Annotated in this window: 46 protein-coding genes (2 of these 46 cut by a window edge); 27 read left to right on the top strand and 19 right to left on the bottom strand. The window is 67.9% G+C overall.

Annotated elements, in window-relative coordinates; all coding sequences use genetic code 11:
• The 3 genes in view from RCO27_RS04295 to RCO27_RS04285 are tightly spaced (at most 11 nt apart) and all read left to right on the top strand, a layout consistent with a single transcriptional unit that may run on beyond the window.
• Positions 1-295, top strand: partial view of a glycosyltransferase family 25 protein gene (locus RCO27_RS04295; RefSeq protein WP_309001398.1) — the final stretch only. It extends 458 nt beyond the left edge of the window; only the last 295 of its 753 coding nucleotides appear in the window; the start codon falls outside the window, past its left edge; the stop codon is at positions 293-295.
• Between the two features lie 11 nt (positions 296-306).
• Positions 307-1797, top strand: a complete 1491-nt coding sequence (locus tag RCO27_RS04290) for a lipopolysaccharide biosynthesis protein (RefSeq protein ID WP_309001397.1) — start codon at positions 307-309, stop codon at positions 1795-1797.
• Positions 1790-2797, top strand: a complete 1008-nt coding sequence (locus RCO27_RS04285; protein ID WP_309001396.1) for a polysaccharide pyruvyl transferase family protein — start codon at positions 1790-1792, stop codon at positions 2795-2797. Before RCO27_RS04290 ends, RCO27_RS04285 begins: the two co-directional genes overlap by 8 nt.
• On the opposite strand, the gene RCO27_RS04280 is transcribed toward RCO27_RS04285, so the two are convergent.
• Positions 2794-3879 (bottom strand): glycosyltransferase family 4 protein, encoded by a 1086-nt coding sequence (locus RCO27_RS04280; RefSeq protein ID WP_309001395.1) that lies wholly within the window; start codon positions 3877-3879, stop codon positions 2794-2796. The two genes, RCO27_RS04285 and RCO27_RS04280, sit on opposite strands and share 4 nt — an antisense overlap.
• Before the next feature lie 11 nt (positions 3880-3890).
• Positions 3891-5297, bottom strand: coding sequence for a sugar transferase (locus RCO27_RS04275; protein WP_309001394.1), 1407 nt, complete (start codon positions 5295-5297; stop codon positions 3891-3893).
• Between the two features lie 356 nt (positions 5298-5653).
• On the opposite strand from RCO27_RS04275, the gene RCO27_RS04270 reads away from it, so the two are divergent.
• The gene (locus RCO27_RS04270; RefSeq protein WP_309001393.1) at positions 5654-6310 is read left to right on the top strand and encodes a hexapeptide transferase; all 657 of its coding nucleotides are present in this window, start codon (positions 5654-5656) and stop codon (positions 6308-6310) included.
• Here RCO27_RS04270 and RCO27_RS04265 read toward each other — a convergent pair.
• Positions 6307-6861 carry a polysaccharide biosynthesis/export family protein gene (locus tag RCO27_RS04265; RefSeq protein WP_309001392.1) on the bottom strand — a complete coding sequence of 185 codons (555 nt, stop codon included), beginning with the start codon at positions 6859-6861 and terminating at the stop codon, positions 6307-6309. The two genes, RCO27_RS04270 and RCO27_RS04265, sit on opposite strands and share 4 nt — an antisense overlap.
• A 365-nt stretch (positions 6862-7226) precedes the next feature.
• Here RCO27_RS04265 and RCO27_RS04260 point away from each other — a divergent pair, with 365 nt between their 5' ends.
• A complete protein-coding gene (locus RCO27_RS04260; protein ID WP_309001391.1) occupies positions 7227-8717 on the top strand; it encodes a heme peroxidase family protein in 1491 nt (496 codons plus the stop codon).
• Positions 8718-9073: 356 nt separating this feature from the next.
• On the opposite strand, the gene RCO27_RS04255 is transcribed toward RCO27_RS04260, so the two are convergent.
• From RCO27_RS04255 to RCO27_RS04225, 7 genes are all read right to left on the bottom strand, one after another.
• Positions 9074-10105 carry an alpha/beta hydrolase gene (locus RCO27_RS04255; RefSeq protein WP_309001390.1) on the bottom strand — a complete coding sequence of 344 codons (1032 nt, stop codon included), beginning with the start codon at positions 10103-10105 and terminating at the stop codon, positions 9074-9076.
• Between the two features lies 1 nt (position 10106).
• The gene (locus RCO27_RS04250) at positions 10107-12365 is read right to left on the bottom strand and encodes a TonB-dependent receptor (RefSeq protein ID WP_309001389.1); all 2259 of its coding nucleotides are present in this window, start codon (positions 12363-12365) and stop codon (positions 10107-10109) included.
• 107 nt (positions 12366-12472) lie between these two features.
• Positions 12473-13510: a helix-turn-helix domain-containing protein gene (locus RCO27_RS04245; RefSeq protein WP_309001388.1), complete on the bottom strand. Its 1038-nt coding sequence runs from the start codon at positions 13508-13510 to the stop codon at positions 12473-12475.
• Between the two features lie 335 nt (positions 13511-13845).
• Positions 13846-15981, bottom strand: a complete 2136-nt coding sequence (locus RCO27_RS04240; protein WP_309001387.1) for a malate synthase G — start codon at positions 15979-15981, stop codon at positions 13846-13848.
• 120 nt (positions 15982-16101) lie between these two features.
• Entirely contained in the window at positions 16102-17328 is a 1227-nt protein-coding gene (locus RCO27_RS04235; protein ID WP_309001386.1) for an FAD-dependent oxidoreductase, read from the bottom strand.
• Complete coding sequence (locus RCO27_RS04230) at positions 17328-18440, bottom strand: S-(hydroxymethyl)glutathione dehydrogenase/class III alcohol dehydrogenase (RefSeq protein ID WP_309001385.1); 1113 nt, start codon at positions 18438-18440, stop codon at positions 17328-17330. Before RCO27_RS04230 ends, RCO27_RS04235 begins: the two co-directional genes overlap by 1 nt.
• 49 nt (positions 18441-18489) lie before the next feature.
• Positions 18490-19122 (bottom strand): TetR family transcriptional regulator, encoded by a 633-nt coding sequence (locus RCO27_RS04225; RefSeq protein ID WP_309001384.1) that lies wholly within the window; start codon positions 19120-19122, stop codon positions 18490-18492.
• A gap of 165 nt (positions 19123-19287) precedes the next feature.
• Here RCO27_RS04225 and RCO27_RS04220 point away from each other — a divergent pair, with 165 nt between their 5' ends.
• The 6 genes from RCO27_RS04220 to RCO27_RS04195 all read left to right on the top strand — a co-directional run bounded on the left by RCO27_RS04220 (position 19288) and on the right by RCO27_RS04195 (position 34770).
• Positions 19288-20478 carry an efflux RND transporter periplasmic adaptor subunit gene (locus tag RCO27_RS04220; RefSeq protein WP_309001383.1) on the top strand — a complete coding sequence of 397 codons (1191 nt, stop codon included), beginning with the start codon at positions 19288-19290 and terminating at the stop codon, positions 20476-20478.
• 25 nt (positions 20479-20503) lie between these two features.
• Complete coding sequence (locus RCO27_RS04215; RefSeq protein WP_309001382.1) at positions 20504-23761, top strand: multidrug efflux RND transporter permease subunit; 3258 nt, start codon at positions 20504-20506, stop codon at positions 23759-23761.
• A complete protein-coding gene (locus RCO27_RS04210) occupies positions 23758-25200 on the top strand; it encodes an efflux transporter outer membrane subunit (RefSeq protein WP_309001381.1) in 1443 nt (480 codons plus the stop codon). Before RCO27_RS04215 ends, RCO27_RS04210 begins: the two co-directional genes overlap by 4 nt.
• A 169-nt stretch (positions 25201-25369) precedes the next feature.
• The gene (gene gltB, locus RCO27_RS04205) at positions 25370-29869 is read left to right on the top strand and encodes a glutamate synthase large subunit (protein WP_309001380.1); all 4500 of its coding nucleotides are present in this window, start codon (positions 25370-25372) and stop codon (positions 29867-29869) included.
• A 124-nt stretch (positions 29870-29993) separates the two neighbouring features.
• The gene (locus RCO27_RS04200) at positions 29994-31382 is read left to right on the top strand and encodes a glutamate synthase subunit beta (protein ID WP_309001379.1); all 1389 of its coding nucleotides are present in this window, start codon (positions 29994-29996) and stop codon (positions 31380-31382) included.
• A gap of 352 nt (positions 31383-31734) precedes the next feature.
• Positions 31735-34770, top strand: a complete 3036-nt coding sequence (locus tag RCO27_RS04195; RefSeq protein ID WP_374990353.1) for a TonB-dependent receptor plug domain-containing protein — start codon at positions 31735-31737, stop codon at positions 34768-34770.
• A 69-nt stretch (positions 34771-34839) separates the two neighbouring features.
• On the opposite strand, the gene RCO27_RS04190 is transcribed toward RCO27_RS04195, so the two are convergent.
• Positions 34840-35988: an alpha/beta fold hydrolase gene (locus tag RCO27_RS04190; RefSeq protein ID WP_309001377.1), complete on the bottom strand. Its 1149-nt coding sequence runs from the start codon at positions 35986-35988 to the stop codon at positions 34840-34842.
• 169 nt (positions 35989-36157) lie between these two features.
• On the opposite strand from RCO27_RS04190, the gene RCO27_RS04185 reads away from it, so the two are divergent.
• Positions 36158-36754, top strand: coding sequence for a hypothetical protein (locus tag RCO27_RS04185; protein ID WP_309001376.1), 597 nt, complete (start codon positions 36158-36160; stop codon positions 36752-36754).
• Positions 36755-36778: 24 nt separating this feature from the next.
• Here the strand turns inward: RCO27_RS04185 and RCO27_RS04180 are convergent, their stop codons facing one another.
• Positions 36779-37264 carry a GNAT family N-acetyltransferase gene (locus RCO27_RS04180; RefSeq protein WP_309001375.1) on the bottom strand — a complete coding sequence of 162 codons (486 nt, stop codon included), beginning with the start codon at positions 37262-37264 and terminating at the stop codon, positions 36779-36781.
• A 307-nt stretch (positions 37265-37571) separates the two neighbouring features.
• Here RCO27_RS04180 and RCO27_RS04175 point away from each other — a divergent pair, with 307 nt between their 5' ends.
• Positions 37572-38744, top strand: coding sequence for an LL-diaminopimelate aminotransferase (locus RCO27_RS04175; RefSeq protein ID WP_309001374.1), 1173 nt, complete (start codon positions 37572-37574; stop codon positions 38742-38744).
• 9 nt (positions 38745-38753) lie between these two features.
• On the opposite strand, the gene RCO27_RS04170 is transcribed toward RCO27_RS04175, so the two are convergent.
• Positions 38754-39251 (bottom strand): hypothetical protein, encoded by a 498-nt coding sequence (locus tag RCO27_RS04170; protein ID WP_309001373.1) that lies wholly within the window; start codon positions 39249-39251, stop codon positions 38754-38756.
• A 66-nt stretch (positions 39252-39317) separates the two neighbouring features.
• On the bottom strand, positions 39318-41114 hold the full coding sequence (cysC, locus tag RCO27_RS04165; protein ID WP_309001372.1) for an adenylyl-sulfate kinase: 1797 nt from the start codon (positions 41112-41114) through the stop codon (positions 39318-39320).
• 131 nt (positions 41115-41245) lie between these two features.
• Between cysC and RCO27_RS04160 the strand changes: the two genes are divergently transcribed.
• From RCO27_RS04160 to queA, 9 genes are all read left to right on the top strand, one after another.
• Complete coding sequence (locus RCO27_RS04160; RefSeq protein WP_309001371.1) at positions 41246-41926, top strand: DUF1013 domain-containing protein; 681 nt, start codon at positions 41246-41248, stop codon at positions 41924-41926.
• On the top strand, positions 41904-42992 hold the full coding sequence (locus tag RCO27_RS04155; RefSeq protein WP_309001370.1) for an MBL fold metallo-hydrolase: 1089 nt from the start codon (positions 41904-41906) through the stop codon (positions 42990-42992). Before RCO27_RS04160 ends, RCO27_RS04155 begins: the two co-directional genes overlap by 23 nt.
• A 37-nt stretch (positions 42993-43029) precedes the next feature.
• Entirely contained in the window at positions 43030-43293 is a 264-nt protein-coding gene (locus tag RCO27_RS04150; RefSeq protein WP_309001369.1) for a type II toxin-antitoxin system prevent-host-death family antitoxin, read from the top strand.
• Between the two features lie 3 nt (positions 43294-43296).
• Positions 43297-43692, top strand: coding sequence for a type II toxin-antitoxin system VapC family toxin (locus tag RCO27_RS04145; protein WP_309001368.1), 396 nt, complete (start codon positions 43297-43299; stop codon positions 43690-43692).
• Between the two features lie 32 nt (positions 43693-43724).
• Positions 43725-43973: an exodeoxyribonuclease VII small subunit gene (locus RCO27_RS04140; protein WP_309001367.1), complete on the top strand. Its 249-nt coding sequence runs from the start codon at positions 43725-43727 to the stop codon at positions 43971-43973.
• Positions 43970-44881, top strand: coding sequence for a farnesyl diphosphate synthase (locus tag RCO27_RS04135; RefSeq protein ID WP_309001366.1), 912 nt, complete (start codon positions 43970-43972; stop codon positions 44879-44881). Before RCO27_RS04140 ends, RCO27_RS04135 begins: the two co-directional genes overlap by 4 nt.
• Before the next feature lie 22 nt (positions 44882-44903).
• Positions 44904-45407, top strand: a complete 504-nt coding sequence (gene coaD, locus RCO27_RS04130; protein WP_309001365.1) for a pantetheine-phosphate adenylyltransferase — start codon at positions 44904-44906, stop codon at positions 45405-45407.
• Positions 45408-45483: 76 nt separating this feature from the next.
• Positions 45484-46317, top strand: coding sequence for a peptidylprolyl isomerase (locus RCO27_RS04125; protein ID WP_309001364.1), 834 nt, complete (start codon positions 45484-45486; stop codon positions 46315-46317).
• 1 nt (position 46318) lies between these two features.
• Entirely contained in the window at positions 46319-47350 is a 1032-nt protein-coding gene (gene queA / locus RCO27_RS04120; protein ID WP_309001363.1) for a tRNA preQ1(34) S-adenosylmethionine ribosyltransferase-isomerase QueA, read from the top strand.
• Positions 47351-47372: 22 nt separating this feature from the next.
• Here queA and RCO27_RS04115 read toward each other — a convergent pair whose 3' ends face one another.
• Together RCO27_RS04115 and RCO27_RS04110 are read right to left on the bottom strand one after the other, a co-directional pair.
• Positions 47373-48512, bottom strand: a complete 1140-nt coding sequence (locus tag RCO27_RS04115; RefSeq protein WP_309001362.1) for a DJ-1/PfpI family protein — start codon at positions 48510-48512, stop codon at positions 47373-47375.
• 61 nt (positions 48513-48573) lie between these two features.
• Positions 48574-48795 (bottom strand): DUF427 domain-containing protein, encoded by a 222-nt coding sequence (locus tag RCO27_RS04110; protein WP_309001361.1) that lies wholly within the window; start codon positions 48793-48795, stop codon positions 48574-48576.
• On the opposite strand from RCO27_RS04110, the gene RCO27_RS04105 reads away from it, so the two are divergent.
• Positions 48763-49542, top strand: coding sequence for an NRDE family protein (locus RCO27_RS04105; RefSeq protein WP_309001360.1), 780 nt, complete (start codon positions 48763-48765; stop codon positions 49540-49542). The genes RCO27_RS04110 and RCO27_RS04105 overlap by 33 nt on opposite strands.
• A 16-nt stretch (positions 49543-49558) precedes the next feature.
• Positions 49559-49903, top strand: coding sequence for a nuclear transport factor 2 family protein (locus RCO27_RS04100; protein ID WP_309001359.1), 345 nt, complete (start codon positions 49559-49561; stop codon positions 49901-49903).
• Here RCO27_RS04100 and RCO27_RS04095 read toward each other — a convergent pair.
• Together RCO27_RS04095 and RCO27_RS04090 are read right to left on the bottom strand one after the other, a co-directional pair.
• On the bottom strand, positions 49882-50364 hold the full coding sequence (locus tag RCO27_RS04095) for an NUDIX domain-containing protein (protein WP_309001358.1): 483 nt from the start codon (positions 50362-50364) through the stop codon (positions 49882-49884). The two genes, RCO27_RS04100 and RCO27_RS04095, sit on opposite strands and share 22 nt — an antisense overlap.
• 206 nt (positions 50365-50570) lie before the next feature.
• Positions 50571-51479: a TraB/GumN family protein gene (locus tag RCO27_RS04090; RefSeq protein ID WP_309001357.1), complete on the bottom strand. Its 909-nt coding sequence runs from the start codon at positions 51477-51479 to the stop codon at positions 50571-50573.
• 108 nt (positions 51480-51587) lie between these two features.
• Here RCO27_RS04090 and RCO27_RS04085 point away from each other — a divergent pair, with 108 nt between their 5' ends.
• From RCO27_RS04085 to ppdK, 3 genes are all read left to right on the top strand, one after another.
• On the top strand, positions 51588-52457 hold the full coding sequence (locus tag RCO27_RS04085) for a glycine--tRNA ligase subunit alpha (RefSeq protein WP_309001356.1): 870 nt from the start codon (positions 51588-51590) through the stop codon (positions 52455-52457).
• A 120-nt stretch (positions 52458-52577) separates the two neighbouring features.
• Positions 52578-54893, top strand: coding sequence for a glycine--tRNA ligase subunit beta (gene glyS, locus RCO27_RS04080; protein ID WP_309001355.1), 2316 nt, complete (start codon positions 52578-52580; stop codon positions 54891-54893).
• 57 nt (positions 54894-54950) lie between these two features.
• Entirely contained in the window at positions 54951-57626 is a 2676-nt protein-coding gene (gene ppdK / locus RCO27_RS04075; protein WP_309001354.1) for a pyruvate, phosphate dikinase, read from the top strand.
• Here ppdK and RCO27_RS04070 read toward each other — a convergent pair.
• A protein-coding gene (locus RCO27_RS04070; protein WP_309001353.1) for a hypothetical protein crosses the window boundary here: on the bottom strand, positions 57623-57671 show its end. Its footprint extends 290 nt past the window's final position; the window shows 49 of its 339 coding nt (coding positions 291-339); its start codon lies beyond the right edge, outside the window; it ends in the stop codon at positions 57623-57625. The two genes, ppdK and RCO27_RS04070, sit on opposite strands and share 4 nt — an antisense overlap.

The following is a 57671-nucleotide window of genomic DNA, read 5'->3' as shown; positions in this document are numbered from 1 at the left end:
CACCCAAGGCTATCTCATCACCCGCCGTGCCGCGGCGACCTTCGTCGAGCATCTCCGCACCATACGGCGCCCGGTCGACGACGAGATGGACCGCAGCTGGTCGCACGGCGTGCGCAACCTTGCTGTTTTTCCTTTCCCGATCATGGAACGGGCGCAGGAGAGCGGGATCGGCCTCAAGCGGTTCGAGGCGTTCGACATTCCGCCGCGCCTGAAGCTCAGGCGCGCGATCGCCCGGCGCCGGGAGCGGTTCGCGCTCCACTTCCACGGCCGCGCCCGTGCGCTCTGGGCACGCTGAGGATCGCACGTGTGAGCGATATCCCCCCGGCCGTGCCGGAATTCGATCCAGACCTCCGCGGCAAGACCCGCCGCTCAATCGGCTGGACGATCACCCGCACCTTGTCCGACCAGCTCTTCTCCTTCGCCGTCTTCGTCGTCCTCGCCCAGCTCCTGACCCGCGAGGAGATCGGCATCTTTGCGATGGCCTATGTCTTCGCCGAGGTCGGCCGGATCGTCGCGACCAGCGGCCTCACCCAGCTCGTCGCCCGTGCCGAGCGGATCACGCCGAGATTCATCGATACGGTGTTCTGGACCAATGTTGCGGTTGCGCTCGTCTATGCGCTGCTGCTCGTCGCCGCCGCACCGTTTCTCGCCGACCTCTTGAACCAGCCCTCGGCCGAGCGACCGCTCCAAGTGCTGCCCTTCGCCGCGGTGATCAACGCGCTCGGCGCCTCGCACATGGCGCTGCGCCTGCGCGAGTTCGGGCACCGCACGATCGCGCTCAGATCGCTGCTCGCCGGCCTGATCGGCGGCGGCGCGGCGATCGCGGCAGGCTTTGCGGGGTTCGGCATCTGGAGCCTGGTCGTCCAGCGCCTCGTCGCCGAGACGATCGGCGCGATCCTCTCCTGGGCGTCCTACCGGTGGGTGCCGGGCAGGTCGTTCGATTTCCGACAGATGCGCGACAATCTGAGCTTCGGCGGCAACCTCACCGTCGCCCAGCTCATCTTCCTCTTCCTGGTGCGGCTGCAGGACCTGCTGGTCGGCGCCACGCTCGGCGCGGCGGCGGTCGGCGTCTATCGGGTCGCCTGGCGGACCACCGAGATCATCGGCAACGGCGCGATCCAGCCCTTCGCCTCGGTGAGCCTGCAGACCTATTCGCGGCTCCAGTCGAACCTCGCGGCACTCCGCGACGCCTATCAGGCGACGCTGCGCGCCAGCGTCACCCTGTCATTCCCGGCGCTGGTCGGCTTCGGCGTGCTGGCGCCACATGCCGTGCCGATGATCTTCGGCGCGAAGTGGCACGACGCGGGCACGCTGGCGCAGGTCTTCGCCTTCATCGGCATCCCGTTCGCGCTCAACTATTTCGCTTCGCCGGTGCTCGGTGCGATGGGCGATTCCGGCAAACAACGCACCCTTGCGATCGTCCAGCTCGTCACCACCGTGGCGCTGACCCTGCTGGCGCTGCCCCACGGCCTGTTCTGGGTCGCCGTCGCCTATGTGCTGCGCTCCTACCTCACCCTGCCGCTCCAGATCCTGTTCCTGCGCCAGGCCTCCGGCATCCGCTTCGCCGACACCTGGACCGCGATCCGCGGGCCGTTCCTCGCCGCCGCCGGGATGGGTGTCGCGGTCTGGGCGGGCGAGGCCGGCTGGGAACGGGTCGGCAGCGTCGGCTGGCCGGCGCTTGCCGTGCTCGTCGCCGGCGGCGCGGTACTCTATTTCGCCCTGCTCCTCGCCATCTCCCCGGGCCACCGCGGCCAGCTCCGCTGGTGGCTGAAACAACGAAAGGCCCGCCATGCCTGACGGACCCGAAACTTCGCGCGCCTGCATCGCCCGGCTGCAGGCGCGGCTCGACGAAAGCCTTGCCCCCCTCATCGGCGGCAGCCCGGTCGCGCTGGTCGACTATCCCGATCATGCCAATGTCGGCGATTCCGCGATCTGGCTCGGCGAGACGGCCTGGCTGCGCAGGCGCAGCCTTACCCCGACCTATGTGAGTACGATCCGGGCGCACGATCACGACGCGCTCGCGGCGGCCGCGCCGGAGGGCACGATCCTTCTCCACGGCGGCGGCAATTTCGGCACGCTCTGGAAAGCGCACCAGGATTTCCGCCTGGCGATGCTCGAACGCTTCCCGGATCGCCGGATCGTCCAGCTCCCCCAGTCGATCTTCTTCGACGGCGAGTCCGCGGTCGCCGACTGCGCCCGCGCAATCGAACGACACGGGAAGTTCACGCTGTGCGTGCGCGACGAACCGTCCCTCGACTTCGCCCGCCGCAATTTCCCCTGCGAGACCTTGCTGGTCCCCGATATGGCCTTCGCCATCGGCCCACTCGCGCGGCAGCCGGCAGCGGCCGACATCTTCTGCCTGCTGCGCACCGATCACGAGAAGGCCGGGCCTTATGAGAGCCGCCTCGGCCCGCCCCGCGCGATCACCGGCGACTGGCTGGAGGACGATCGCACCGCGCTCCGGCGCACTGCGATCGGCACCCGTCTCCTCGGCCTGATGGATCCGCCAAACGCCGCGCGTGTCCGGCATTACGAGCGTCAGGCGCTGTCGCGCCTCCGGCGCGGGATCGCGCAGCTGTCGCAGGGCCGCGTCGTCATCACCGACCGGCTGCACGGCCACATCCTTTCGACCCTGCTCGCCATCCCGCACGTCGCGCTCGACAACAGCTACCGCAAGATCGGAAATTTCATCGACGCCTGGACGGGGCGGGTGGACATCCTGCGCACGGCGGCCAGCCTCGAAGAGGCGGCCGCCGAGGCATCCGCCTTATTGGGCGAAGAACGCAAAGCCGCCTAAGTGACCTCGCGATAGACTTCGAGGGTGCGCTCGGAGATGCGGTCCCAGTCGAAGGCGCTCAGGAAGGACTCCCGCTCCACGGCATAATCCGCAGCGGGGCGGCGGAACCGTTCGGCGAGCGCATCGACATCGCCGACCGGGAAATAATGGTGCGGCGGAAGACCGAGGTCGCGGTTGGGCTCGATGTCGCTGAGCAGCATCGGGGTCGCGCAGGACGCCGCCTCCAGCGCCGCGATCGGCAGACCCTCATGGTAGGAGGGCATCACGAACAGCGATGCATTCTCGAACAGCTCACGGAGGGTCGCGCGATCCTGCAAGCCGGCGAAGCGGACCTGCGCGCTCTCCCGTTTCCTGAGCCCGGCCGCGTAGCTGCTATCATGGTCCGCTCCGCCGACGATGACCAGCGTGCGCGGATCGCCAGCGCGTTGGTGCGCATCGACCAGATCGTGCAGCCCCTTCTCCGGCACCAGCCTCCCGACGGCGAGAATATAGTTCTGCGGCGCGAGACCGAGCCGGGCCAGTGCGTCGCCCTGTCCGACGGGAAGCTCGGGCACGCCGTTGGGGATGAACCGGATCCGTGCCGCACCGGCCGGATAGGCGCTGCGCAGCCGCTCGGTCAGCGACGGCGACACCGCGATCAGCCGGTCCGCCGAGCGCAGCGCAAAGCGCTCGCCGAGCCGGAGCATCTGGCGCGCGACGAAGCCCCATTTCGCGCGGCGATAATCCTCGCCGTGATGGGTGACGACGACGCGCAGGCCGAGCATCCGGGCGAGCGGGGTCAGCAACGCCGGGCCGATGGCATGGATGTGGACGAGCTGTACGCCCTCGCGCCGTGCGGCCAGCAGCGAATTGAACGTCGCGATGATCGCCTCGAACGAGCGCGAGCGGGGCGAGGCGACCGGCACGATCCTGACGCCGCGATGCTCGCCCGTTCCGGGCGGCACATAGGGGCCGCGTGCGAAGACCGTGATCGCCGCCTCCGGCGCCAGCCGCTTCACGCGCGGCAGCAGCTCCTCGCAATGAGTCTCGACGCCGCCCATAACGCCGGGAATGCCCCGAAGGCCGGTGACGGCGATCTTCATTTCGCTCAGCCTCAGAACGCGTTGCGGTGGACGACGACGCCGAAGGTCCGGAGCAGGATCACCGCGTCCAGCCACAGCGACCAGTCACGCATATATTCGAGATCGGATGCCAACCGGTTCTCGAGGTCGCGCGAATGGTGGGTCGCGCCGCGATAGCCGCGCACCTGGGCGAGGCCGGTGAGGCCGGGCGCGCAGGCGTGACGCAGCCAGTAGCGTCGATCGATGTCCCAGAACAATTTCTCGCTCGCCGTCGAGCCGAGCGCATGCGGTCGCGGGCCGACCAGGCTCATACTGCCCAGCAGCACATTGAAGAGCTGCGGCAGCTCGTCCATGCTCGTCGCGCGCAGCCAGCGGCCGACCCTGGTAATGCGGTCGTCGTCGCGACTGGCCGACACATTGCCGCTGGCGTCGGATTGCTCAGCCCGCATCGAGCGGAACTTGTACATCCGGAAGATGCGATTGCCCCGCCCGATCCGCTCCTGCACGAAGAGGATCGAGCCCGGACTGTCGACCTTGATCGCGATCGCGATCGCGATCAACAGCGGCGCGAAGAAGACGATCATCGGCACGACGACAGCGAGGTCCATCAGCCGCTTCAGCGCGACTTCCTGGATGGTCGGCTGGCGGAAGATCGCATAGCGGTCGCCGAAAATGTCGACCGGCTCGGTGCTGAACGGCAGCGCCGGGCTCGCAGCGCGCACTTCGCCGGAGACGCCCGCACCCTTGAGGATCAGGGTCCAGCTCTCCTCGCGCTCGGGCGGGCAGGCGATCGTCACCCGGTCGACATTCTTGAAGAGCTGGCCGACCCGGTCGAGCATCATCGGGTTGGACAGATCGGCGGCGAGGCCGGCGCCGTGCGCGTTCACGACGAGCTGGTGGGCGGCGCCTTTGACCGATATCCCGTCGGCGATCACCAGCTCGCTCACCGGGTGGCGCTGCAACGCCCAGTCGGACACGAAGCGCATGCCGGCACGCGACAGCATCAGCAGCGGCAGCGCCAGGCCGACGCCGTAGGCGACGAGCCAGCCGTTGAAGACATGGAGGATGCCGACCTGATGCAGCATCATCAGGGCGATACCGGTCGCGAACAGCAGCGACAGAACCGAACGCAACGCCCCCTTGGCCGGGTTGGCGAGCGATTCGACGCTGTAGGCGCGCTGGCTCAGCGCGAAGGCGACGAACAGCGGCACGATGATGCCGGTCAGCCGGGCGCTCTGCCAGCCGATCGCGTCGTGGAACAGGAACAGGCTGGCCAGCGCCAGCGCCAATGCGATGGCCGCCGCATCGAGGGCGGCGAGGATCAGGTAGAGCCCGATCCGCCGGCGCTGCTTGTTCGGCAGCTCCATCTGCTGGACGGGGAACGAGTCGATGATGACCGACTGCGTGTCGACCTTCATGGAATCGGCATAGGCGTTCATCTGTCGCTCCACCGGGTTACAGGGCGGCCCTTCGTTATGCGTCGAAGGTGACGCCGAAAACTGGGTTTATTGTGCATCGCACAACTTTCAGGCACCCCTCGGTTTCGGCAACAACGCTTGGCTGGTCATTCGTGATTTCGCGGAACGGCTGCAACCGCCGCGCGCCGGTCAGGTTCCAAAATACGGCCAAATTCCGCGGTTCTTGCGACGACCCGTTCTGAAATATGGTTAATGACAATTGCTTGACGGCCGAACCTGCGGCTTACCCGGTATCGGTTCGCGGTAATTGAAATCAGTGTGAAATTTTTGCGCTGCAACGTGGCAACCGACTCGGGATTGGATCGTTTCGCGCGGTCATGCAGCCATTTCAGGAACGCCCCGAATTCCGCCTGGTCCGGGCCCTCATCCGGTCGGACCTCTACCGCTATGCCGGGAGCGTGCGCGTGCGCGCCTTCCTGAAGCACTACCTCTTCACACCGGGCTTCAAATATACGGTGGTGATGCGCCTGTGCGGCTATCTGAAGCAGCGGCGCGCCACCAGGTGGACGCTCTACCCACCGCTCAAGCTGCTGCTGCTGCGCTACCGCTACAAATACGGGATCGCGATTCCGGAATATACCAGGATCGGCCCCGGCTTCTTCATCAACCGCTTCGGCGGCGTGATGATCAACGGCGATGCGGTGATCGGTGCCAATTGCAACATCACCCACGGATCGATGCTGGGCCAGCTCAACCGTGGCCCGAATGCGGGCTCGCCGGTGCTCGGCGACGACGTCTTCCTCGCCGCCGGCTGCAAGGTGATCGGCCGGATCCGGATCGGCGACCGCGCCGCGGTCGGCGCCAATGCGGTGGTGACCAAGGACGTGCCGGACGACGGCGTGGTCGGCGGCATCCCCGCGAAGCTCATCTCCACCAAGGGTTCGGAAGGCTATATCAACCGGCGGGTCTGGCCGGACGTGTCGCAGGGCTTCCGCCCCCATCCCGATCAGGGCGACGGGAACGGCGCGAACTAGAAGTAGCGCTCCGCCACCCGGACGATATCGCCGGGCTGGATGGTGAGGTCGCTGGTCAGAGTCACCTCGCGCTCCTCGGCCTCGCCGGCGCGTTTCAGGAAGATCGAGGCTTGCCGCGCGCGATAGGTGAAGCCTTCCGCCCGGGCGATCGCGGCGAGCGCGGTCATCCCGGGCTGATAGGGAAACTCGCCCGGCTGGTTGACCTCGCCGAGCACGTAGATCGGCCGGTAGGTCAGCACCTCGACCACCACGCTCGGGTTCAGGAGGAAGCCGTTGGCGAGCGCGGCGGTGAGCTCCTGACCGAGCGCCTGCGGCGTCTTGCCGGCCGCCTGGATCGTCCCGACCAGCGGGAAGGCGACGTCGCCGGCCGCGCCGATCGTGTACTCGCCGGTCAGCGCGGTCTCGCCATAGGTGGTGATGCGCAGCTTCTCGCCTGGTGCGAGCCGATGCCCGGCCTGCGCCTGCCCGCCGGCGGTGCCGACCGGGAAGGGATCCTGCGAGGCGCAGGCGGCGACGAGGAGGCCGAGAAGGGAGAGGAAAAGCCAGCGCATCCGAAAATCCCTGTCCCCGTTCGTTGAACGACCATCTCCAGCCGCGGCAGGGCGCCGCGACGGACCGATGGAAGCGCAAACGGCATCCCGGCCTTTTCGGTTCCGTCTCCATCGCACGCCGGCCTCGGGTCGGCGCAATGAAACCGCCCGATCCGGGAATCTGGAAAGAATCTGAAGTGCGGTTTTCCAGCCGGACGCCAAGATCGCCAACTTTGTCCGGCCTATCCCGTCCGTGGCGTTACCGGGGGGAGGACGCCCGAATGGGGTCGGGATCTGACGCTCTTCCGCTTTTGTGGCGCCGTTGTCGGCGCGCCGGCGCACCTATCGGTGGGTCCGGCGGCCATCCTCAAAGTTGGAGAAGTCTCATGTCACGTCATGGCGTTTATCCACATGACATCGTTCCACCCCGCTCCAAATACTATGACTCCGGGCGGTTCGGCCGCCTGTTCGGCAAGCTGCCGGCCTTCGCGCCCGATACCCCGGACGTGCGCGCGGCCCTGCTCGACATCGGCAAGCCGGGCGGGATCATGGACGCGAAGGACAAGCTGTCGGAAGGGCCGGTCAAGCTGATCACCGATCCGACGCTGCAGGTGAAGAACAGCGACAATCCGACGCTGACCGCGGGCATGACCTTCCTCGGCCAGTTCCTCGATCACGACATGACGTTCGATCCGACATCGAGCCTCGAGCGCCAGCAGGATCCGGAGCAGATCTCGAACTTCCGGACGCCGAGCCTGGGCCTCGACAATGTCTACGGGTCGGGGCCGGGCGCGAGCCCGCACCTCTACGACCAGAGCGCGACCGGCAAGGGCATCAAGTTCCTGGTCGAGCCGACCGGCACCGCGGACAAGTTCGACGTGCCGCGCAACGCCCAGAAGGTCGCCCTGATCGGCGATCCGCGGAACGACGAGAATTTGATCGTCTCGCAACTCCAGCTGGCGATGCTCAAATTCCACAACGAGGTGTGCGATTACGTCAAGACCAAGATCAAGCTGACCGCGCCGGACCAGATCTTCGCCGAGGCGCAGCGGATCGTGCGCTGGCACTATCAGTGGATGGTCGTCCACGAATTCCTGAAGAAGACCTGTGGCGACGCCGTGGTCGACGACATCCTGCAGAACGGCCGCAAGTTCTACAAATGGCACAACGAGCCGTTCATCCCGGTCGAATTCTCGGTCGCGGCCTACCGCTTCGGCCACAGCCAAGTGCGGCCGTCCTACCGGGCGAACTTCACCGGCAATCCGGGCAACACGCCCTTCTTCGCGATGATCTTCACGCCGACGCCGTCCGATCCCAATGATCCGGACGACCTGTCGGGTGGTCATCGTGCGCCGCGGCGGTTCATCGACTGGCCGACCTTCTTCGATTTCAAGGACGGCAACGTGAAGCAGAACAAGAAGATCGACACGACGCTGTCGACCGCTTTGTTCAAGCTGCCCGGATCGGTGGTGGCCAATCCCGATCCCAAGACCAATCCGGCCTCGCTCGCGTCGCGCAACCTGCTCCGGCACCTCACCTTCTCGCTGCCTTCGGGCCAGCGGGTGGCGAAGGCGATGGACCTGCCGGTGCTGTCGACGGGCGACTTCTCGGATCTCAAGGCGCACGGCCTCGACGACCGTACCCCGCTCTGGTTCTACATCCTGCGCGAGGCCTCGGTGGTCGAGAATGGCGAGCGGCTGGGCCCGGTCGGGGCGCGGATCGTCGCCGAGGTGTTCCTCGGCCTGATCCAGGGCGACCGCTCGTCCTACCTCTCCCAGGAGGCCGACTGGGAGCCATTCCTGCCAACGGTCGACCCGTCGAAGAAAGGCGAGGACTTCGCGATCGTCGATCTGCTCAGGTTCGCCGAAGTGGCCTGAGCAACGGGGGGGCGGGCGCGCCGGTGCCTTCGGGGGCACAGCGGCACCGGCGCGTCCGATACCTTTTCCGGGTCTTCCCTCTGGCGAAGTTCACGAAGTTCACGATCTCGCGCGACTTCTTTCCCGCGATTCCAGCATCCGACAAGACCGGCGCGAATGTTCCCAATGTTCGCACTGGCCATGAGGGCTTCGGAAACGGGTCTGGGGACCCGAGGCAGGGCGCATCATGGATCGACGATATGAAAGAGCCAGCTCGGAACATAACAGAAACATACGCTGTAGGAAAGCCAGGGAAGGCGCTTGGCGGCCCGCGAAGGCAAGCCCGTCGCCATCGGCGCGTCCGATATTTCTGTTCGTCAGCCTTGCGTCCCGGCTCTCAGGCTTCCGTCCCTGTCACGCACGGCGTCCGGTTCGGCGGACAGGCGGATGCGCATGTCCTGTGCAAGTGCGGCGCGGGCCGCCTTCGCCACATCGAGAACGCCGAAGGAGAGGAAGGCGTGGATGGTGCTGTCGTAGCAGCGCCAGCTGGTCTCCACACCGGCCGCCGCAAGCCGATCATGATAGTCCCGGCCTTCGTCCCGGAGCGGATCGCAGCCGGCGACGATAATCTGGGTGGGCGGCAGGCCGGCGGGATCGGCATTGAGCGGCGAGACGCGCGGATCGACGGCCAGATCCGTCCGCTGATCCAGATACCAGGCCCGCGCGGCATCGATCGCGCCGCGCGTCAGAAACAGATCGCCGTCGCCGCAGACAAGGCGTGAAGGAAAGTCTTCGTGCGGGCGGCTGACGTCGGTCATCGGGTAGATGAGCCACTGGCCGGCGATCGTGGGGTCGCTGCCGCGCTCCAGCCAGGCGGTGACCGCGGCGAGATTGCCGCCGGCGCTGTCACCCATCAGCCCGATCCGGTCCGTCCTCAGCCCGAACCGCGGCGCCGCGTCGCGCAGCCAAGCGAGCGCGGCCGCGACATCCTCCAAGGCAGCGGGATAGCCATGCTCAGGCGCGAGACGATAGTCGAGGGAGAGGAAGGCGACCCCGCTTTGGGTGGCGAGATCGTGCACGAGTATGTCATAGTCCTCGATCCCGCCGAGCGACCAGCCGCCGCCGTGGAGGAACAGCACCACCGGCTGCGGCGCCTCTCCCCGGGGTCGATACAGTCGCGCCGGTCGTTCGCCATCGCCGCCGGGAACGGCGAGGTCGGAGATCTCGCACAGCCCCGGCGCGGGCGGCGGCCCGGCAAAGGCGCGGAAGATCACCGAGGCGAAGGCACGCGACGCCGCGATGTCACCGCTCAGCAGCCGGTCGCGCCAGCCGGCGGTGATGATCTCGATCCCCTGGAGCAGGGCCAGGGTCTCGGCGTCCGGCGCGGGCCGCAGGGTGCTCGCGTCCATGTCAGTAGCGCAGGATCAGGCGCAGGTCGTACGTGCGCGGCGCCGCGTAGAAGCCGACCTGCACGCCGGGGAAGCTCTCCAGGTTGAAGCCCTGCACCCTGACTGCCTTGTCGGTGAGGTTCCGGACGCCGGCGCGCAGCTCCCAGCGCTCGTCCGAGCTGCCGATCGCGACGAAGCCGTTGATGAGGCCATAGCCCGGCTGGCGCAGCACCGGCGAGTCGGTGATCTCGATCGCCGAGGTGCTGCGATAGGCGGCGTCGACGTGGATCGTGCCGGAGAGCCGGGCGCTGAGCGGCGCCCGGTAAGTCGCGCCGATGCTGCCGTTCCAGCGCGGCGCGTTGACCAGGTGCCGGTCGCTGACGTCGGTGACCACCGTCCCGACCAGCACCTCGAACTCGCGGTAGCGCGCGTCGAGATAGCCCAGAGAGGCGTTGATGGTGAGGCCGCGCGTGGGGCGTGCGACGAGCTCGAGCTCGGCGCCGTAGGCGCGGGCGCTGGCAGCGTTGGTGAACAGGCTCTGGAATACGCCGGTCACGGGGTCGGCGCCGAAGGACGTGACCTGCACGTCGGTATAGTCGTTGTAGAAGATGGCGGCGTTGGCGATCAGCCGCCCGCCCAGCCAGCGCGTCTTGAGGCCGCCCTCGTAGCTCCAGACATATTCCGGCCGGAACGGGCGGAACTGGAAGTCGCTCGCGGCGCGCCCGTCGAAGCCGCCGCTCTTGAAGCCCCGTGCCGCCGAGGCATAGAGCAGCACGTCGTCGGTCGCGTCGTAGGAGACGGAGACGCGCGGCGTGAACGCCTCGAAGCTCGCCCGGCCGCCGATCGGTTGCCCCGGCACGCCGACGCCCTGGAGGAACGGGGGCTCGTTGCCCGTCACCGAGATGGCCGGATCGAAATAGCTCTCGAACGTGCGGCCGGAGCTGCGCCGCTCATAAGTGTAGCGCAGCCCGGCGCTGAGGCTCAGCCGGTCGGTCAGCGCATAGGTCGCATCGCCGAACACGGCATAGGAATTGGTGATCTGCCGCGTCTCGGCGAGCTGGGCGTTGGGAAAGCCCAGGGCGACTACCGGCAGGCCGAAGATGGTCGCCGCGCCGTCGTCGTAGCCCGAAAAGCTGATGTCTCGATCGTAGAAATAATAGAGTCCGCCGGTGAAGGTGAGGCGGCTGCCCTGATAGAGCAATCGCAGCTCCTGGCTGAACTGCCGCTGGTCCTGGCGCAGCAGGATGTCGAGCACCGGCAAAGGCGAGCCGTCGGTATCGAGGACGAGGTCGAAGTTCATCGCGCGATAGGCGGTGATCGATTCGATCGTCACGCGGTCGCTCGGCCGCCAGCGCGCCGTCAGCGAGACGCCGTAAGCGTCGAGATCGTTGAGGCCGTTGGCGTTGGTCTCGACGTCATAGGGGTCGTCGAGGGCAGGCAGGGTGACGACCGCCGGCGCGGCGACGGTGATCGGCGTCTCGCGGTGCGGGCTGCGCGACGTGTCGGGCCGGTCGCGGCGGGCATCGGCACTGAGCAGCAGCTCGAACTGCGGGCTCGGCTCGAACAGCAGCGCGACGCGGCCGGCATAGCTTTCGAGGTCGCCGTCGTCCGCGCCGGTGAAGAGGTTGTCGTTATAGCCGTCGCGGCGGGTGACGGCGAAGGCGACCTTGCCGCGCAGCGCGTCGCCGGCGAGCGGGCCGCTGACCCGGCCGCGCAGCGTCAGGAAGTCGAAATTGCCGATCCCCGCCTCGAGATAGCCCTCGAGCTCGCGCGCCGGGCGCGTCGAGACGAACTTGACCGCGCCGCCGATCGTGTTGCGGCCGTAGAGCGTGCCCTGCGGTCCGCGCAGCACCTCGATCCGCTCGACGTCGAACAGCTCCAGGAACGCGGCCTGGGAGCGGGCGACGAACACGTCATCGACATAGACGCCGACGCCCGCATCGGCGAAAGCGAGCGAGTCGTTCTGGCCGACGCCGCGGATGTAGATGACGGCATTGCCGCCGTCGCCCTGGTCCAGATAGAGGTTCGGCACCGAATAGCGCAGGCCCGATATGTCGTCGGCCTGCAGCTCCGACACCCGGTTCGCGTCGAAGGCGGTGACGGCGATCGGCACATCCTGCAGCGATTCGGCGCGCCGCCGGGCGGTGACGACGATCTCGCCTTCCGGTGTCGCGCCGGTCACCCGGGGCACCGCGTCTTGTGCTGACGCCGGCGCGGCGGTCCCCAGGATCAGAAGCGCGCCGGCCGCCGTTCCGGCCCCCCACCGCGCGAGATGTCTCATGCCGTTCCTCCCCGAGACCGGATTCTGCGCCGGTCGTGACGGAGCCTACGGCCGCGCCCCGCCGTCGGTCGATGACAGCCGGCGTCAGTTTTGGAGGACAAATTCGCTCAGATGCGATCCTGGGCCGGCGGCCCGGCGGCATAGCGGGCAGGGGTGACGCCGTTCCACGCCTTGAATGCACGTGCGAAGCTGCGTCCGTCGGAAAAGCCGAGCTGCTCGGCGACATCGCCCGGGTGCCGCCGCCCGGCGAGCAGTGTCCGCGCCTGCATATTCAGCACCTCAGCGCGCAGGCTCCGGTAGGTGAGCGACGCCTCGCCGAGGCGGCGGCGCAGCGTCGCGACGCTGACTCCGAGCAGCCGGGCGACCTCGGCCTGATCGCTCGCGCCGCTGATCAGCGCCGCCTTCACCCGGCCGGGGAAGTCGCGCGGTTCGGCCGCCCGCTCGCGCTTCGCGATCAGTGCGGCGACCGCCTCGTAGACATGGGCCGCCCGGCCGGCCTCGGCGGCGTTCGCCACCACCGGCAGGCGGGCGGCGGCGAGATCATATTCCAGCACATAAGCGGCGCTGCCGCAGCGAACCGGAGCCTTCCAGATGGCGAGGAAGCCGTCCGGCGCGGTGCGCGCGTGACGGCGGGTCCGGACCGAGCGGAGGCTGGCCTCCAGGTCCGCGCCCACCACGCGCGAGAGCAACAGGTTGAGGAAAATGAGCACGCCCTCCATCAACGCATGGACGGCGCCGCTGTCTCGACCCACGGCATAGGGGAAGCCCGCATCGTCGACGACATAGGCGATCGCGTCGCGCCGTCGCTCCACCCGGTTGTAGTCGCCGCCATGGACGAGGTTGTAGGCGCGCGCGATACGGCGCATCGCATCCTCCAGGTCGCGCGCGCCGCCGATGGTTTCGACGACGAAGTCCGACGTGCCTGGCTTGAGGGTGCGGCGCGAGAGGTGGCAGGTTTCGTCCTGACCGGCGACCGCGATGCGCTGCACCAGCCTGAAATAGTCGGCGAGGGTCAGGCGCCCGTCGGCCACCGGCGGCACCTCGCCGAGCGAGGCCGCATAGGCAGTGAGCGCCGAAACCTCCTCGGCGGAGACCATCAGCCGTTCGGGCGCGCTTGGCGCCGCAGTCGTCCCATTCGAGCTCACGGGTCGCAGAATGCGGCGCTTTCCGGTGCGAGGCAACGCCTTCGGGCGCACCGGAATCTGAAAAGATTCTGGATTTCGTTTTTCAGCGGGTTCTCAGGATCAATCGGAGCGAGCGCCCTAGGCTTCCCGCGTGTTCATGGGCCAGCGGGACCGGTCGTCGCGATGGTGGGTAGCGAACACGCCCTGCCGGCAGTCGGGCGTCAAGAAGTTGGGGGGACTTCGCGACAGCCGGCTTGCTGAGGTCCGCCGAAGCGGTCTGAGCAGACAGGGAACGGGCGCGCCGGAGGCCGCGGGCACGCAGCGGCACCCGGCGCGCCCGATACCGTTCTCGCAGGTCAACCCTCCTTCGCCGCCTGCCGCCAACGCGTGAGGGCGAATTCGGTATAGCCGTTGGGCGTCGCCGCGCCGTCGAACACCAGCGCCTTCGCCGCCGCGAAGGCCGGGCCGCCGAAGCCGGGCGCCATCGGCCGGTAGGCGGGATCGCCCGCATTCTGGCGATCCACCACCGCCGCCATCCGCTCCAGCACCGCGACGACCTCCGCCTCGGTAACGATGCCGTGGCGCAGCCAGTTGGCGATGTGCTGGGAGGAGATGCGCAGGGTGGCGCGGTCCTCCATCAGGCCGATGTCGTGGATGTCGGGCACCTTGGAGCAGCCGACGCCGGCATCGATCCAGCGCACGACATAGCCGAGGATGCCCTGGCAATTGTTCTCCAGCTCCTCGCGGATTTCTTCGGCCGAGAAGTTGCGCCCGCGGGCCAGCGGCGGGGTCAGCAGCGCGCCGAGCTCGCCGGTGACCGGCGCCTCCGCCAGCTGGTCCTGCACGGCGAGCACGTCGACCTCGTGATAGTGCAGCGCGTGGAGTGTCGCGGCGGTGGGTGAGGGGACCCAGGCCGTGGTCGCGCCCGCCTTCGGATGGCCGATCTTCTGGACGAGCATGTCGGCCATCCGGTCGGGCGCCGCCCACATGCCCTTGCCGATCTGCGCCTTGCCCTTGAGACCGGCGGCGAGGCCGATGCCGACATTGCGCGCCTCATAGGCCCTGATCCAGCCGGCGTCCTTGATCTCGCCCTTGCGGATCACCGGGCCGCCTTCCATCGCGGTGTGAATCTCGTCGCCGGTGCGGTCGAGGAAACCGGTGTTGATGAACACCAGCCGTTCGCGCGCCGCATGGATGCAGGCGGCGAGATTGGCGCTCGTCCGCCGTTCCTCGTCCATGACGCCGATCTTGAGGGTATTGCGCGGAAGGCCGAGCAGGTCTTCGACCCCGCCGAACAGCTCGCAGGCGAAGGCGACCTCCTCCGGCCCGTGCAGCTTGGGCTTCACGATATAGATCGAGCCGGTGCGGCTGTTGCGGTCGCCGGCCTTGAGGTCGTGCAGCGCGCAGAGCGAGGTCACGACCGCGTCGATCATCGTTTCCGGCATGGCGACGCCGGCGATCGTCACCATGTCGGAATACATGTGATGTCCGACATTGCGGACGAGCAGCAGCGCGCGGCCCTTGAGGCGGAGCGTGCCGCCGCCGGGCGCGTCATAGTCGCGGTCCGGCTCCAGCGCGCGCTCTTCGGTGCGGCCGCTTTTGGCAAAGCTGGCGGTGAGCGTGCCCTGCATCAGGCCGAGCCAGTTGCGGTAGACCAGCACCTTGTCCGCCGCGTCGACCGCCGCGACCGAATCCTCGCAGTCGACGATCGTGCTCAGTGCGGATTCGATGACGAGGTCGGCGACGCCCGCCGGATCGTCCCGGCCGATCGCGTGATCGCGGTCGATCGCGATCTCGATGTGCAGCCCGTGATTGCGCAGCACGATCGCGTCCGGCGCGGCCGGATCGCCGCGCCAGCCGGCGAGCTTGCCGGGCTCGGCGAGGGTCGTGGTGCGGCCGTCCAGATCGGCGACGAGGGTTCCGTCGACGATGCGATAACCCCGGACATCGCCATGCGCGGCGCCGTCGAGCGGGGCGGCCTGATCGAGCAGCGCCTTCGCCCGGGCGATCACGCGCGCGCCGCGCGCCGGATCGTAGCCGCCGCCCTGCGGTAGGTCGCCGAGCGCGTCGGTGCCGTAGAGCGCGTCATAGAGGCTGCCCCAGCGGGCGTTGGCGGCGTTCAGCGCGTAGCGGGCGTTGGTGACCGGCACGACGAGCTGCGGGCCCGGCGTCGCGGCGAGCTCGATGTCGACATTGGCGGTCTCGATGCCGAACGGGGCCGGTTCGGGGACGAGGTATCCGATCTCGGTCAGGAACGCCGTGTGCGCGGCGAGGTCGAACGGCCGGCCGGCCCGGGCGCGATACCAGTCGTCGATCTGGGTCTGGAGCGTGTCGCGCCGGTCGAGCAGCGCCCGGTTGCGCGGCGCGAGATCGGCCAGCAGGGCGGCGAACCCGCTCCAGAAAGCGTCCGCCGACAGGCCGGTGCCGGGCAGCGCTTCGTCCTCGATGAAGGCGCAGAGGCCGTCGTCGACAGTGAGACCGGACCTTTCCACACTAATCTCCTCATCCGCCGTTCGCTCTGAGCTTGTCGAAGGGCTGTCCTTCTTCCGGAGAGAAGAGAAGGGCAGGGCTTCGACAAGCTCAGCCCGAACGGTGTTTCAATGACCGTTCGCTCAAAGCTCCTTGAGTGGCACGCCGGCATCGGCGAGCCGCGCCTTGTCCGGCGCCATCCCCTCGGCCACCAGTTTGCGGCCCTGCACATAGTCCTTCACCGCATTGACGCAGTCGAGCGCAATCACCTGTCCGGCGCGCAGATAGACGACCGAGAAGCTCCGCGCCGCGGGATTGCCGCGCACGACGCGTTCGTCATGACCGATCGAGAGGCCCACCGTCTGGAGCTTGAGGTCGTACTGGTTGGACCAGAACCAGGGCACCGCCGCATAGGGCTCCGCCGTGCCGGTGATATGTTTGGCGGCCGTCGTCGCCTGATCGGTCGCGTTCTGCACCGATTCGACCCGGACGCGGCTGCCGGCGGCGAAGCGGTTCTCGTGCGCCGCGCAGTCGCCGACCGCATAGATGTCGGGCAGGCTGGTGCGGCAATAATCGTCGACCTCGACGCCGTTGCCGACCGCGGCGCCGGCCTCGGCGAGCGGCTCGACGGCGGGCAAAATGCCGACGCCGACGATCACCATGTCGGCCGGGATCACCTCGCCGTCGGACAGCTGGACGCCGGTCGCGGCGGTGTCGCCCAGGATGCAGTCGACGCCGATGCCGGTGCGCAGCTCGACGCCGTGGTCGCGGTGGTCGGCCTCGTAGAAGCGCGAGATCTCCTCGCCCGCGACCCGGGCCAGCACCCGGTCGAGCGCCTCCAGCAGCACGACCTCTTTGCCGAGCTTTGCGAGCACCGCCGCCGCCTCGAGGCCGATATAGCCGCCGCCGATCACCACCACGCGACTGGTGGTCGCGAGTTCGTCCATCATCCGGTCGACGTCGGCGCGGCTGCGCACCGCATGGACGCGGGTGAGATCGTGGCCCGCGCAGGCCAGCCGCCGGGGCCGCCCGCCGGCCGCCCAGATCAGCTTGCCATAGCCGATCGATGCGCCGTCTTCGGTCGTGACCCGATGGGCGTCGGCGTCGACCGCGGTGATCCGCCGTCCGAGCAGCAGGCCGACGTCGCGTTCCGCCCAGAACGTCTCCGGCCGGATCAGCAGCCGGTCGAACGTCTTCTCGCCGGCGAGATATTCCTTCGAGAGGGGCGGGCGTTCATAGGGGAGGTCCGGCTCGTCGCTGACAATGGCGATCGAGCCCTCGAATTTGTTCTGCCTGAGCGCGATCGCCGCCTGGGCGCCGGCGTGGCCGCCGCCGACGATCAGGACGTCGTACCGGTCCGCCGCCGCCATCAGTAGACGACCACGGAGCGGATGCTCGTGCCTTCGTGCATCAGATCGAAGGCCCGGTTGATGTCCTCGAGCTTCATCGTGTGGGTGATGAGGTCGTCGATGGCGATCTTGCCGTCCATGTACCAGTCGACGATTCTGGGCACATCGGTGCGTCCGCGCGCGCCGCCGAAGGCCGAGCCTTTCCAGACGCGGCCGGTGACGAGCTGGAAGGGGCGGGTGGCGATCTCCTTGCCGGCCTCGGCGACGCCGATGATGACGCTCTCGCCCCAGCCGCGATGGCAGCATTCCAGCGCCTGGCGCATCACGTCGGTGTTGCCGGTGCAGTCGAAGCTGTAGTCGGCGCCGCCGTCCGTCGCGTCGATCACCGCGGCGACGACCTTGTCGAAGCCCACTTCGGGCGGGTTGATGAAATGGGTCATGCCGAACTTCTCGGCCATCGCTCTTTTGGCCGGGTTGATGTCGACGCCGATGATCTTGTCGGCGCCGACCAGCTTCGCGCCCTGGATGACGTTGAGGCCGATGCCGCCGAGGCCGAAGACGACGACGTTCGATCCGGGCTCGACGCCCGCCGTCCAGATCACCGCGCCGACGCCGGTGGTGACGCCGCAACCGATGTAGCAGATCTTGTCGAACGGCGCGTCGGGGCGGACCTTGGCGAGCGCGATCTCGGGCATCACGGTGAAGTTCGAGAAGGTCGAGCAGCCCATATAATGGTAGATCGTATCGTTCCCGAGCCGGAAGCGGCTGGCGCCGTCCGGCATCACGCCCTTGCCCTGCGTGGCGCGGATCGCGGTGCAGAGGTTGGTCTTCTGTGAGAGGCAGCTTTTGCACTGCCGACATTCCGGCGTGTAGAGCGGGATGACATGATCGCCGACGGCGACGGAGGTCACGCCCGGGCCCACCTCGCGGACGATGCCGGCGCCCTCGTGGCCGAGGATCGAGGGGAAGATGCCCTCCGAATCCTTGCCTTCCAACGTATAGGCGTCGGTGTGGCAGACGCCCGTCGCCATGATCTCCACCAGAACCTCGCCCGCCTTCGGGCCGTCGAGATCGACCTCGTGAATCTCCAGCGGCTGGTTCGGGGCGACGGCGATCGCGGCGCGGGTCTTCATGAGCCTCTCCTCGGCGGGTGCGGGTCCCCCTTAGGAGAGGCGACGGCGATCAGGCAACAGGCTCGACGGCGCCCTCTTGCGCTGCGTCGGGCGTTTCCTTGAGCGCGGTGCGGAAGAGTTCATAGAGCTTGCGCCGGATCGCCGGCGGCGGTCCCTGGCCACAGTCCGGGCCGACGCTCATGACCGAGCGCATGACCGCGCCCCCGAGCAGGATGGTGAGCACCATGGCGGCGCGAATCTCGGCCTCCTCGCCGCCGCCGAGCACGTCGGCGATCGGCTGGAGCACGTCCTCGTGCACCGCCTCGTGGACGATCGCCGCCGCCTGCGGCGAGGAGGATGAGCGCAGGACGATGACGAGCCGCTCCAGATTCTCGCGCTGCTCCTCGTCCTCCTTGCCGTCGAACATCGCGGTCAGGTAGCAGGCGAGCTCCTCGGGCCCGACTGCGATCTGGAACTTGTCGGCCTTGTCGCTGCCGTGCAGGACTTCGCGGAACAGCTCTTCCTTGCTGCCGAAATAGCGGCTGACCAGTGCGACATCGACGCCGACGTCCTTCGCGATGTCGCGCAGGCCCACATTCTCGTAGCTTTCGCGCAGGAAGCGCTGGCGCGCGGCATTCAGCATGCTTGCGCGTGTATCCAGCGCGCTGCGGCGGCGGCGCGCGATCATTTCCCCGAACGACATGGATCAAAATCCTAGCGGTTACGGCCGGCTAATCAACAGTCGTTGACCTTTTATGTCTACACCCGTTGACATGCAATGAACGGACGCTAGAGGGCGTTGCTGCGGCGCGGCAGCCAAGCCGGGCCGATCCGGCGTCCCAGCCTGCCGTTTCGAAAGAACCAGATCATGCGTATCAAGGGGTTGGCGTTCCTTCCGTTGCTTCTGGCGGCGAGCCTCGCCGCATGTTCGGGCGAGCCGCAGCCCGAATCGCCGCCGCCACCGCCGGTCACCGTCGCGACGCCGCTCCAGCAGGAGGTGCGCGACTGGGACGACTATGTCGGCCGGTTCGAGGCGATCCAGGATGTCAACGTGACGCCGCGCGCGTCCGGCTATCTCCAGGTGGTCCATTTCCGCGACGGTGATTTCGTCCGGGAAGGGCAGCTGCTCTTCACCATCGACCCGCGGCCAGCGCAGGCGCAGCTCGATCAGGCGCGTGCCCAGCTCGCGCGGGCCGAGGCGACGCTCGTCAATGCCCGCACCGAGCTCGCGCGCTCGCGCACGCTCGCCCAGTCGCAGGCGGCGAGCACCGAGGAGGTCGAGCAGCGCCAGGCCGCGCTCCGCGCCGCCGAGGCTGACGTCAATGCCGGCCGCGCCAACGTCCGTGCGCAGAGCCTCAATCTCGGCTTCACCCGCGTCGTCGCGCCGATCTCCGGTCGCATCTCGCAGCGCCGGGTCGATCCCGGCAACCCGGTGATCGCCGACCAGACGGTGCTGACCACGATCGTCTCGACCGATCCGCTGCACTTCGCCTTCGACGGGTCGGAAGCGCTGCTGCTGCGCTACCAGCGGCAGAATGCCGGCCGGCAGGCCGGCAGCGAAGTCCGCATCCGCCTGCAGGACGAGGCGACCTACGCCCATTCCGGACGGCTCGACTTCCTCGACAATGCGATCAACCCCGGTTCCGGCACGATCGCTGCCCGGGCGATCGTTCCCAATCCCGACGGCTTCCTCAAGCCCGGCATGGTGGGGCAGCTCCGCCTCGCCGGCACGCCGGGCTATCGCGCGCTGCTGGTGCCGGATACCGCGATCGCGACCGACGGCATCCGCCGCCTGGTCTATGTCGTCGACCGCGAGGGCAATGCGACCGGCAAGCCGGTCCAGCTCGGTCCGCTGGTCGGCAACCTCCGCGTCATCCGTGGCGGCATTGCGCCGCAGGAGCGCGTGGTCATCGATGGCCTGCAGCGCATCATGCCGGGCCAGAAGGTGACGCCGCGCATGGGCCGGATCCAGCCGCCGTCGAACGAGCAGGCGCCGGCCGAGCCGGTGCAGTCGGCCCCGGCTTCCGTTGCGACCCCGGTCGCGGCGGGCGGTCGCTGAGCGAAGCAGGGTTAGGAGTGCCGGCGTGAACATCTCAGGCTTCTTCATCGATCGCCCGATCTTCGCAGCGGTGATTTCGATCTTCATCACGCTGCTCGGCGCGTTCGCCTACCCTACGCTCCCGCTCGCGCAATATCCGGACATCGCGCCGCCCGCCGTCGCGGTCGTCGCCGCCTTCCCGGGCGCGTCGGCCGAGACGATGGCGGAGACGATCGCGGCGCCGATCGAGCAGGAGATCAACGGCGTCGAAGGCCTTTTGTACATGCGCTCGAACTCGAGCCAGGGCCAGACGACGATCACCGTGACCTTCCAGCCGGGGACCGACATCGATACCGCGCAGGTGCTCGTCCAGAACCGCGTCGCGCTCGCCGAGCCGCGCCTGCCCGATCAGGTGCGGCAGATCGGCGTCACCGTGCTCAAGCAGCAGTCGGACTTCCTGATGGTTGCGGCCCTGGTCTCGACCGATCCCGCCGTCGACGTGGACTATGTCGGCAACTACGCCCAGTCGCGCATCCGCGATCGCCTGCTGCGCCTCGAGGGTGTCGGCAACGTGCAGATCTTCGGCGGCGGCTTCTATTCGATGCGGATCTGGATCGATCCGGACCGGGCGGCGGCGCGCGACATCGCTGCCGACGAGATTATCGCGGCGCTGCGCGGGCAGAACGTCCAGGTTGCCGGCGGCTCGATCGGCCAGGCGCCGTTCGATCGCGGCAATCCGGCGTTCGAGCTGCCGGTGCAGGTCCAGGGCCGTCTCGCCGATCCCGACCAGTTCGGCAATGTCGTCCTCAAGACGGATCAGGCGTCCGGCGCGATCACCCGGCTGCGCGACGTTGCCCGGATCACGATCGGCAGCCAGGATTACGGTATCCGCGGCAATTTCGACGGCAAGCGCGGCGTCGCGATCGCGATCCAGCAGCTCCCCGGCTCGAATGCGCTCAGCACCGCGGATGCGGTCCTCAACGATCTCGAGGCGGCATCGCGGGACTTCCCGGCAGGCATCGAATATTCGGTGCCGTACAACCCGACCGAATATGTCCAGGCCTCGGTGAACGAGGTGCAGCGCACCCTGCTCGAGGCGGTGGTGCTGGTGGTGCTCGTCATCGTCGTGTTCCTGCAGACCTGGCGCGCGGCGATCATCCCGATCATCGCCATTCCGGTCAGCCTCGTCGGCACCTTCGCGGTGCTGCTGGCGCTCGGCTTCACGCTCAACACGCTGTCCATGTTCGCGCTCATCCTCGCGGTCGGCATCGTCGTCGACGATGCGATCGTGGTCGTCGAGGCGGTCGAGAAGCATATCAGCGACGGTCTCAGTCCGCGCGATGCGGCGCATCTCACCATGCAGGAGATTTCGGGCGCGCTGATCGCGATCGGCCTGGTGCTCGTCGCCGTGTTCGTGCCGGCGGCGATGATCTCGGGCATCCCGGGCATCTTCTATCGCCAGTTCGCGGTGACGATCGCGGCCTCGGCCGTGATTTCAACGTTGGTGTCGCTGACCCTCTCGCCGGCGCTCGCTGCCCTGCTGCTCAAGCCGCACCGGAAGCACGAGGTGGGCGAAGGCGCCGAAGCGCGGGAAGGCTCGCGCTGGATGCGGCCATTTCAGATCGGCGCGGGCTGGTTCAACCGCGGCTTCGACTGGCTCTCGACCCGCTATGGCGCGCTCACCTCGAAGACCGTCCGGCGCTCGGCGCTGATGCTGATCATCTACGGCGGCCTGCTCGGGCTCACCATCTGGCGGCTCAATGCGACGCCGACCGGCTTCATTCCGGACCAGGATCAGGGCTTCCTGATCGGCGTCGTCCAGCTGCCGGCCGGATCGTCGTTGGAGCGGACCAGCGCGATCATGGAGCGCACGCGCGCGATCGTCGCGCAGAACCCGGCGGTGGTCGGTTCGGGCGAGTTCGCCGGTCTCGACGGAACGACGTTCAGCACCGCGTCGAACAGCGCGGTCCTCTTCCTCCGCCTGGCGCCCCACGAGGATCGCCATGGCGCCGGCCAGAACGCGGCCGAGCTTGCGGGCGCGCTGACCGGCGCGGTCGCGGGGCAGATCGAGGGCGCGCAGGTCTTCTTCCTGTCGCCGCCGCCGGTGCCCGGCCTCGGCAACGGCAGCGGCTTCTCGATGATGATCCAGGACCGCGAGGGCGCTGGCTATCAGGCGCTGCAGGGCGCGACCTTCGCGATGATGGGCGCCGCCCAGCAGAACCAGAACGTCGCCCAGGTCTTCTCGCTGTTCAACACCGGCTCGCCCCGGATCGAGGCGGATGTCGATCGCGACCGCGCCCAGTTGCTCGGCGTCCAGCCTGATCAGGTCTACAGCGCGCTCGGCACCTATCTCGGATCGACCTACGTCAACGACTTCAACCTCTTGGGGCGCACCTTCCGCGTGACCGCCCAGGCGGAGGCGACCGCGCGCGACGATCTCGCCGATGTCGGCCGCCTGCAGGTCCGTTCGTCGACCGGCGCGATGGTGCCACTCTCCGCGGTGGCGACCTTCCGCTACGGCGCCGGCCCGGTCCAGGTGGGCCGCTACAACAACTATCCGGCAGCCGAGCTGTCGGGCCAGACGCCGCCCGGCATCTCGTCCGGCCAGTCGCTGCGCGCGATGCAGGAGATGGCCGCCCAGACGTTGCCGCGCGGTTTCTCCTACGAATGGACCGGCCTCGCCTATGAGCAGCAGGCGGCGGGCAACACGGCGCCGATCGTCTTCGCCGTCGCGGTGTTCTGCGTGTTCCTCGTGCTGGCGGCGCAGTATGAATCGCTGGCGCTGCCGCTCGCGGTCATCCTGATCGTGCCGATGTGCGTCCTCGCCGCGATGACCGGCATCAACATCCGCGGCATGGACAACAACATCCTGACCCAGGTCGGCCTCATCGTGCTGATCGCGCTGGCGGCGAAGAACGCGATCCTGATCGTCGAGTTCGCCCGCCAGGCCGAGGAAGAGCACGGCATGGACCGGTGGGAGGCTGCGATCCACGCCGCCCGCACCCGTCTCCGCCCGATCCTGATGACCAGCTTCGCCTTCATCTTCGGCGTGATCCCGCTCGTCATCGCGGTCGGGCCGGGCGCCGAGATGCGCCAGGCGATGGGCACGGCGGTCGCCTTCGGCATGCTCGGCGTGACCATCTTCGGCCTCGTCTTCACGCCGGTCTTCTACGTGGTCACCCGCGGCCTCGCCCGCTACCTGCCGAAGAAGGTGACCAAGGTCAGCCACTATCCCACGGCCTATGGCACGCCGAACCAGGGCGTCATGGCCGACGAAGCGCCGCAGGGCGGAGGGTCTCGATGAAGCGTCTCTTGACTCTCCTTGCCGGCACCGCGGCGCTCGCCGGCTGCGCGGTCGGCCCGAACTATGTGAGCCCGACGCCGGACGCGCCGAGCCAGCAGCCGTTCGTCAGCGCCGAATCACCGGCCTTCACCGGCAACGAGCCGACCGGGCGCTGGTGGAGCCTGTTCCGCGATCCGCGGCTCGATGCGCTGGTCGAGCAGGCGCTCATCGCCAATACCGACCTGCGCGTCGCTGCGGCGAACCTCGCGCGCGCCCGCGCCGCGCTGCGCGAGACGCGTACCGACCTGTTCCCGAGCACCACCGCCACGGGCAGCTACAGCTACGGCCAGCAGGCCGCCCAGGGCGCGCCTCCGGGTGTCCCCGGGGTCGGCGATCCGACCGACACCTTCAGCCTCGGCTTCGACGTCAATTACCAGCTCGACCTGTTCGGCCGCGTTCGTCGCGCGATCGAGGCGAGCCGGGCGGACGTCGGCGCGGTCCAGGCCGCGTTCGATCTCACCCGCATCACCGTCGCCGCCGAGACGACGCGCGCCTATGCCGATGCCTGCAGCTTCGGCCAGCAGCTCAATGTCGCCCGCGAGACGCTGCGCATCCAGGAGCGGACCTTCGATCTCACCCGCCGCCTGTTCGAGGGCGGCCGGGAGACCGCACTCGAGGCCAATCAGGCCGGCGCCCAACTCGATCAGGTCCGCGCGACCATCCCGACGCTCGAATCGGCGCAGCAATCCGCCTTGTTCCGCCTCGCGGTGCTGACCGGTCGCCCGCCGGCCGAATTCCCGCGCGAGGTCGCGGCCTGTTCGCAGCCGCCGGCGCTGGCCGAGCCGATCCCGGTCGGCGACGGCGCGGCGCTGCTCGCCCGCCGCCCCGACATCCGCCAGGTCGAGCGCAACCTTGCCGCCGCCACCGCGCGGGTCGGCGTCGCCACCGCCGACCTCTACCCGAGCATCACCCTCGGCGGCTCGGTCGGGACGACCGCGCTGTCGGCCGGCGACCTGTTCACCGACGATTCCTTCCGCTTCAGCCTCGGGCCGCTGATCTCTTGGAACTTCCCGAACATTGCGGCGGCGCGCGCCCGCGTCGCCCAGGCCGAGGCTTCGGCCGACGCGGCGATGGCGACGTTCGAGGGGACCTGGCTCAACGCGCTGCAGGAAACCGAAAGCGCGCTCACCGCCTATGCGCGCGAGCTCGACCGCGTGCGTGCGCTCCGCCGCGCCCGTGACCAGGGCGCCGAGGCGGCGCGGATCGCGCGGCTGCGTTACCAGGCCGGCCGCGAGAACTTCCAGGTCGTGCTCGATGCCGAACGGGTGCTGGCCCAGACCGACGCCACCCTCGCCCAGTCGCAGCAGCAGCTGTCGACCAACCTCATCACCCTGTTCCTTGCCCTTGGCGGCGGCTGGCAGGATTCGGAGGCCGTGGCCGCGTCCGCCCCGTCGAGCTAGGCCTCTTCGGGCATCGCGGCCCGCATTCATGCACGATTCCTCCAAAGACGCGGTATGTCGTGGCAATTTCTTGCTCTGACGCCTGCGGGACTTGCGCTCCCGCCCAGCCTAAGTCAGTCTGCCGCACTGCAGCACGGCGGAGAGGTTCGCTGGACGGGGAGAGTCAGATTTGGCGAGAGGGCCAAGCGCGCAGGGTCTCTACGACCCCCGCAACGAGCATGACTCGTGCGGGATGGGGTTTGTCGCCCATGTAAAGGGCGGGCGCTCCAACGCGATTATTTCGCAGGGCCTCCAGATTCTTGCCAATCTCGATCATCGCGGCGGCGTCGGCGCCGACCCGCTGATGGGCGACGGGGCAGGGTGCCTCATCCAGATTCCCGACGCCTTGTTTCGCGACTGGGCAGAGAAGAACCGGCTCAGCCTGCCGCGGCCGGGCGACTATGCGGTGGCGATGTGCTTCCTGCCGCGCGACGAGGCGAGTCGACAGGCGGCGATCGAGCGGTTCGAGCGGTTCATCCGGATCGAGGGGCAGGTGCTGGTCGGTTGGCGCGACGTGCCGACCGACACCACCGGGCTTGGCGAAGCGGTGCTTGCTTCGGTGCCCGTCATCGCCCAGGCGGTGGTCGCGCGCGGCCCCAACGTCCGTGATCAGGACGCCTTCGAGCGCAAGATCCTCGCGATCCGCAAGCAGACCCAGAACCCGCTGGAGGCCGAGGCGCTGAAGCGTGACCTGCCGGGCCTGCCCGACTTCTACATGGTGTCCTTCTCCAGCCGGACTTTGGTTTACAAGGGCATGCTGCTGGCGACGCAGGTGGGGACCTTCTACACGGACCTCACCAACCCGCTGACGACATCGGCGCTGGCGATGGTCCACCAGCGTTTCTCGACCAACACCTTCCCGAGCTGGCGGCTGGCGCATCCTTATCGATTCATCGCGCACAATGGCGAGATCAACACGGTGCGCGGCAACGTGAACTGGATGAACGCGCGCCGCCGCACGCTCGAATCGCCGCTGATCGGCGCCGATCTCGACAAGATGTGGCCGATCATCCCGCACGGCCAGTCGGACACCGCCTGCCTCGATAATGCGCTCGAGCTGCTGATCGCCGGCGGCTATTCGCTGCCGCATGCGGTGATGCTGCTGATCCCGGAGGCGTGGTCCGACACGCGGATGGAGCCCAAGCGCCGCGCTTTCTACGAATATCATGCCGCCCTGATGGAGCCGTGGGACGGCCCCGCCGCGATCGCCTTTACCGACGGCCGCCAGATCGGCGCGACGCTCGACCGCAACGGTCTGAGGCCCGCGCGCTTCCTCGTCACCGAAGACGATCTCGTCGTCATGGCCTCGGAGTCGGGCGTGCTGCCGATCCCCGAGGAGAGGATCGTCCGCAAGTGGCGGCTCCAGCCCGGCAAGATGCTGCTCATCGATCTGGAAGAGGGCCGGATGGTCGAGGACGCCGAGGTGAAGGCCGCGCTCGCCGGGGCCGAGCCTTATGGCGACTGGCTGGCCGAGACCCAGTTCGATTTGAAGGACCTGCCCCCCGGCTGCAATCCGCTCCGCCGCCCGCCCGACGATGACGTCTTCCGCCGCACCCAGATGAGCTTCGGCTACACCGACGAGGATCTGAAATTCTTCCTCGCGCCGATGGCGAACCTGGCGGATGACCCGGTTGGCTCGATGGGCACGGACACGGCGCCGGCCGTCCTGTCGGACCGCGCGCGGCTGCTCTACGATTACTTCAAGCAGAACTTCGCGCAGGTCACCAATCCGGCGATCGATCCGATCCGCGAGAGTCTGGTGATGAGCCTGGTGACCATGATCGGCCCGCGGCCGAATCTGCTCGGCCATCAGGCCGGCACGCACAAGCGGCTGGAGGCGTCGCAGCCGATCCTCACCAACGCGGATCTGGAGAAGATCCGCTCGATCCAGGAAACCCTCGACGGCGCCTTCCGCACGCTCACCCTCGACGCCACCTGGCCGAAGGGTGGCGACGCCCAGTCGCTCGAGGCCGCGCTCCAGCGCCTCTGCTGGGAAGCGACCGAGGCGGTGCTCGCCGACATCAACGTGCTGATCCTCTCCGACCGCGCGGCGGGAGCGGACCGCATTCCGATCCCGGCGGCGCTCGCCACCGGCGCGGTCCACCACCACCTGATCCGCCAGGGCCTCAGGATGCAGACCGGCCTCGTCGTCGAGACCGGCGAGGCGCGCGAGGTCCACCATATGTGCGTGCTCGCCGGCTACGGGGCGGAGGCGATCAACCCGTGGCTCGCCTTCGACACGATCGACGACCTCGTCGCGCAGGGGAAGGTGAAGGCGCCGGAGCAGGCGCAGGCCAACTACATCAAGGCGCTCGGCAAGGGCATGCTGAAGGTGATGTCCAAAATGGGCATCTCGACCTTCCAATCCTATTGCGGCGCGCAGATCTTCGATTCCATCGGCCTCGCCCAGACGCTGGTCGACCGCTATTTCACCGGCACCGCGACGACGATCGAGGGGCTGGATCTTGCCGAGCTGGCCGAGGAAACCGCCCGTCGCCACCGGTCTGCCTGGGGCAGCCAGGACGATGTCCTCGACCTCGGCGGTCTCTACGGCCAGCGCATCGGCGGCGAGGAGCATGGCTGGACCTATGACAGCATCGCCAATCTCCAGCATGCGGTCCGCGGCAACCTGCCCGACAAATATCGCGCCTTCGCCGACGAGTTGAATGCGCGCAGCCGCCGCCTGCTCACCATCCGCGGCCTGCTCGATTTCAAGCCTGCCGGCCCCCCCATCCCGATCGAGGCGGTCGAGCCGGCGAGCGAGATCGTCAAGCGCTTCGCCACCGGCGCGATGAGCTTCGGCTCGATCAGCCGCGAGGCGCACACCACGCTCGCCATCGCGATGAACCGGATAGGCGGCAAGTCGAACACCGGCGAGGGCGGCGAGGAGGTCGATCGCTTCACCCCGTTGCCCAATGGCGATTCCCTGCGCTCGGCGATCAAGCAGGTCGCCTCGGGCCGCTTCGGCGTCACCGCGGAATATCTGGTCAATGCCGATGATCTCCAGATCAAGGTCGCGCAAGGCGCCAAGCCGGGCGAGGGCGGCCAGCTCCCCGGCCACAAGGTCGACAGGCATATCGCCAGCGTCCGCCATTCGACCCCCGGCGTCGGCCTGATCTCGCCGCCGCCGCACCACGACATCTATTCGATCGAGGACCTCGCCCAGCTCATCCACGATCTGCGCTCGGTCAATCCGCCCGCGCGCATTTCGGTCAAGCTGGTCTCCGAGGTCGGCGTCGGCACGGTCGCGGCGGGCGTCGCCAAGTGCATGGCCGATCACGTCACCATCGCCGGCTATGAGGGCGGCACCGGCGCCTCGCCGCTGACCTCGCTGACCCATGCGGGCCTCCCCTGGGAGATCGGCCTTGCCGAGACCCAGCAGACGCTTGTCCTCAACGGCCTGCGTGATCGCATCGTCGTCCAGGCCGATGGTGGCCTGCGCACCGGCCGCGACGTCGCGGTCGCCGCGATGCTCGGCGCAGACGAGTTCGGCTTCGCCACCGCGCCGCTGATCGCCGCCGGCTGCATCATGATGCGCAAATGCCATCTCAACACCTGTCCCGTCGGCGTCGCGACCCAGGACCCGGTGCTGCGCGCCCGCTTCACCGGCACGCCCGAACATGTGATCAACTATTTCTTCTACGTCGCCGAGGAGCTGCGCGAGATCATGGCGGGCCTCGGCGTCGCCGAGCTCGACGACCTGATCGGCCGCTCGGACCTCCTCGTTGCCGCCGAGGCGGACGCGCACTGGAAGGCGAAGGGCGTCGATCTCGAGAAGCTCCTCCACCGCCCGGCGGGCGAAGGCGACCGCCGCGCCACGCAGCGCATCACCCGCGACGCCGGGACGCCGATCGACCGCCACCTGATCAAGGCGCTGGACGGCCCACTTCCGGTCCGCGTCGAACGGCGGATTACCAACGTCGACCGCTCCTGCGGCGCGCTCGCCTCGGGCGAAATCGCCCGCCGTCACGGCCATAGCGGCCTGCCCGGCGACAGCCTCCACGCCGTCCTCACCGGCACCGCCGGGCAGAGCTTCGGCGCGTTCCTCGCGCGCGGCCTCACGCTGGAATTGATCGGCGACGCCAACGACTATGCCGGCAAGGGCCTCAGCGGCGGCACCCTCATCGTCCGCCCGCCCGACGCCGCGCCGCGCGAGGCGGCCGCCAACATCGTCGTCGGCAACACCTGCCTCTACGGCGCGATCGAAGGCGAGGCCTTCTTCTCCGGCGTCGCCGGCGAGCGCTTCGCGGTGCGCAATTCCGGCGCCGTCGCGGTGGTCGAGGGCACCGGCGACCACGGCTGCGAATATATGACCGGCGGCCTCGTTGTCGTGCTGGGCAGCGTCGGCCGCAACTTCGCTGCCGGTATGTCGGGCGGCGTCGCCTGGGTCTGGGATCCCGACGGCCAGCTCGAGGCGCAGAGCAATCTCGCCGGGATCGAGCTGGAGAGCGTCGAGGACAAAGAGCGCCTGCGCGAACTCGTCCAGCGCCACCACGATCTGACGGGCAGCCGACGCGCCGCCGATCTGCTCGCCAACTGGACCGCCGCGCTCGGCCAGTTCGTCCAGGTCATGCCGATCGAATATCGCCGCGCGCTGGCCGAACTCGCCACGATGGAGGCGGCGGAATGACGCGCGCTGTCCTCTTCCTCGTCATTGCGAGCGAAGCGAAGCAATCCAGAGCGGCGGCGATGCAGTCTGGATTGCTTCGTCACTACGCTCCTCGCAATGACGGCCGTGGGGAGGCGGCGGAATAATGGCGAACCCGACCGGCTTCCTGGAGATCGCCCGCAGCGACCGCGCCTACCGCCCGGTCGCGGAGCGCCTCAAGCATTGGGACGAGTTCGTCGAACCGCTCGCTGCGGACGCCACGCGCAAACAAGCCGAGCGCTGCATGGATTGCGGCATTCCCTTCTGCCACTCCGGCTGCCCGGTGAACAACCTGATCCCGGACTGGAATGACCTCGTCAGCCGCGACCAGTGGAAGGCCGCGCTGGAGCGGCTCCACAGCACCAACAATTTCCCCGAATTCACCGGCCGCGTCTGCCCGGCGCCCTGCGAGGCGAGCTGCACGCTGAACCTCAACGACGATCCGGTCACGATCAAGTCGATCGAATGCGAGATCGTCGACCGCGGCTGGCGCGAAGGCTGGATCACTCCGCAAAATGCCGACCGGGGCACCGGCAAGCGCATCGCCGTCGTCGGCTCCGGCCCGGCCGGCCTCGCCTGCGCGCAGCAGCTCGCCCGCATGGGCCATTCGCCGACCGTGTTCGAGAAGTCGGACCGGGTCGGCGGCCTGCTCCGCTACGGGATCCCCGACTTCAAGATGGCCAAGGACCTGATCGACCACCGCATCACCCAGATGGAGATCGAGGGCGTCATCTTCCGCCCGCATATCGAGGTCGGCGTCACCGTCTCGGTCGACCGGCTGATGGATGATTACGACGTGATGGTCCTGGCCGGCGGCGCCGAGCAGCCGCGCGACCTGCCCGTGCCCGGCCGCGAACTGGACGGCGTTCACTACGCAATGGACTATCTGACCCAGTCCAACCGCCGCGTCGCCGGCCTGCCCGAGGCGAACGCGCCGATCCTCGCCACGGGCAAACATGTCATCGTGATCGGCGGCGGCGACACCGGCTCCGATTGCATCGGCACCGCCAACCGCCAGGGCGCCGCCTCGGTCACCCAGCTCGAAATCCTGCCCGAGCCGCCGCTCAAGGAGGACAAGGCGCTCACCTGGCCGTTATGGCCGATGAAGCTGCGCACCTCCTCGTCGCAGGAGGAGGGCGCCGAGCGCGAATTCTCCGTCGTCACCTCCCGCCTCGACGGCGAGGATGGCCGCGTCACTACCCTGGTCTGCGAACAGGACGGCAAGGAAATCGTGCTGAAGGCCGACCTCGTCCTCCTCGCCATGGGCTTCACCGGCACACCGAAGCCCGGCATCGCCACCCGGGCCGGCGTCGACCTCACTCCTCGCGACACCGTTTCGACCGACCTCGGCCGCTACGAAACCTCCCGGGCCAACATCTACGCTTGCGGTGACATCCGCCGCGGGCAGAGCCTCGTCGTCTGGGCGATCCGCGAAGGCCGCGAATGCGCGGCGGCAGTCCATGCGCATCTGATGGCAGAGGCGATCACCGCCTAGCGGCGTCCGCCTGCATTTACGGTCCGGCATCCAAGGTCCCGGCAACCGTCTGACCTCCACCCAAATGACTCACGCGTCGCTCCCGCCGGACGCGCGAGACAGGTCGCGCCAAGCCAACGGTCGAGGCCGGCCAACGCGTAGCGCGATCGAACTGTGACAAAAGCGCTACAGCTAAGTTGCATAATAAGACTCGAAGATAACTTTCATTGTACGACGAATTATCGTTGGTTAGCCAAGTCCAGTGAGGTCGGCGGGAAACCGACTCGCAAAACGCTTCGCCAGATGAGCTACAAAACAGCGACGACGAAGTGAGGTGAGGAAGCGGCTTTGCCGCATTGCTAGGGGGCTTCGTATGAGGACGAATCTTCGTCGCCATCTTCTTGCTTCGACACTCTTGCTTGGGTTCGCCGGCGCCGCCTCGCCGGGATACGCCCAGGAAACCACCGACATCGCTCCGCCCGCACCCGAAGTCGGTGCCGGACCGGAAGACGAGATCGTCGTCACGGGCACCTTGTTCCGGACCCAGGTGACGCCGTCTCCGGTGACCGTCGTTACCAGCGACGATCTCGACCGGCGCGGCATCAACACGGTCCAGGACGCGATCCAGCAGCTCACGTCCAACAACGGTCCGGCGCTCACCAATTCCTTCACCGCCAACGGCGCCTTCGCCGCCGGCGCGTCCGCCGCGTCCCTGCGTGGCCTCTCGACCAACTCCACGCTGGTCCTGTTCGACGGCCAGCGCGCCGCTTACTATCCGCTGGCGGACGACGGCTCCCGCAACTTCGTCGACCTCAACACCATCCCCGACGACATTATCGAGCGGATCGAGGTGCTGCGCGACGGCGCGTCGTCGACCTATGGCGCCGACGCGATCGCGGGCGTGATCAACATCATCACCCGGCGTGAGTTCCAGGGCGTGCGGGCCCGCGGCGAGGCGGGCATCTCGCAGGACGGCGACGCTGCCAATTACCGTCTGAGCTTGACCGCCGGCATCGGCGATCTCGCGAGCCAGGGGTTCAATGCCTATCTGAGCGGCTTCTATTACCGCTCCGAGGCGGTCTACAACCGCGAGCTCCCATATCCGTTCAACACCGACGATCAGACCGCGATCTGCTTCGAGGGCGAATGCGGTCCCAACAACATCGTCAACTCGCGGGATCCCGAAAGCGGTCAGCTCGAAGGCTTCCTGGTCGGATATGACGTCTATGTCCGGCCCTACACCGGCACGAACGCGACGATCCCCGGCAGCCGGTACGAGCTGCTGAATCCGGCGGCCGGCTGCCAATATGGCCCCGGCTACAACCTGACGCCGGAGGAGATCGCGAACGCCGCCAATGCGGTGGCCCCCATCAACACCCCGGTCTGTACGGTGGACATCACCAATCGCTATGGCGTGGTGGCGCCGAACATCGAGCGGTTCGGCGGGTCTGGCCGGTTCACGGTCCAGGTCGGCGATTCGTCCGAAGCCTATCTGATGGTCAATTTCCAGCAGAGCACCGTGAACTTCACCGGCGCGCCGCCGGTGTTCCGCGGCCAGGCGAATGCAGGCATCCTGTTCCGGCCGTTCTCGACGGCCGCCGGTCCGTCGGCGGCACTGGCGCCGGGATCCTTCGCACTGACCCTGCCGGTCTACGTGTGCCCGAACGGCGTCGGCGACGCGCGCGGCACCAATACTGGTTGCGATGCCACCAACGGCGTTCTCAATCCGAACAATCCGTTCGCGGCGCAGGGCCAGGTCGCCCGCATTCTCGGCCGGCCGATCCAGGACCCCGTGTATAACGAGACCCGCAGTCGCGTGTATCGCGCGGCGTTCGGCATTTCCGGCACGTTGTGGGACAATTGGGACTACAGCGTCGAAGCGACGGCAATGCACAACGACCTGCGTCGCCTCCAGCAAGGTTATGTCTACATCGCCAACATGCTGACCGCGATCGCGCAGGGCACGTTCAACTTCGTGAATCCCGAGCTCAACGATCAGGACATCCTGGATTTCGTCTCCCCCGACAATGTCACCAATGCCTCGTCCGATCTCTATGCGGCCCAGGTCAATCTCAGCACTGCGCTGGCCGACTTGCCCGGCGGCCCGCTCGAGCTCGGCTTCGGTGCGCAAATCCGGTACGAGGCGGTGGACGCGCCCAGCGCCAACCCCGACACGGATGGCCCGACACAGCGCTATTTCACGCTGAACGCGTTCGGCACCTCGGGCAACCGCACGGTCTATTCGGCTTTTGCGGAGGTCAACGCGCCGATCATCGAGCAGGTCGAGGTGAACGTCTCCGGCCGCTACGACCGTTACTCGAGCGGACAGGACTCCTTCTCGCCGAAGGCCGGCATCATCTTCCGGCCGATTCCGGAGATCACGCTGCGCGGCACCTATTCACGCGGCTTCCGCATCCCGTCGTTCGGCGAGGCCAATGCGTTGCCGACCACCGGCTTCGTCACCGTGTCGACCTCGACCCTGCCGAACTCGTTCCTTTCGCAATACGGGCCGGACTGCCGGAGCGACAATCCGGACGGGTGCCCGGCCTATATCACCAATTACTCGCGCGGCCTGACGACGCTGGCCTCGCCGGATCTGGAGCCGGAAAAGTCGCGCAGCTTCACGTTGGGCGCGATCTTCCGGCCGATCCCGAACGTGACGCTCTCGGTCGACTACTACAACATCCGCAAGACGGGGGCGATCACGTCGGCGCCGATCGGTCCGGCGCTGGACGCCTATTTTGCCGGGCAGCCGATCCCGGACGGTTACAATGTGATCCCGGATGCGCCGGATCCCAACTTCCCCGATGCGTTGCCGCGCCCGGCCTTCGTCGAATCGCAGCTGGTGAACGCCAACACGATCAAGTCGGAAGGCCTCGACTTCGCTGCCAATGCGAATTTCGAGCTGGCGCCGGGGCTCAGGTGGCGGACCAATGCGGAGGCGAGCTATATCCTGGAGCTCAGCACGACCTTCCCGGACGGGACGAAGCAGGACTATGAAGGCACGCTCGGCAACTTTGCCCTGACGGCCGGCTCGGGCACGCCGCGCTGGCGGGGCAGCTGGGTGAACTCGCTGGAATATAACGAGTTCACCCTCACCGGGATCGTCAACTGGTTCGGCGGTTATGATCTGTCGGCCGAGGACGAGACCGGTCCCGACACGGCGGGCGATTGCGGCCTGTCCCCTGGCTACACGCCCTGCCGTGTCGATGACTACGTCACCCTCGATCTCACCGGCCAGTTCCAGCTCAACGATCAGTTCACCTTCTACGTGAACGTGCTCAACGTGCTGGACGACCTGCCGCCGATCGACCCGGTCACCTATGGCGCGCATCTCTACAATGCCGTCCAGGGGGGAACGGGCATCTTCGGCCGTGCCTTCCGGGCCGGAGTACGGGTGGACTTCTAGGTCCCTTCGCGACTGCAACTCCAGGGGCGGCCTTCGGGTCGCCCCTTTTTCATCCGCGACACGGAGGGATCACGATAAGGATCGGCAGTCGTTCGGCGCCCGCTCGCCGCGGAACCGCGCGTCGATCCAGTCGAGCGTCGTGCGGACCTCGGTCCGAGCCACTGTCGCGTGCTCGCCTCCAGGGACGGAAATGAAGCGCACTGTCTTGCCGCTTGCGCAGGCGCGCCAGACGAAGTCGAGCGTCACCGCCGGCGCGACGATCGTGTCGGCGGTGCCCTGGACGACCATGAGCGGAGACGGCACGGCCCGCGGCGATACGCTGTTCTCCCGCATCAGCGCACCCCAGGGCTGGGTCCGGGCCAGATCGACGCCCCGGATCGCCTGCCGCGCGACGGCAATGCCGATGATCGTGCCGAGCCGCGGCCGTCCACTGACCTCGATGCAGTTGTTGTCGGCGAGCCGGATAATGACGTTCTGGGTCGACCGCCGGCCGAAGGCGGTCAGCGGCGCGCCGAAGTGCCGCGACCAGCTCGTCGCGGTGAAGGCGGTCAGCATCGCCCGCGCATTCTGGTCGCTGCCGTCCGCGAAATTGCGGGCGAGGTCGGTCGGCGGCACGATCGCGGCGACGCCGACGAGGTCGAGATCCGGCGCATAGCTGCGCGCCAGCTGGCCGCTCCACAGCGCCGCATGGCCGCCCTGGGATTCGCCCCACAGCGCAAAGCGGCGCGACGCCGCCGCCTCACGAATGCCGCCCGCGGCGCGCACCGCGTCGAGCACCGAATGGGCGGTGCTGGTCCCGACCAGGAACGGGTGCATTCCCTCCGAACCGAGCCCCGGATAATCCGGCGCGACCACCGTATAGCCCCGCCGAAGCACGTCGCTCAGCGTCGGTATCATCGTGAAGTTGAGCTCGCCGATCGACGGTGCACAGCGCGATGCGACGCCGAGCGCGCCATGGGTCCAGGCGATCACCGGTCGCGGCTCGCGCCCCGGCCGTCCGCGCGGTGCGATCACCATGCCGGTCACCTGGATCGGCCGGCCGCGATCGCTCGTGGTCCAGTAGCGTATCCTCCAGGCCCGCATGCCCGCCGGCGCCTCGCGCGCCGACTGCGCGTCGATCAGCGTCCCGGCACGCTGGGCGAGCGCAGCCCCGGGCAGCGCGATCATTGCCGCGACGGCGGCCAGCATGATGGTCAGGGTCTTGAGAGCCCCCCGCATAGGCGCAACCTTATCGCAAAGGACGACGGCGCGACAGACCGCACTTTCCGCAGGGCCGGAGGCGGCGGAGGTGTTCAGGCCCGATCCATCCGTCGGCAGTCATCAGCAGCATGGACAGAAGCTCGGAAGAAGCGGTGGCGCGAGAGAAGCCGAACAGAAGAGGGGTGCGATGATCGGGGCCGCACTCGGCGAGGACGGTCCGATCGAGTGGGCCTCGGCGGGCCTGTTCGCGATCGCGGCCCTGACGATTGTACTCCGATGGCGACACCTGGCCGATCTTGGCTGGCTTCGCTTCTACGCTGCCGTTCTCGCGGCGATTTGCTGCCTGTCCGAGCTGAGCTTCGGCGCCCGCCTGTTCGGATGGTCGATGCCCGCGATGCGCGGCGGCGGCGAACTGGACGGTGCGCACGACCTGGTGCTGCTCGCCTGGCGCGCGGTCTCGATGTCGCCGCTGTATCTGGCCTTGGCTGGCTTCGCGTCGGCGCTGGCGGGTGGCATCGGCGCACGGCTTGTCGTCCGGGCCGGAGTCACCGTTCAGGGCCTGGTTCATTGGGTGGCAACCGATCGTCGCCGCGCGCTCGTCGCCCTCGCTTCGGCCGCGCTGGCCATCGCACTGGCCTGTGACCTGCTGGAACGACCGCGCACGCGGCTGATTGAGGAGCCGCTGGAGCTGCTCGGCGCGGCCCTGCTGGCGCTGGCGTCCTGGTCGTCCGCGCACCCGGTCGGTCGGCGGCAGGGGAGGCTCGCGCTCCGGCGCTCGGGTTGACGATGTCACGGCCAGCCGGGTGTGCTAGAGCTCCCGGAAATAGCGGGCGACCGGCCATCGTTCGAAGCCGCTCCGCTCATAGGCCGCGCGCGACGGGGCATGGCCGGGATCGTCGCCCGTTTCGACCATCGCGATCCTCATCCCGGCGTCCCGCATGTGGTCGAGAGCCCGTTCGAGCAGCGCCCGTGCGAGCCCCTGCCGTTGCCGGTCCGGATCGACGGCAAGGATATAGACTTCGCCCATATGATCTTCGGGATGCAGGCGAACGCCGACCCAGCCGAGCACTGCCCTGTCGTCGCATGCCACCCACACGCACCGACCTTCGGCATCGAGGAACCGCCCGATGTCGGCGGTCTGCCGTGCCCCCCATCCGTCCGGATAGAAGGTGTGGTAGACGTAGGGCGGCACGGCCGGCTCCAGCTGCGCGAACACCGGTGCCCAGGATCGCAGGGACAGGGCGAGGACCTCTGCTCGATACGTCTCGTCATAAGGCAGGATTCTGAAGCTCATGATCGTCTCCGGCGCGTGTCCGCATGGTGCGGCGCTTTAGCGGAATGCGCAGGTGTGGAAAGTTTGATGGGGATGAGCGCCGCGATATCGGGGCGGGGAGGATTGTTGGATACAAATAGGATTTCGCCTGTCACCTTGGCGGGATGACGCCCGCAACCTGTCTTGCACCGAAGTCACGGCTCATCCCGAGCTTTCATCCACCCGCGGGAGGCCGGATTTTTCGCCCAGGGAAGCTGAACCTTATGAAACTTCCGCCGAACTTTTCGGCTTGCGCCTGGACCGCACGCTGGCCAGAGGCGGTGACGCCATGACCGATTTCTACCGCATCCGCCGCCTGCCGCCCTATGTCTTCGCCGAAGTCAATGCGATGAAGGCGGCGGCGCGGGCGCGGGGCGAGGACATCATCGATCTCGGCATGGGCAATCCGGACGGCGCGCCGCCCGCGCATGTCGTCGAGAAGCTGGCCGAGGTCGCCCGCAATCCACGCGCCCACGGCTATTCGGCCTCCAGGGGCATTGCCGGCCTCCGCCGCGCGCAAGCCGCCTATTACCAGCGCCGTTTCGGCGTGGATCTCGACCCCGACAGTGAGGTGATCGTGACGCTGGGGTCGAAGGAGGGCCTCGCCAATCTCGCCCAGGCGATCACCGCGCCGGGTGACGTCGTGCTCGCGCCCAATCCCTCCTATCCGATCCACCAGTTCGGCTTCATCATCGCGGGCGCCGCGATCCGCTCGATCCCCGCCGCGCCGGGGCCGGATTTCTTCACCCAGCTGGAACGGGCGGTGCGCTACACCGTGCCGACGCCGAAAGTGCTGGTGATCGGCTATCCGTCCAACCCGACAGCCTATGTCGCGGACATCGATTTCTACCGGCAGGTCGTCGATTTCGCGAAGGCGCATGGCCTCTGGGTCATCTCCGACCTTGCTTATGCCGAAATCTACTATGGCGACGTGCCGACGCCCTCGATCCTCCAGGTGCCGGGCGCGAAGGAGGTGGCGGTCGAGTTCACCTCGATGTCCAAGACCTATTCGATGGCCGGCTGGCGGATCGGCTTCGCGGTCGGCAATCCGGCGCTGATCGGCGCGCTCGGCCGGGTGAAATCCTATCTCGACTATGGCGCGTTCACGCCGATCCAGGCGGCGGCCGCCGCCGCGCTCAACGGGCCGCAGGACATCGTCGAGGCCAACCGCAAGCTCTACAAGAGCCGGCGCGACTGCCTCGTCGAATGTTTCGGCCGGGCCGGCTGGGACGTGCCGCCGCCCGAGGCCAGCATGTTCGCCTGGGTGCCGATCCCGGAGGCGTGGCGCAGGCACGGCTCGCTCGAATTCTCCAAGCAGCTGCTCTCGAAAGCCGGCGTTGCGGTCGCGCCCGGTTCCGGCTTCGGCGAGGAAGGGGAAGGCTATGTTCGCATCGCCCTCGTCGAGAACGAGCAGCGCATCCGACAGGCGGCACGCGGCGTGAAGAAGTTCCTGGCCGGCTAGCCGGGTTCCCTAGGAGAACGGCCACCAGAAGCCACGCCGCCGTCTCGGCTGGGTGCAGGCCTCGCGGACCTGGGCGAGGGCGGGCGCCGCGCCGGCAATGCGGAAGCTGAGGTCGACAGGCCGCTCCTCGACATCGCGGGCACGGATAACGAGCCGCTCCGAAGAGCTCAGCCACTGGACGAACGACTCCACCTTGCGGCGGCCGGTGAGCGTGGCGGTGTCGTCCTGGATATGCCAGTTGAAGCGGCGCGGCGGATTGGCATCGAACCGGTAGGTGAAGGGCCTGACGCCGCTGAAGATATTGCCGCGGTCGAACCAGCTCGGGAAGCGCAGCATCACCCGCATGCCGCGATACCGGGTCGGATCGCAGGCCACGATCAGCTGGTTGCGATTGTCGTTGAGCACGGCGCGCGCGCGGACCTGATCGGTGATCGGATCGCGCGAGACCTCCGCCATCATCGGCCGCGGCGGCATCGCCGTCGCCAGCGCTAAGGCCGTCAAAAACATGTCGAATTCCCCCTCACGCCCGAAGGCATAGAGCGCCGCCCGAAGGGACGCAACCGCCGAACCTGCCTATCCGGCGTCGCGATCCTCCAGGTAGCGGACGATCAGGTCGGCCGCCGTCCCGGCGCTCGTCGCCAATGTGTCGATCCGGATTTCGGGCCTCTCCGGCGGTTCGTAGGGTGAGGCGATGCCGGTGAAGTTCGCGATTTCGCCGGCTCGGGCACGGGCGTAGAGGCCCTTGGCGTCGCGCCGCTCGGCTTCCTCCAGCGGCGTATCGATGAAGATTTCGACGAACCGGCCGCCGCCCATCATCGCACGGACCATGTCGCGTTCGGCGCGGAACGGACTGATGAAGGCGGCGAGGACGATGAGGCCCGCATCGGTCATCAGCCTGGCCGCCTCGCCGGCGCGGCGGATGTTTTCGACCCGGTCGGCGGCGGTGAAGCCGAGATCGCGATTGAGCCCCAGGCGGACATTGTCGCCGTCCATCAGGAAGGTGTGTCGCCCGAGCGCGTGCAGCTTCGTCTCGACCAGATTGGCGATGGTCGATTTGCCGGCGCCGGACAAGCCGGTGAACCAGAGCAGCTTCGGCGCCTGGCCCATCAGCGCTGCCCGTCGCTCGGCCGTCACCGTCAGCGCCTGGGCATGGACATTCTCGGCGCGATAGAGCGCGAAATGGATCAGGCCGGCGGCCACCGTGTTGCCGCTGAGACGATCGATCAGGATGAAGCCGCCGAGCGGCCGATTGGCCTCATAAGATTCGAAGACGATCGGCCGGGCGGTCCAGACATTCGCAGTGCCGATCTCGTTCAGCTCCAATGTCTTCGTCGCGAGCTGCTCCAGCGTATCGACACTTATTTTGTGCTTGGGCTTCTGGACCGTCGCCGGTACGGTCTGGGTCCCGATCTTGAGCAGGTATTGCCGGCCCGGCAGCAACGGCGCATCGCCCATCCAGATCAATGTCGCTTCGAACTGGTCGGCGATATGCGGCGGATGCTCGGGATCGGCGATCATGTCGCCGCGCGAGCAGTCGATCGGATCGGTGAAGGTCAGCGCCACCGACTGGGGCGCCTCCGCCACCTCGAGATCGCCACCCATCGCAACGATCCGTTCAATCCTGGCGTGTCTATTGGATGGCAGGATTGCCACGTCGTCGCCCGGCTTCACCTGTCCCGCTGCGATTGTTCCGGCATAGGCTCTGAACGATCCGTCGCGGATGACATGCTGCACCGGCATTCGAAACCGAATGTGCGATCCCTGAGGTGCGACCTCGACCGTCTCGAGATAGTCGAGAAGCGTCGGACCTTCGTGCCAGGGCGTATCCGTCGACCGTTCGACCACATTGTCCCCGTGCAACGCAGAGACCGGGATTGCCGTCAGCGCCCCGCCGCCAATCCGCGCCAGGAAGGCCGCAAGCTCTGCCGCGATCGCCTCGAACCGGTCGCGATCGAAGCCGACCAGATCCATCTTGTTGACCGCGAGGCAGAAGGTCCGGATGCCGAGCAGGCGGGCGATATAGGCATGCCGCCGGGTTTGAGGCAGCAGTCCCTTGAACGCATCCACCAGCACGATCGCGGCATCGGCGTTCGAGGCGCCGGTCGCCATGTTGCGTGTATATTGTTCGTGCCCCGGTGCATCGGCGAGGAGGAACCGCCGCCTCGATGTGGCGAAGGAAAGATGAGCGACATCTATCGTGATCCCTTGCTCGCGCTCGGCCTCCAGCCCGTCGGCGATCAGCGCCAGATCGGTGACGTCGCCGATCCGGTCTTCCGGCAGCGCGCCGCTGTCGCGCAGCAATCGGCCGATCAGGGTCGATTTGCCGTCGTCGACCGAGCCGGAGGTCATGAAGCGCAGCATGGATTTCATCGCCGCACGTTACTGGCGGACCGACGCTTTTCAAACGCTTTGGCTTGCGTCGCCTCCCGCTCCGGCTTACATCGCCGCCATGCGTCGGCCGCTCCGGGAAGGGGCGGCCCTTATTGTTTCCGGAGGATTTCATGGCCCAGCCGCTCATGCCCCACGCGACGGCCAGCTGGCTCGTCGACAGCACCGCGCTCACCTTCCAGCAGATCGCCGAGTTCTGCGGTCTGCACATTCTCGAGGTCCAGGCGATCGCGGACGATACCGCCGCAACCAAGCTCACCGGCCGTGATCCGCTCCGCTCGGGCGAGCTCACCATGGACGAGATCGAGAAGGGACAGGCCGATCCCGCCTACAAGCTCCAGATGCACCGCGAGCCCGACCAGGCGGTGCGCACCAAGGGGCCGCGCTACACGCCGGTCTCCAAGCGGCAGGACAAGCCGGACGGCGTCGCCTGGCTGATCCGCAACCATCCGGAGCTTTCGGACGGCCAGATCGGCAAGCTCATCGGCACCACCCGCTCGACCATCCAGGCGATCCGCGAGCGTAGCCACTGGAACATCGCCAACATCCAGCCCAAGGATCCGGTGACGCTCGGCCTCACCTCGCAGCGCGAGCTCGACGCGGCGGTGGCGAAGGCGGCAAAGGCGGCGGGCATCGAGGCGGTGCAGAACGATGCCGGCATGGTCCGCGACCGCGAGGCGCTGATCGAGGAACTGCGCGCCGAGCGCGAGGCAGCGGTCCGTGAGGCCGAGGCAGCGCATGCCGCGGAGGGCGCCGAATCCGACCAGGGCTTTGTCGACCCGTTCCGCAGCTGACGCGCCGGCGCCCGACGCGTCGCTGGCCGATGTCCCGCACAGCCATCGCGGGCTGACCTATCCCTTCGGCCGGTCCGGTCCGGAGCCTGGCACCCTGCGCGAGATCGCCCCGGGCATCAGCTGGAGCCGGTTGCCGGTGCCTGGGGCGCTCAACCATATCAACGTCTGGGTGCTCGGGGACGAGGGCGGGATTGCGCTCGTCGATACCGGGCTCAACATTCCGCCGTCGCGTGACGCCTGGGACGCGCTGTTTGCCGGCCCGCTCGCCGGCAATACGGTCATGCGGGTCATCGTCACCCATTTCCACCCGGACCATATCGGCCTTGCCGGGTGGCTGACCGATCGGTTCGGAGTGCGGCTCTGGATGTCGCGCGGCGAATGGCTGTTCGCGCGCATGCTGACCACCGATGTGCGCGAGGCACCGCCGGCCGAAGCCTTTGCCGCCTGGCGTGCGGCCGGCTGGACCGAGGAACAGATCTCGGCGGCGGCGGCGAAAGGCTGGGGGCAGTTCGCGTCCGTCGTCAGCCCGGTGCCCGTCAGCCATGTCCGCCTACAGGACGGCGATACCGTCCGCATCGGCGCGCGCGGCTGGCAGGTCGTCGTCGGCTCGGGCCATTCGCCCGAACATGCCTGCCTCGTCGACTTCGACGGCAAGCTGATGATCGCCGGCGACCAGGTGCTGCCGCGGATCACCTCCAACGTGTCGGTCAACCTGTCGGAGCCCGAAGCGGATCCGCTCGGCGAGTGGCTCGCCTCGATCGAGAAGCTGAAGGCGCTGCCGGACGACCTGCTCGTCCTTCCCGCCCATGGCGAGCCGTTCACCGGCCTCCACGTGCGGCTCGACGCCCTCGCCCAGGGTCATCACGGGCGGCTCGACGCCCTTCACGCGCACCTCGCCGAACCGCGCCGCGCCGTGGACTGTTTCGGCGTGCTCTTCGCGCGGGCGGTGGGCGATCATCTCGGTCTCGCGACCGGCGAGGCGATGGCGCATCTCAGGCATCTGGAGATCGAAGGCCGGGCGGTGCGTAAGGTCCGGGACGGGGTTTACTGGTACCGACAAGCATGAGTTGCCGTCTTGGCCACCAGTGGCTACATTGCAAGCCATGAAGCATGTGTCGATCAAGGAGGCCAAGGATCGCCTGCCGGCTCTCCTTCGGGAAGTGGAGAATGGTGAGCACGTTGTGATCACGCGGCGTGGAGAGCCCGTCGCCGATGTCGTGCCACATGTCCGCAAAAAGGGCGGGATCGACTTCGAGGCCATGAGTCGCTGGAAGAGGGCGAGAGGGATCGATCGAGTTTTCGGCGATCCGTCGCCGGACTTCGATGATCCGTTCCCCGAAGATTTCCTGCTCAGGCCGTTGCCGTAATCGGTGAGAATTCTCCTCGATACGAACGTGCTGATCCCTGTGATCGACGGGAAGATCAAGGTTCTGCCGCGATCGGTTCGCGAGGCACTGACAGACTCAACTCACAAATACTTCGTCAGCGTCGCGAGCTTGTGGGAGATCAAAATAAAGGTTCAGCTCGGCAAGTTGCCGCTCCCGATGGCGACGGAGGAAATCCCCGATGTTCTGGCCGAGGGCGGTGTCGATGTGATCCCGATCCTCGCATCGCATGCGCTGCATGATCTGCATCCACTTCCCGAAACAAAGGATCCTTTCGACCGGCTCCTGCTTTCCCAGTGCGCCGTCGAGCAACTGCTGCTGCTGACGCGAGACAAGGGGTTGCAGGGCCACCCGTTCACTTGGCCGCCGGCCTCCGCTTGACCCCGGCACGCGCCGCGCCCAATGCTGCGCACATGACGGACCCGGGACCGGACGTTTCCGAACTCTCATTCGAAGCGGCGCTGAAGCGGCTCGAGGAAATCGTGCGCAAGCTCGAAAGCGGCGAGGCGCCGCTCGACGAGGCGATCGAGCTCTACAATGAAGGCGACCGCCTGAAGAAGCAGTGCGAGGCCCGTCTTCAGGTGGCGCAGGCGCGGATCGAGCAGATCCAGTTCGGCCCGGACGGCGCGCCGTCCGGTACCGCTCCGTTCGGCGGCGAATGATCCCGGCGGTGACCAGCCCGACGCCGACGCTGCAATCGGCGCTCGCGGAGATCGGCGGCGAGATCGATCGCGCCTTCGACGCCCTCCTGCCCGTGCCGGCCGACCCGCGCGCCCGGCTCTACGAGGCGATGCGCTATTCGGCGATCGGCGGCGGCAAGCGGATGCGCCCCCTGCTCGTGGTCGCCGGCTGCAGCCTGTTCAAGGTCGATCGCGCCCGCGCCGTCCGCGCCGGCCTCGCGGTCGAATGCATCCATGTCTATTCGCTGATCCACGACGATCTGCCCTGCATGGACGACGACGACCTGAGGCGCGGCAAGCCGACGCTGCATCGCGCCTATGACGAATGCACGGCGATCCTGGCCGGCGATTCGCTGCACGCGCTTGCGTTCGAGATCCTTGCCGACGAGGCGACGCACGAGGATCCGTTCGTGCGCGTCGAGCTGGCGCTGGAGCTGGCCCGCGCCGCGGGTCCGGCCGGCATGGCAGGCGGGCAGATGATGGACCTGGTCGCCGGCGAGATGACGCTCGACCTCGCCTCCGTCACCCGGCTCCAACAGCTCAAGACCGGCGCGCTGATCGGCTGGTGCCTGGAGGCGGCGGCGATCATGGGCAAGGTGCCGGCCGAGGGGCGGACGGGACTGCGCGGCTATGCCCGCGACATCGGCCTCGCTTTCCAGATCGCCGACGATCTGCTCGATCACGAAGGCAGCGAGGAAAAGACCGGCAAGCGGGTCGGCAAGGATGCCGGCGCCGGCAAGGAGACCTTCCTCTCCCTGCTCGGGCCCGAACGCGCGCGGCAGCAGGCGCAGGCGCTGGTCGAGCAGGCGATCGATCATCTGCGCGGCTTCGGCGACGAGGCGGAGCTGCTGCGGGCCGTGGCGCGCTTCGCCGTCGAGCGCGACCACTGAACCCGGGAACAGGGGGGAGGAGATGAAGACAGCGGTCTATCCGGGAACCTTCGATCCGATCACGCTTGGCCATATGGACATCATCCGTCGTGCCGCCCATCTGGTCGACCGGCTGGTGGTCGGCGTCACCACCAACCCGTCCAAATCGCCGATGTTCACCGTCGGGGAGCGGCTCGACATGGTGAAGCGCGAGACGGCGGGCGTCGCCGACGGCAAGATCGGCGTGGTCTCGTTCGATTCCCTGCTGATGGATTTCGCCGTGCGTGAAGGCGCATCGATGATCGTGCGGGGCCTGAGGGCCGTCGCCGACTTCGAGTACGAGTATCAAATGGCGGGGATGAACCAACAGCTCAATCCGGACATCGAGACGGTCTTCCTGATGGCAGACGTCTCGCTGCAGCCGATCGCGTCGAAGCTGGTCAAGGAAATCGCCCTCTATGGCGGCGAGATCGGCCGCTTCGTCACGCCGGCGGTCGCGGTGCAGGTGCGCGACCGGGTGAACCAGATCGGGCGCAAGGGCAGCTGATCCGCGCTTGAGGCGCGTCGGTGCACGCCCTAGTAAACATCCAAACGGGGGCCTGATCGGGATTCGAGGTACTGTCATGCGTGTGTTATCGATCGTCGCCGGCCTTTCCGGCCTCCTCGTTGCGGGCGCGCTCGCCGCGCAGCAGCCCCGCCAGCAGCCGAAGCAGCCCGAGCCGAATGTCGACGTCGAGAATCTGGCCGACGAGATGGGCACCACGACTCCCGCCACGGCGCCCGTCCAGGTCGCCCCGCCGGCGCTGACCGCCGAGAACACCTGGAATCTCGACCTCTCCAATGGCGGACGCGTGTCGATCCAGTTCCGGCCCGACGCCGCCCCCCAGTCGGTCGAACGGCTCAAGGCGCTGACCCGGCAGGGCTTCTACAACGGCGTCGTCTTCCACCGGGTCATCCAGGGCTTCATGGCCCAGAGCGGCGATCCGACCGGGAGCGGCACCGGCGGCTCGCAGCTCCCCGATCTCACCGCCGAGATCAACGGCCTGCCGCACGTGCGCGGCGCCGTCGCGCTGGCGCGGGCCGAGGACATGAACAGCGCCAACAGCCAGTTCTACATCATGTTCGCGCCGCGGCTGTCGATGGACCGCCAATATACGGTCGTCGGCCGGGTGGTGAGCGGCATGAACTTCGTCGAGGGGATCGAGCGGGGCGAGCCGCCGCTCAATCCGACCCGGATCGTGCGCGCCTCCCTGGGGTCGGAAAACGTCCCGCCGATGAGCGCCGAGCAGCTGCGCGCCGAAGGCGAGCGGCTGGCGGCGGTGCAGCGCGCGGCGGCCGCTGCGGCACCCCAGGCCGCGGCGCCGGGCACGCCGGTGTTGCTGGTTCCGCAGCCAGGAACGACCCCGCCCGGCACGACCGACAACCCGCCGCAGCCCGCGCCCACAACGCCGCAATAACGTGCGGGTCGAGCTCTTCGACTTCGATCTTCCGTCCGACCGCATCGCCCTGAGGCCGGCCGCCCCGCGGGACAGCGCGCGGCTGCTGAAGGTCGAAGGCGGCGTGTTCGCCGATCACGTCGTGACCGATCTGCCGGGATTGCTGCGCGCGGGCGACGTCCTGGTGTTCAACGACACCCGTGTCATCCCGGCCCAGCTCGAGGGTGCGCGCGGCGATGCGAAAATCGGCGCGACGCTGCACAAGCGCGAAGGGCCGCGTGCCTGGCGCGCCTTCGTGCGCAATGCGAAGCGCCTGCGCGACGGCGATCGGATCGATTTCGGCCAGGGCGTCTCGGCGCTGGCCACCGATCGCGGAGCGGACGGCTCGTTCCTGCTGTCCTTCGAAGGGGAGGAGCCGGTCGAGCTGCTGCTCGAGCGGGCCGGGCGGATGCCGCTGCCACCCTATATCGCCGGCAAGCGCCCCGCCGACGCCCGCGATGCCGAGGACTATCAGACGATGTTCGCGAGCCGGGAAGGCGCGGTCGCGGCGCCGACCGCGGCGCTCCATTTCACGCCGCGCCTGATGGCTGCGCTCGCGGCGGCCGGAATCGGTCACGAGACCCTGACGCTCCACGTCGGCGCCGGCACATTCCTGCCGGTGAAGGCGGACGACACCGAAGCCCATGTGATGCATGCCGAATGGGGGCGGATCGACGCTGCGACCGCGACCCGGCTGAACGCCGTGCGGGCCGCGGGCGGGCGTGTCATTGCCGTCGGCACGACGTCGCTGCGTCTTCTCGAAAGCGCCGCGGATGAAGCCGGATATATTCAGCCATTCGAGGGCGACACCGCGATCTTCATCACGCCGGGCTATCGCTTCCGCGCCATCGACGGCCTCGTCACCAACTTCCACCTGCCGCGCTCGACCCTGTTCATGCTGGTCTCCGCGCTGATGGGGCTCGATGTCATGCAGGCGGCCTATACCCATGCGATCGAGGCGGGGTATCGATTCTATTCCTATGGGGATGCCAGCCTTTTGCTGCCGGAGCGATGATGATCGAATGCGCGACGGCCGATCAGCCCGCCGGCGTGCGCGGATATTCGAGCTGCATCGCGACGAAATCGGCGCTGCGCCGGCCGTAGCGTGTCGCGATCTCGCCGAGCGTCCGGTTCAGCGCCTGCGCCGGCGGTTCGTTGCCGATGGCCGGAAGCTGCCCCGCAGGCCAGGACGTCGCGACCTCGTCAGGAAGGATGCGCAGGCCGCTCCGGCTCGTCTGCGGCCCGGAGGCGAAGGTCAGCGCGCGCGACCGGTAGGTCCGCGACCAGGCATCGGCGACGAGCGCGAGGGACACTTCGTCGATGCCGGGCGTCAGTGCCAGGCCGAGCCGCTCGCGATTCCAGAAGGCCATCCTGTTGCCGATCGCGGTCATCGCGAACGGCCGCGTGAACCGAAAGGCGCTGCTGTCGTGGCGGGCGTCCCATTGCGCGAGGCTGAGGTCGCGGGCCACGGCTTCGGCCCGCTGCCGCCCCGCGATCGCCTCGATCAGCGTCAGCATCATCGGCATCGACGCGGTAATCCCGGTCGTGGTCGCGACGCCGCGGTCGACCACCAGCCGCCGGTCGGGCAGGTAGCGGATCCCGGGATGTCGTTTGAGCATGCCGTCCAGATAGTACCAGTGCGTCGTCGCTTGCCGCCCGTCGAGCAGGCCGGCCGCGGCGACGACCTTGGCGCCGGCGCAGACGCCGACGATGATCGCGCCCCGCGCCGCCTGCTGCCGGATCCACTGCAGCGCGGCGGGATCGTCATCCCGGCTCATCGCCGGCACGATGACATAGTCCGCCCCGTCCGGATGGTGCGCGTCGAACTGGGCGGTGGTGGCCTGCGGCTGGACCTTCAGCGCCGGAAACAGGGTCATCGGCCCCGGCGCGGTGCTGAGCGCAACCACGTCGGCGACGTCGGCGCGGCGCAGGATGCCATAGGGCATCAGATAATCGGTGGTTTCGGTGGCATCGTTGATGCCGACGATCGCGATGAGCGGACGCCGGCGCTTCGGCGGCCGCAGGGCGGCGATCGTGGCTTCCGCCTCCTCTCGCGCGATCGGCGGCGCGGCCTTCGCCGCGGGCGTCGGCGGCAAGGAAAGCAGCCAGCCGCCACCGGCAAGCGCGAACAGGAACATCGCTCCGAGCAGGATTCGCACCGCAAGCCGTCTGGTCATGCCAAGGCCCTCCGCAAAAGCGCGCCGCTGTCCACGCGCTGATCGGCCGAGCCCAGCGGGACTATGAGGGCCTTGCACCCCGATCGCAACAGATCAGGACGCGCGTTGCTTGCCGCCTAGCCGGCCTCCATGCCTTCCAGAATGCGATCCGGCCCGCGATCTCGGCCGCGGCCGGCTTGGGATCGGGATAGTACCACGCGGCATCCTTGTTCTCCTTTCGCCGCGCCGTACAATCGGCAATAGCAGTGGGATGTGCGTCCTGGCCTTCGCATGGCGAGCGCATCCGCGCTGGCGTCTCGTGGTTGCGGGCAATCGCGACGAGCTGCACGCGCGGCCGGCGGCGGCGCTGGCGCGCTGGAACCGGCCCGATCACGTGCTGGCGGGGAGGGACCTGCAGTCGGGCGGGACCTGGCTCGGCGTCTCGGGGCAGGGGCGGTTCGCAGTGGTGACCAACTTGCGGGGCTATGACGCGCCCGAGCCCGGCCGTACCTCGCGCGGCATGCTGGTGGCCGACGTGCTTGCCGGCGAAGGGCGCTATGCCGATCCGGTCCAGGCCGAACCCGGCGATTTCAACCCGTTCAACCTGATCTTCGCGAATGCGGACGAGGCCCGGTTCCTCTCCAACCGGCCCGAGCCGACAAATATCCTGCTGGCGCCGGGATTGTACGGCCTGTCGAACGGCGGGCTCGACGAGCCCTGGCCCAAGACGCTCCAGCTCAAGGCCCTCCTGCTCGACTGGCTCGGCCGGGAGGCCGGCCCGGACGCCTTGCTCGACGACCTGCGCCGGGACGTACTGCCGGACGTCGGCCTCCGCGAGGCGGCACCGTCGGACGTGTGGCTCGAGCCGCCCTTGTCGCCGATCTTCATTCGCAATCCGGCCTACGGCACCCGCTGCAGCACGGTCGTCGCCATCGACGACCAGGGCCGCGGCGTCATCGTCGAGCGGCGGTACACCCCGGCGGCCGGGATCGCGGGCGAGACGCATCTCGGCTTTCGCTGGCCGGCATGGCAGGAAACCCGGGACGCCTGACGCGCGTTCGCGGCGCATGGAACGGGATGACATGTTCGCGCTCGAACGGCGGTTCTGGCTGGAAGGCGCTGCCGTCTACGCGGCGCTGCTCGACGATCGGGCGCTGATGGCCTTTCCGCAAATGGGCGTGATGGCAGCGGACGCGGTCCGCGAAAGCCTGAAGGACGCGCCGCGCTGGGCGTCGGTCGAGTTTTCGGACCGGCACGCCGGCCGCCCGAACGACGAGGTGGTCGTGCTCGGCTACCGCGCCGCCGCCCTGCGCGCCGACGGCGATCCGTATCGCTGCGTCTGCACCTCCTGCTACGTACGGGACGAAAGCGGCTGGAGGCTCGTCCAGCATCAACAGTCGCCGCTCGGCTGATCCCTCGCCCATGCTGTTTCGAACAGGTCGAGAATCGCCGACTGGCTCGGCAGGATCCTGGCGCGCGCCTCGGCCAGTGTGAACCAGGCCGCACGGTCGATTTCGGGAAAGGAGATCATGTTCCCGCTGCGCGGCGGCCATTCCATCGTCACCCGGTTGCTGACGATCGTCGCCGGATCGAGATCGCCTTCCGCCGCAAAGGTCTCGACCCGTTTGCCGCCTGTCTGCCGGATGCAGCCGAGCGGATGCAGTGCGCCTTCGATCCGGGTTCCGGTCTCCTCCGCGAATTCGCGGCGGGCCGCTGCTTCCGCGCTTTCGTCCGGATCGACGAGGCCCTTGGGAATCGCCCATGCTCCGGCGTCGCGCCCGGCCCAGAACGGCCCGCCGAAATGGGCGAGCAGCACCTCGATCCCGTTCGGGCGACGGCGCCACAGGAGGATGCCCGCGCTCAGCTGGACCACATGCACCTCCTTCGATCGGCCGAGTTGGCTGAGCAGAGCCAAGGGCCGCTACGACCAATCGACATTCAGCATGAAACTCCCTCTCCCCAGCGGGGAGAGGGTTGGGGTGAGGGGGTTCTGCCTCCGAGAATAGTCCCAAATGCCCGACACCCTCACCCTGCCCTCTCCCTCAAGGGAGAGGGTACAAAACTGAATGTCGATCCGTCCTAGTCGACCCGGCTCACCCGATAGCCCCGCGCCGCCAGCATCGACTGCACAGAGACGCGGCCGGCGAGGTGGCCGGCGCCGACCGCGAACAGCACCGTGCCGGGGCGCTCCAGCCGGTCGATCAGCCAGCCGGTCCAGCTTGTGTTGCGCCGGGTGAGCAGGGCGTCGAACAGCTCGGGCGGCATCTCCTCCAGCTCCGCCACCATCGCGTCGAGATCGCCGCGCAGCCAGTCCGCATCGCCCGGATCGAAATCGCCGGTGCCTTCGGCCCAGGCGTCGACCGTCTGCTCCAGCATCTCGCGCTGGACGGAGAGCGGCAGGGTGCTGAAGAAGCCGATCTGCTGCGCCGCGGTCTCGACCCCGGAGATCGGCCGGCCGCGCGCCCGGAAATCCTCGGTCAGCGCCTCCTCGACCCCGGTCAGCGCCTGCATGTCGGCGCCGTAGCCGTCGGCGAGCTGGGCGACCGAGAGCGACATCGCCACCGCCCAGGTCTGCAGGCCGTCGAGCGTCTCGCTCGGCACGCCGCTTGCCGCGATCATCTCGGCCAGCCGATCCCGCCGGTCGGGCGAGACGCGTGCGGTGACCGGCACGCTCTTGCCGAGCATTGTCCCCTCCAGCACGCCGGCGTCGAAATTGTCCATCTCCTCGTCGTCCACCTCGAGCACGAGCTCGTCGGCCTCGTCCACGGCACGGTTGAGCGCGGCCGAGCGCCAGTTCAGGTCCGGCGGCAGGATATGGATCGTGCCGAAAAGGTAGATCTTCGTGTCCTCATCGGCCAGCAGCCACAGCGCGGGCCGGGGTGCCGCCGGCGCTTCGGCTGCCGGCGACGGGGCCGCGGGGGCCGGCTGCGCGGCAGCGGGCGCGATCGACAGGCAGGCCGCCGTGACGATGCCGGCCAGCCTCATCATCCAGGTTCGAAATCGCGACACGCTCACTCCCCGACTCCGCTTCCTTGACCCGTCTTGCCCCATGCGCCAAAGCGTCGCCACGTTTGTTGCAGGTGCGAAGGCGAATCCTTGGGCTCAGCTCCGCTCTCTTTCCAGAAGCTCATATTGACGCTCCATGACTATTGGAGCGAACGGGGCTGCGTCATCCTCCAGCCCTATGACATGGAGATGGGGGCGGGCACCTTCCACCCCGCGACCACGTTGCGCGCGCTCGGCCCCGATCCGTGGAACGCCGCCTTCGTCCAGCCCTGCCGCCGTCCGACCGACGGCCGTTACGGCGAGAATCCGAACCGGCTCCAGCATTATTACCAGTATCAGGTGGTGCTGAAGCCGAGTCCGCCGGACCTGCAGGACCTCTATCTGGGCAGCCTCGCCGCGATCGGCATCGATTTCACGAAGCATGACATCCGCTTCGTCGAGGACGATTGGGAGAGCCCGACGCTCGGCGCCTGGGGCCTCGGCTGGGAGGTCTGGTGCGACGGCATGGAGGTGACCCAGTTCACCTATTTCCAGCAGATGGGCGGCTTCGACTGCAAGCCGGTGGCGGGCGAACTCACCTACGGGCTCGAGCGGCTCGCCATGTACATCCAGAACAAGGACAATGTGTTCGATCTCGATTTCAACGGGAACGGCGTCACCTATGGCGACGTGTTCCTGGAGAACGAGAAGCAGATGTCCGCCTGGAATTTCGAGGTGGCGGACACGGAGCGGCTGTTCGACGCGTTCCGCAAGGCCGCCGCCGAGTGCGAATCGTGCCTCGAGAAGAAGCTGCCGATCCCGGCCTATGAGCAGGCGATCAAGGCGAGCCACGTCTTCAACCTGCTGAACGCCCGCGGCGTGATCTCCGTCGCCGAGCGCCAGGCCTATATCGGCCGCGTCCGCGACCTCGCGAAGGGCAGCTGCCAGGCGTGGATGGAGCATGAAGGGTGGGTCGCGTGATGGGGGTTCGATTCCCTTCACCCGCTCCACCCCGTCATTCCAGCGAAAGCTGGAATCTCACTGCCTTTGCGGCGGTGGTGAAAAAAAGGGGGATTCCAGCTTTCGCTGGAATGACGAGACGTGGCTGATTTCCTGCTCGAGCTCCTGTCGGAGGAAATCCCCGCCCGGATGCAGGCGAAGGCGCAGGCGGATCTTGCCCGCCTGTTCGAGGAGCACCTGGCGGCCGCCGGCCTGAAGGCCGAGGCGATCGAGACCTATGCGACGCCGCGTCGGCTCGCGCTGATCGCGCGCAGCCTGCCCGCCGAAACCGAAGCAGTGTCGGAGGAGCTGAAGGGCCCGCGCACCTCCGCGCCGCCGCAGGCGCTGGAGGGTTTCCTGCGCAAGACCGGCCTGACGCAGGAGCAGCTTACCGAGCGCGACGGCGCCTACTTCGCGGTGATCGAGAAGCCGGGCCGTGCCACCGCGTCGGTGCTCGCCGAGGCGATCCCCGCCATCGTCCGCGCGTTCCCCTGGCCCAAGTCGATGCGCTGGGGCGTCGACTCGGCCTCTACCGAAAGCCTGCGCTGGGTGCGCCCGCTGCAGGGCATTGTCGCCCTGCTCGGCGAGGACATCGTCGCGTTCGAGATCGCCGGTATCAAGTCGGGCGCTGCGACGGTCGGGCATCGCTTCCACCATCCCGGCTGCATCACGCTGGGCGGCGCGCACGACTATGTCGAGAAGCTGCGCGCCTGTCATGTGATCGTCGATCCGGCCGAGCGCCGCCGGATCATCGCGGACGGCGCGCACAAGGCGGCGGCCGACGCCGGCCTGACCCTCATCGAGGATGACGGCCTGCTCGCCGAGAATGCCGGCCTCACCGAATGGCCGGTGCCGCTGCCCGGCGCGTTCGATCCGGCCTTCCTGGAGGTGCCGCGCGAGGTGATCCAGCTCACCTTGCGCACCAACCAGAAATATTTCGTCCTGACCGGCGCCGACGGCGCGCTGGCGCCCAACTTCCTCTGCGTCGCCAATATCGATGCCTCGGACGGCGGTGCGGGCATCATCGAGGGCAACCGCAAGGTGCTCGCCGCGCGCCTCTCCGATGCCCGCTTCTTCTGGGAGCAGGACGTCGAGGTGCCGCTGGCGGAGCAGTGGAAGAAACTCTCGCAGATCGTGTTCCACGAGAAGCTCGGGACTGTTGCCGACAAGGTCGAGCGTGTTGCCAAGCTGGCCCGTTGGCTGGTGGAAGAGGGGATCGTCGGCAGAACCCTCTCCCCCGGGGGGAGAGGGCAGGGTGAGGGGGTACGGCCTTCGGGAGTGCCCGCTGACTCAGAACCCCCTCACCCCAACCCTCTCCCCGTCGGGGAGAGGGAGAAATTGGCCGACCTCGCCGAACGCGCCGCCCGCCTCGCCAAGGCCGATCTCGTCACCGGACTGGTCGGCGAATTCCCTGAACTGCAGGGCATCATCGGCGGCCACCTCGCCCGCGCCCAGGGCGAACCCGACGAGGTCGCCGACGCAATCCGCGACCATTACAAGCCAGTCGGGCAGGGGGATGAGGTGCCGACCGCGCCGGTCACCGTGGCGGTCAGCTTGGCGGACAAGCTGGATACGCTGGTCGGGTTTTTTCACATTGATGAGAAACCGACGGGTTCGAAGGATCCGTTCGCTTTGCGACGTGCCGCAGTCAGTGCGATTGCTCTCATTCTAGAAAGCAATTCGAGAGTCTTACTCCGTGATGTCCTAGCGTTTGCTCGCAATAGTTATCGCGAGCAGGGAGTTGGCGGTGTCGAAGTGGAGCCTCATGGCGACACCGTGCGCGCTGTGGCCAAGGCCGCTTACGAGACAGTGTTCATGTCATCTGTCTTCGATTTCATGATAGAAAGGTTGGCTGTTCAGCAACGCGACAGGGGCATTCGGCACGATATTATCGGGTCCGTCTTTGCTCTCGCACGAGCAGGAAATGTCGACCTAGTCTCCATTCTCGCACGGGTGAAGGCGCTCCAGTCCTTCGTGGAAACCCCTGAGGGCGCCGATCTCCTTGCCGGCTACAAGCGCGCGGCGAACATTCTCAAGAAGGAAGGGTGGCCCCCCTCCGTCACCCCGGCGCAGGCCGGGGTCCAGTCGGACGAAGGTCTGGATTCCGGCCTTCGCCGGAATGACGAAGCGGAACAAGTCAGGAACAAAGAGCTTTCCTACACGCCCGAAAATGAGGAAACTGCCCTGATCGCCGCGCTCGATTCGGCCGAGCCGCGCGCCGCCGCGGCGGTGGAGGCGGAGGATTTCGAAGGGGCGATGGCGGCGCTCGCGTCGCTGCGCGCGCCCGTGGATGCCTTTTTCGACAAGGTGACGGTGAATGACCCCGATCCCGCCAAGCGCACCGCCCGCCTCAACCTCCTGTTGCGCATCCGCGACGCGGTCCACCAGGTCGCCGATTTTTCCAGGATCGAGGGCTGATTTTTCTGCCCCAGGGAAGCTGAAACTTATGAACCTTCCGGCGAAAGGGTCTGCCGCATGAGCCAATTTGTCTATCGCTTCGGCGGCGGCGCCTCCGACGGCAAGGCGGGCGACAAGAATCTGCTCGGCGGCAAGGGCGCGAATCTGGCCGAGATGGCCTCGATCGGCCTGCCGGTGCCGCCCGGCTTTACCATTTCGACCGAGATGTGCGACCGCTACTATGCCGAAGGGGAGCGCATTCCGGACGATGTCTGCGCCGAGATCACCGACGGCATCACCCATATCGAGGGGATCACCGGCAAGATCTTCGGCGATCCCGCCGATCCCCTGCTCGTCTCGGTCCGCTCGGGCGCGCGCGTGTCGATGCCGGGCATGATGGATACGGTCCTCAACCTCGGCCTCAACGACGAGACGGTGCAGGGTCTCGCAAAGGCGTCCGGCGATCCGCGCTTCGCCTGGGACAGCTATCGCCGCTTCATCCAGATGTATGGCGATGTCGTGCTGGGCGTCGACCATGGCCTGTTCGAGGACGCGCTGGAGATCGCCAAGGAGGACAAGGGCGTCCATCTCGACACCGATCTCGACGCCGACGACTGGCAGCGGCTGGTCGCGCGCTACAAGGAGATCGTCGCCGAGGAGCTGGGCCGCGACTTCCCGACCGACCCGCACGATCAGCTCTGGGGCGCGGTCGGCGCCGTGTTCGGCTCCTGGCAGTCCGAGCGCGCCAAGACCTATCGCCGGTTGCATCACATCCCCGGCGACTGGGGCACGGCGGTCAACGTGCAGGCGATGGTGTTCGGCAATCTCGGCGACACGTCAGCGACAGGGGTGGCCTTCACCCGCGACCCCTCGACGGGCGAGCGCGCTTACTACGGCGAATATCTGATCAACGCGCAGGGCGAGGACGTCGTCGCCGGCATCCGCACGCCGCAATATCTGACGCTGGCCGCGCGCGAGCGGGCCGGGGCGAAGCCGCTGTCGATGGAGGAGGCGTTGCCGGAGGTCTACGGCCAGCTCGCGGGCGTGTTCGACACGCTCGAGCGCCACTATCGCGACATGCAGGACATCGAGTTCACCGTCGAGCGCGGCAAGCTCTGGATGCTCCAGACCCGCAGCGGCAAGCGCACCGCCAAGGCGGCGCTCAGGATCGCGGTCGATATGGCCGGCGAGGGGCTGATCTCGGAAGAAGAGGCGGTGCTGCGCGTCGATCCGGCGGCGCTCGATCAGCTGCTCCACCCGACGCTCGACCCCGACGCACCGCGCGAGGTGATCGCCAAGGGCCTGCCTGCCTCGCCCGGCGCCGCCTGCGGGCGCGCGGTGTTCGATGCCGACACGGCCGAGAGATGGGCCGGCAATGGCGAGAAGGTGATCCTCGTCAGGGTCGAAACCAGCCCGGAGGACATTCACGGCATGCACGCCGCCGAGGGCATCCTGACCGCGCGCGGCGGCATGACCAGCCACGCGGCGGTCGTCGCGCGCGGCATGGGCCGGCCCTGCGTCAGCGGCTCGGCCGGCATCGCGATCGACTACAAGTCCAAGCTGATGCGTGTCGGCGCCGGGAGTTCTGGGCGCGAGGTGAAGGAGGGCGACGTCCTCACCATCGACGGCTCGACGGGCGAGGTGATGCTGGGCGAGGTGCCCACCGTGCAGCCCGAGCTGGTCGGCGATTTCGGCACGTTGATGGGCTGGGCCGACACCAAGCGGCGCCTGAGGGTGCGCACCAACGCGGAGACGCCAAACGACTGCCGCACCGCGCGCGAGTTCGGCGCCGAAGGCATCGGCCTGTGCCGCACCGAGCATATGTTCTTCGATCCCGAGCGGATCACCAACGTCCGCCAGATGATCCTCGCGGATAGCGAGGCCGGCCGCCGTGCGGCGCTCGAGAAGCTGCTCCCCGAACAGCGTGCGGATTTCACCGAGATCTTCCGGATCATGGCGGGCCTGCCGGTCACCATCCGCCTGCTCGATCCGCCGCTGCACGAATTCCTGCCGCACGAGGAGGAAGAGTTCGCCGAGGTCGCCCGGGCGTCGGGCCTGGACGTCGAGACGCTGCGCCGCCGCGCCGGCGAGCTCTCCGAGAGCAATCCGATGCTCGGCCATCGCGGCTGCCGGCTCGGCATCACCTATCCCGAAATCTACGAGATGCAGGCGCGCGCCATCTTCGAGGCGGCGGTCGCGATCGTGAAGGAGACCGGGGAGGCGCCGATCCCCGAGGTGATGGTACCGCTCGTCGCGACCCGCGCCGAGCTGGCGATCATCAAGGCGCTGATCGACAAAACCGCCGAGGCGGTGTTCGCCGAGGCCGGGGCGCGGGTCGACTATCTCGTCGGCACGATGATCGAACTGCCGCGTGCCGCGCTCCAGGCCGGTGCGATCGCCGAGGAGGCCGAATTCTTCAGCTTCGGTACCAACGATCTCACCCAGACCACGTTGGGCGTCAGCCGCGACGATGCAGGCCGCTTCCTCACCCAATATGTCGAGAAGGGCATTTTCGGGCGCGATCCGTTCGTCAGCATCGACGTTGAGGGTGTCGGCGAACTGATCGGCATCGCCGCCGAGCGCGGCCGCAAGACGCGGGCGGGCATCAAGCTCGGCATCTGCGGGGAGCATGGCGGCGACCCGGCCAGCATCGCCTTCTGCGAGGCAACCGGCCTCGATTATGTCAGCGCCTCGCCCTACCGCGTGCCGATCGCTCGGCTGGCGGCGGCGCAGGCGGCCTTGCGCAAGGGCTAGGCCGGGCGCTCGTCGTCCTTGAGGCGGCTGCGCACGACGCCGTCG

The organism is Sphingosinicella sp. LHD-64, from assembly GCF_031157375.1.
Classification (GTDB): Bacteria; Pseudomonadota; Alphaproteobacteria; order Sphingomonadales; family Sphingomonadaceae; genus Allosphingosinicella.
The sequence above is the reverse complement of the archived record's forward strand: the minus strand, read 5'-3'. Positions and strand labels throughout refer to the sequence as shown.

What these genes read in the sequence shown, in the direction of transcription:
- RCO27_RS04285 (WP_309001396.1), top strand. Translation starts at nt 1,790, where the DNA reads ATGCCTGACGGACCCGAAACTTCGCGCGCCTGCATCGCCCGGCTGCAG.
- RCO27_RS04280 (WP_309001395.1), bottom strand. Translation starts at nt 3,879, where the DNA reads ATGAAGATCGCCGTCACCGGCCTTCGGGGCATTCCCGGCGTTATGGGC.
- RCO27_RS04275 (WP_309001394.1), bottom strand. Translation starts at nt 5,297, where the DNA reads ATGAACGCCTATGCCGATTCCATGAAGGTCGACACGCAGTCGGTCATC.
- RCO27_RS04270 (WP_309001393.1), top strand. Translation starts at nt 5,654, where the DNA reads ATGCAGCCATTTCAGGAACGCCCCGAATTCCGCCTGGTCCGGGCCCTC.
- RCO27_RS04265 (WP_309001392.1), bottom strand. Translation starts at nt 6,861, where the DNA reads ATGCGCTGGCTTTTCCTCTCCCTTCTCGGCCTCCTCGTCGCCGCCTGC.
- RCO27_RS04260 (WP_309001391.1), top strand. Translation starts at nt 7,227, where the DNA reads ATGTCACGTCATGGCGTTTATCCACATGACATCGTTCCACCCCGCTCC.
- RCO27_RS04255 (WP_309001390.1), bottom strand. Translation starts at nt 10,105, where the DNA reads ATGGACGCGAGCACCCTGCGGCCCGCGCCGGACGCCGAGACCCTGGCC.
- RCO27_RS04250 (WP_309001389.1), bottom strand. Translation starts at nt 12,365, where the DNA reads ATGAGACATCTCGCGCGGTGGGGGGCCGGAACGGCGGCCGGCGCGCTT.
- RCO27_RS04235 (WP_309001386.1), bottom strand. Translation starts at nt 17,328, where the DNA reads ATGGCGGCGGCGGACCGGTACGACGTCCTGATCGTCGGCGGCGGCCAC.
- RCO27_RS04230 (WP_309001385.1), bottom strand. Translation starts at nt 18,440, where the DNA reads ATGAAGACCCGCGCCGCGATCGCCGTCGCCCCGAACCAGCCGCTGGAG.
- RCO27_RS04225 (WP_309001384.1), bottom strand. Translation starts at nt 19,122, where the DNA reads ATGTCGTTCGGGGAAATGATCGCGCGCCGCCGCCGCAGCGCGCTGGAT.
- RCO27_RS04220 (WP_309001383.1), top strand. Translation starts at nt 19,288, where the DNA reads ATGCGTATCAAGGGGTTGGCGTTCCTTCCGTTGCTTCTGGCGGCGAGC.
- RCO27_RS04210 (WP_309001381.1), top strand. Translation starts at nt 23,758, where the DNA reads ATGAAGCGTCTCTTGACTCTCCTTGCCGGCACCGCGGCGCTCGCCGGC.
- RCO27_RS04200 (WP_309001379.1), top strand. Translation starts at nt 29,994, where the DNA reads ATGGCGAACCCGACCGGCTTCCTGGAGATCGCCCGCAGCGACCGCGCC.
- RCO27_RS04195 (WP_374990353.1), top strand. Translation starts at nt 31,735, where the DNA reads ATGAGGACGAATCTTCGTCGCCATCTTCTTGCTTCGACACTCTTGCTT.
- RCO27_RS04190 (WP_309001377.1), bottom strand. Translation starts at nt 35,988, where the DNA reads ATGCGGGGGGCTCTCAAGACCCTGACCATCATGCTGGCCGCCGTCGCG.
- RCO27_RS04185 (WP_309001376.1), top strand. Translation starts at nt 36,158, where the DNA reads ATGATCGGGGCCGCACTCGGCGAGGACGGTCCGATCGAGTGGGCCTCG.
- RCO27_RS04180 (WP_309001375.1), bottom strand. Translation starts at nt 37,264, where the DNA reads ATGAGCTTCAGAATCCTGCCTTATGACGAGACGTATCGAGCAGAGGTC.
- RCO27_RS04175 (WP_309001374.1), top strand. Translation starts at nt 37,572, where the DNA reads ATGACCGATTTCTACCGCATCCGCCGCCTGCCGCCCTATGTCTTCGCC.
- RCO27_RS04170 (WP_309001373.1), bottom strand. Translation starts at nt 39,251, where the DNA reads ATGTTTTTGACGGCCTTAGCGCTGGCGACGGCGATGCCGCCGCGGCCG.
- cysC (WP_309001372.1), bottom strand. Translation starts at nt 41,114, where the DNA reads ATGAAATCCATGCTGCGCTTCATGACCTCCGGCTCGGTCGACGACGGC.
- RCO27_RS04160 (WP_309001371.1), top strand. Translation starts at nt 41,246, where the DNA reads ATGGCCCAGCCGCTCATGCCCCACGCGACGGCCAGCTGGCTCGTCGAC.
- RCO27_RS04150 (WP_309001369.1), top strand. Translation starts at nt 43,030, where the DNA reads ATGAAGCATGTGTCGATCAAGGAGGCCAAGGATCGCCTGCCGGCTCTC.
- RCO27_RS04140 (WP_309001367.1), top strand. Translation starts at nt 43,725, where the DNA reads ATGACGGACCCGGGACCGGACGTTTCCGAACTCTCATTCGAAGCGGCG.
- RCO27_RS04135 (WP_309001366.1), top strand. Translation starts at nt 43,970, where the DNA reads ATGATCCCGGCGGTGACCAGCCCGACGCCGACGCTGCAATCGGCGCTC.
- coaD (WP_309001365.1), top strand. Translation starts at nt 44,904, where the DNA reads ATGAAGACAGCGGTCTATCCGGGAACCTTCGATCCGATCACGCTTGGC.
- RCO27_RS04125 (WP_309001364.1), top strand. Translation starts at nt 45,484, where the DNA reads ATGCGTGTGTTATCGATCGTCGCCGGCCTTTCCGGCCTCCTCGTTGCG.
- RCO27_RS04115 (WP_309001362.1), bottom strand. Translation starts at nt 48,512, where the DNA reads ATGACCAGACGGCTTGCGGTGCGAATCCTGCTCGGAGCGATGTTCCTG.
- RCO27_RS04105 (WP_309001360.1), top strand. Translation starts at nt 48,763, where the DNA reads ATGTGCGTCCTGGCCTTCGCATGGCGAGCGCATCCGCGCTGGCGTCTC.
- RCO27_RS04110 (WP_309001361.1), bottom strand. Translation starts at nt 48,795, where the DNA reads ATGCGCTCGCCATGCGAAGGCCAGGACGCACATCCCACTGCTATTGCC.
- RCO27_RS04100 (WP_309001359.1), top strand. Translation starts at nt 49,559, where the DNA reads ATGGAACGGGATGACATGTTCGCGCTCGAACGGCGGTTCTGGCTGGAA.
- RCO27_RS04090 (WP_309001357.1), bottom strand. Translation starts at nt 51,479, where the DNA reads ATGATGAGGCTGGCCGGCATCGTCACGGCGGCCTGCCTGTCGATCGCG.
- ppdK (WP_309001354.1), top strand. Translation starts at nt 54,951, where the DNA reads ATGAGCCAATTTGTCTATCGCTTCGGCGGCGGCGCCTCCGACGGCAAG.